The organism is Aminobacter sp. AP02 (genome assembly GCF_003148805.1).
Classification (GTDB): Bacteria; Pseudomonadota; Alphaproteobacteria; order Rhizobiales; family Rhizobiaceae; genus Aminobacter.
In genome coordinates this window covers 1-57,671 of the sequence record NZ_QGGX01000003.1, presented here as the reverse complement: position 1 = coordinate 57,671, position 57,671 = coordinate 1, and the positions used below count along the sequence as shown (strand labels likewise).

General features: G+C 62.0%; 47 protein-coding genes and 1 pseudogene (1 of these 48 running past the window's edge). 23 read left to right on the top strand and 25 right to left on the bottom strand.

The genetic code is table 11. The features are described from left to right. Positions 1–498, bottom strand: partial view of a mandelate racemase/muconate lactonizing enzyme family protein gene (locus tag C8K44_RS04110; protein ID WP_158282705.1) — the 5' end (the start) only. It extends 621 nt beyond the left edge of the window; only the first 498 of its 1,119 coding nucleotides appear in the window; the start codon lies at positions 496–498; its stop codon lies beyond the left edge, outside the window. 277 nt (positions 499–775) lie between these two features. Here C8K44_RS04110 and C8K44_RS04105 point away from each other — a divergent pair, with 277 nt between their 5' ends. The 7 genes from C8K44_RS04105 (at position 776) to C8K44_RS04075 (ending at position 6,556) form a co-directional block, all read left to right on the top strand. Beyond that, positions 776–1,255 carry a cupin domain-containing protein gene (locus C8K44_RS04105; RefSeq protein WP_109574794.1) on the top strand — a complete coding sequence of 160 codons (480 nt, stop codon included), beginning with the start codon at positions 776–778 and terminating at the stop codon, positions 1,253–1,255. Between the two features lie 132 nt (positions 1,256–1,387). Continuing rightward, complete coding sequence (locus C8K44_RS04100) at positions 1,388–2,575, top strand: glycine C-acetyltransferase (protein ID WP_109574500.1); 1,188 nt, start codon at positions 1,388–1,390, stop codon at positions 2,573–2,575. 54 nt (positions 2,576–2,629) lie between these two features. After that, positions 2,630–3,664, top strand: a complete 1,035-nt coding sequence (gene tdh / locus C8K44_RS04095; RefSeq protein WP_109574499.1) for an L-threonine 3-dehydrogenase — start codon at positions 2,630–2,632, stop codon at positions 3,662–3,664. A gap of 105 nt (positions 3,665–3,769) precedes the next feature. Continuing rightward, positions 3,770–4,273, top strand: a complete 504-nt coding sequence (locus C8K44_RS04090) for an HPP family protein (RefSeq protein WP_109574498.1) — start codon at positions 3,770–3,772, stop codon at positions 4,271–4,273. 114 nt (positions 4,274–4,387) lie between these two features. After that, positions 4,388–5,257: an MBL fold metallo-hydrolase gene (locus tag C8K44_RS04085; protein WP_109574497.1), complete on the top strand. Its 870-nt coding sequence runs from the start codon at positions 4,388–4,390 to the stop codon at positions 5,255–5,257. A gap of 14 nt (positions 5,258–5,271) precedes the next feature. Next, complete coding sequence (locus tag C8K44_RS04080; RefSeq protein WP_109574496.1) at positions 5,272–6,015, top strand: fumarylacetoacetate hydrolase family protein; 744 nt, start codon at positions 5,272–5,274, stop codon at positions 6,013–6,015. A gap of 4 nt (positions 6,016–6,019) precedes the next feature. Beyond that, a complete protein-coding gene (locus tag C8K44_RS04075) occupies positions 6,020–6,556 on the top strand; it encodes a DinB family protein (RefSeq protein ID WP_109574495.1) in 537 nt (178 codons plus the stop codon). Between the two features lie 66 nt (positions 6,557–6,622). Here the strand turns inward: C8K44_RS04075 and C8K44_RS04070 are convergent, their stop codons facing one another. From C8K44_RS04070 to aztA, 5 genes are all read right to left on the bottom strand, one after another. Continuing rightward, positions 6,623–6,961, bottom strand: a complete 339-nt coding sequence (locus C8K44_RS04070) for a TIGR01244 family sulfur transferase (protein WP_109574494.1) — start codon at positions 6,959–6,961, stop codon at positions 6,623–6,625. A 136-nt stretch (positions 6,962–7,097) separates the two neighbouring features. Then, positions 7,098–8,297, bottom strand: coding sequence for a zinc metallochaperone AztD (gene aztD / locus C8K44_RS04065; RefSeq protein WP_109574493.1), 1,200 nt, complete (start codon positions 8,295–8,297; stop codon positions 7,098–7,100). Between the two features lie 121 nt (positions 8,298–8,418). Then, on the bottom strand, positions 8,419–9,348 hold the full coding sequence (aztC, locus tag C8K44_RS04060) for a zinc ABC transporter substrate-binding protein AztC (protein ID WP_109574492.1): 930 nt from the start codon (positions 9,346–9,348) through the stop codon (positions 8,419–8,421). 23 nt (positions 9,349–9,371) lie between these two features. Next, positions 9,372–10,238, bottom strand: a complete 867-nt coding sequence (gene aztB, locus C8K44_RS04055) for a zinc ABC transporter permease AztB (RefSeq protein WP_109574491.1) — start codon at positions 10,236–10,238, stop codon at positions 9,372–9,374. Positions 10,239–10,246: 8 nt separating this feature from the next. Further along, entirely contained in the window at positions 10,247–11,092 is an 846-nt protein-coding gene (gene aztA, locus C8K44_RS04050; RefSeq protein ID WP_109574490.1) for a zinc ABC transporter ATP-binding protein AztA, read from the bottom strand. A gap of 205 nt (positions 11,093–11,297) precedes the next feature. Between aztA and C8K44_RS04045 the strand changes: the two genes are divergently transcribed. Continuing rightward, a complete protein-coding gene (locus C8K44_RS04045; RefSeq protein ID WP_109574489.1) occupies positions 11,298–11,642 on the top strand; it encodes a RidA family protein in 345 nt (114 codons plus the stop codon). Positions 11,643–11,712: 70 nt separating this feature from the next. On the opposite strand, the gene hutC is transcribed toward C8K44_RS04045, so the two are convergent. Both hutC and C8K44_RS04035 read right to left on the bottom strand, forming a co-directional pair. After that, complete coding sequence (gene hutC / locus C8K44_RS04040) at positions 11,713–12,459, bottom strand: histidine utilization repressor (protein WP_109574488.1); 747 nt, start codon at positions 12,457–12,459, stop codon at positions 11,713–11,715. A gap of 27 nt (positions 12,460–12,486) precedes the next feature. Further along, positions 12,487–13,839 (bottom strand): formimidoylglutamate deiminase, encoded by a 1,353-nt coding sequence (locus tag C8K44_RS04035; protein WP_109574793.1) that lies wholly within the window; start codon positions 13,837–13,839, stop codon positions 12,487–12,489. Between the two features lie 98 nt (positions 13,840–13,937). On the opposite strand from C8K44_RS04035, the gene hutI reads away from it, so the two are divergent. The 10 genes from hutI (at position 13,938) to C8K44_RS03985 (ending at position 33,505) form a co-directional block, all read left to right on the top strand. Next, positions 13,938–15,167, top strand: a complete 1,230-nt coding sequence (hutI, locus tag C8K44_RS04030) for an imidazolonepropionase (RefSeq protein WP_199227007.1) — start codon at positions 13,938–13,940, stop codon at positions 15,165–15,167. Then, positions 15,164–16,708 carry a histidine ammonia-lyase gene (gene hutH / locus C8K44_RS04025; RefSeq protein ID WP_109574487.1) on the top strand — a complete coding sequence of 515 codons (1,545 nt, stop codon included), beginning with the start codon at positions 15,164–15,166 and terminating at the stop codon, positions 16,706–16,708. The genes hutI and hutH overlap by 4 nt, the downstream gene beginning before the upstream one ends. Further along, positions 16,705–17,523 (top strand): N-formylglutamate deformylase, encoded by an 819-nt coding sequence (gene hutG / locus C8K44_RS04020; RefSeq protein WP_109574486.1) that lies wholly within the window; start codon positions 16,705–16,707, stop codon positions 17,521–17,523. Before hutH ends, hutG begins: the two co-directional genes overlap by 4 nt. Before the next feature lie 25 nt (positions 17,524–17,548). Next, entirely contained in the window at positions 17,549–19,225 is a 1,677-nt protein-coding gene (gene hutU / locus C8K44_RS04015) for a urocanate hydratase (protein ID WP_109574485.1), read from the top strand. Between the two features lie 3 nt (positions 19,226–19,228). Continuing rightward, complete coding sequence (locus C8K44_RS04010; RefSeq protein WP_109574484.1) at positions 19,229–19,792, top strand: HutD family protein; 564 nt, start codon at positions 19,229–19,231, stop codon at positions 19,790–19,792. Between the two features lie 114 nt (positions 19,793–19,906). Continuing rightward, entirely contained in the window at positions 19,907–20,479 is a 573-nt protein-coding gene (locus tag C8K44_RS04005; RefSeq protein WP_109574483.1) for an NADPH-dependent FMN reductase, read from the top strand. A gap of 374 nt (positions 20,480–20,853) precedes the next feature. Next, on the top strand, positions 20,854–29,418 hold the full coding sequence (locus tag C8K44_RS04000; protein ID WP_109574482.1) for a glucoamylase family protein: 8,565 nt from the start codon (positions 20,854–20,856) through the stop codon (positions 29,416–29,418). Between the two features lie 329 nt (positions 29,419–29,747). Next, a complete protein-coding gene (locus C8K44_RS03995; protein ID WP_109574481.1) occupies positions 29,748–31,514 on the top strand; it encodes a glucan ABC transporter ATP-binding protein/ permease in 1,767 nt (588 codons plus the stop codon). A gap of 124 nt (positions 31,515–31,638) precedes the next feature. Next, entirely contained in the window at positions 31,639–32,403 is a 765-nt protein-coding gene (locus C8K44_RS03990; protein ID WP_109574480.1) for a heme ABC transporter permease, read from the top strand. A 25-nt stretch (positions 32,404–32,428) separates the two neighbouring features. Next, positions 32,429–33,505: a nitronate monooxygenase gene (locus C8K44_RS03985; protein ID WP_109574479.1), complete on the top strand. Its 1,077-nt coding sequence runs from the start codon at positions 32,429–32,431 to the stop codon at positions 33,503–33,505. A 17-nt stretch (positions 33,506–33,522) separates the two neighbouring features. Here C8K44_RS03985 and glpK read toward each other — a convergent pair whose 3' ends face one another. The 10 genes from glpK to C8K44_RS03935 all read right to left on the bottom strand — a co-directional run bounded on the left by glpK (position 33,523) and on the right by C8K44_RS03935 (position 46,200). Further along, positions 33,523–35,016 (bottom strand): glycerol kinase GlpK, encoded by a 1,494-nt coding sequence (gene glpK / locus C8K44_RS03980; protein WP_109574478.1) that lies wholly within the window; start codon positions 35,014–35,016, stop codon positions 33,523–33,525. Between the two features lie 93 nt (positions 35,017–35,109). Then, positions 35,110–36,834, bottom strand: coding sequence for an ABC transporter substrate-binding protein (locus C8K44_RS03975; RefSeq protein WP_109574477.1), 1,725 nt, complete (start codon positions 36,832–36,834; stop codon positions 35,110–35,112). A 75-nt stretch (positions 36,835–36,909) separates the two neighbouring features. Then, on the bottom strand, positions 36,910–37,191 hold the full coding sequence (locus C8K44_RS03970; RefSeq protein ID WP_109574476.1) for a DUF2160 domain-containing protein: 282 nt from the start codon (positions 37,189–37,191) through the stop codon (positions 36,910–36,912). A gap of 13 nt (positions 37,192–37,204) precedes the next feature. Next, positions 37,205–38,023, bottom strand: coding sequence for a carbohydrate ABC transporter permease (locus C8K44_RS03965; protein WP_109574791.1), 819 nt, complete (start codon positions 38,021–38,023; stop codon positions 37,205–37,207). A 118-nt stretch (positions 38,024–38,141) separates the two neighbouring features. Next, positions 38,142–39,008 (bottom strand): sugar ABC transporter permease, encoded by an 867-nt coding sequence (locus tag C8K44_RS03960; protein WP_109574475.1) that lies wholly within the window; start codon positions 39,006–39,008, stop codon positions 38,142–38,144. Between the two features lie 2 nt (positions 39,009–39,010). Continuing rightward, the gene (locus C8K44_RS03955; RefSeq protein WP_109574474.1) at positions 39,011–40,078 is read right to left on the bottom strand and encodes an ABC transporter ATP-binding protein; all 1,068 of its coding nucleotides are present in this window, start codon (positions 40,076–40,078) and stop codon (positions 39,011–39,013) included. Positions 40,079–40,087: 9 nt separating this feature from the next. Beyond that, the gene (locus C8K44_RS03950; RefSeq protein WP_109574473.1) at positions 40,088–41,170 is read right to left on the bottom strand and encodes an ABC transporter ATP-binding protein; all 1,083 of its coding nucleotides are present in this window, start codon (positions 41,168–41,170) and stop codon (positions 40,088–40,090) included. 36 nt (positions 41,171–41,206) lie between these two features. Further along, complete coding sequence (glpD, locus tag C8K44_RS03945) at positions 41,207–42,730, bottom strand: glycerol-3-phosphate dehydrogenase (protein WP_109574472.1); 1,524 nt, start codon at positions 42,728–42,730, stop codon at positions 41,207–41,209. A 374-nt stretch (positions 42,731–43,104) separates the two neighbouring features. Beyond that, positions 43,105–44,448 carry a nitrate/sulfonate/bicarbonate ABC transporter ATP-binding protein gene (locus C8K44_RS03940; protein WP_109574471.1) on the bottom strand — a complete coding sequence of 448 codons (1,344 nt, stop codon included), beginning with the start codon at positions 44,446–44,448 and terminating at the stop codon, positions 43,105–43,107. Between the two features lie 15 nt (positions 44,449–44,463). Then, positions 44,464–46,200, bottom strand: a complete 1,737-nt coding sequence (locus tag C8K44_RS03935) for an ABC transporter permease subunit (RefSeq protein WP_109574470.1) — start codon at positions 46,198–46,200, stop codon at positions 44,464–44,466. 560 nt (positions 46,201–46,760) lie between these two features. Here C8K44_RS03935 and C8K44_RS03930 point away from each other — a divergent pair. After that, complete coding sequence (locus C8K44_RS03930) at positions 46,761–47,282, top strand: cytochrome c (RefSeq protein WP_109574469.1); 522 nt, start codon at positions 46,761–46,763, stop codon at positions 47,280–47,282. Positions 47,283–47,366: 84 nt separating this feature from the next. Here C8K44_RS03930 and C8K44_RS03925 read toward each other — a convergent pair whose 3' ends face one another. The 7 genes from C8K44_RS03925 to C8K44_RS03895 all read right to left on the bottom strand — a co-directional run bounded on the left by C8K44_RS03925 (position 47,367) and on the right by C8K44_RS03895 (position 55,027). After that, a complete protein-coding gene (locus C8K44_RS03925) occupies positions 47,367–48,656 on the bottom strand; it encodes an NCS2 family permease (RefSeq protein WP_109574468.1) in 1,290 nt (429 codons plus the stop codon). Between the two features lie 300 nt (positions 48,657–48,956). Next, entirely contained in the window at positions 48,957–50,045 is a 1,089-nt protein-coding gene (gene ugpC, locus C8K44_RS03920; protein WP_109574467.1) for a sn-glycerol-3-phosphate ABC transporter ATP-binding protein UgpC, read from the bottom strand. Continuing rightward, positions 50,042–50,971, bottom strand: coding sequence for a PfkB family carbohydrate kinase (locus C8K44_RS03915; RefSeq protein ID WP_109574466.1), 930 nt, complete (start codon positions 50,969–50,971; stop codon positions 50,042–50,044). The genes ugpC and C8K44_RS03915 overlap by 4 nt, the downstream gene beginning before the upstream one ends. Beyond that, positions 50,972–51,991, bottom strand: a complete 1,020-nt coding sequence (locus C8K44_RS03910) for an SIS domain-containing protein (RefSeq protein WP_109574465.1) — start codon at positions 51,989–51,991, stop codon at positions 50,972–50,974. Continuing rightward, entirely contained in the window at positions 51,988–52,833 is an 846-nt protein-coding gene (locus C8K44_RS03905; RefSeq protein WP_109574464.1) for a carbohydrate ABC transporter permease, read from the bottom strand. Before C8K44_RS03905 ends, C8K44_RS03910 begins: the two co-directional genes overlap by 4 nt. Further along, positions 52,833–53,717 carry a sugar ABC transporter permease gene (locus C8K44_RS03900; RefSeq protein WP_109574463.1) on the bottom strand — a complete coding sequence of 295 codons (885 nt, stop codon included), beginning with the start codon at positions 53,715–53,717 and terminating at the stop codon, positions 52,833–52,835. The genes C8K44_RS03905 and C8K44_RS03900 overlap by 1 nt, the downstream gene beginning before the upstream one ends. 71 nt (positions 53,718–53,788) lie before the next feature. Then, a complete protein-coding gene (locus C8K44_RS03895; protein ID WP_109574462.1) occupies positions 53,789–55,027 on the bottom strand; it encodes an extracellular solute-binding protein in 1,239 nt (412 codons plus the stop codon). A 245-nt stretch (positions 55,028–55,272) separates the two neighbouring features. Here C8K44_RS03895 and C8K44_RS03890 point away from each other — a divergent pair, with 245 nt between their 5' ends. The 4 genes and pseudogenes from C8K44_RS03890 to C8K44_RS03880 form a co-directional block, all read left to right on the top strand. Beyond that, entirely contained in the window at positions 55,273–56,490 is a 1,218-nt protein-coding gene (locus C8K44_RS03890) for an ROK family transcriptional regulator (protein WP_109574461.1), read from the top strand. Positions 56,491–56,529: 39 nt separating this feature from the next. Continuing rightward, complete coding sequence (locus C8K44_RS27445) at positions 56,530–56,688, top strand: hypothetical protein (protein WP_158282704.1); 159 nt, start codon at positions 56,530–56,532, stop codon at positions 56,686–56,688. A gap of 229 nt (positions 56,689–56,917) precedes the next feature. Further along, positions 56,918–57,148: a hypothetical protein gene (locus C8K44_RS03885; RefSeq protein ID WP_109574460.1), complete on the top strand. Its 231-nt coding sequence runs from the start codon at positions 56,918–56,920 to the stop codon at positions 57,146–57,148. 37 nt (positions 57,149–57,185) lie between these two features. Continuing rightward, a pseudogene (locus C8K44_RS03880) lies at positions 57,186–57,503 on the top strand (tyrosine-type recombinase/integrase); the annotation flags it as partial. Between the last annotated feature and the right edge of the window lie 168 nt (positions 57,504–57,671).

The following is a 57,671-nucleotide window of genomic DNA, read 5'->3' as shown; positions in this document are numbered from 1 at the left end:
CTGCAAGCGGCGATAACCCTCGGCGACGTATCCTTGCGCTCGTATCGCCATCGCGTCGGGAGACTGCTGGGCGATCGAGCGGTAGAGAGGTAGCCTGGTGCCCTCGGCACCTCCGCTCATGCTGGCAACCGACAGCCCTGAACGCTTGCCGGCAAGATCCCACAGCGCCATGTCGATCGCCGATTTCGCATAGGGATGGCCCTTGAGCAGCAGGTCCATGCGCCGGTTCAGCGCCTCGATGCCGGAGGCATCATAGCCAAGCAGTTGCGGTGCCAACTCCTTCATCGCCTCGCGGGCGCCGGCCGCGAATGACGGATCGTAGAAGCTGCCGAGCGGCGCCATTTCGCCGTAGCCGGCGATGCCGTCGCGGCTGGTGATCTCGACGATCGTCGAATCGAACCCCTCGGCGCTACGCCCGCCTGAACAGCGATAGGTCCCGTCTCGAAACGGCTGCCATTGGCGGAAGATGCGGATGCTGGAAATGCTCGCTTCGGCCATTCGGTCCCCCGCTGCTGCGATCGCGTATCGTGACCTTAACCCAAGCGAGGGCATGCGCGACGCGAGGGAAGCGGCGCGACTGGACGTCGTTATCCTGACAGTCCATCCATGCCGGCCTTCCGTGGACTATTGTCGAAGTTCGAAATTGACGCAGATATGTTTCATTTTGCTGATACATGCGTTCGAATTGGCCGAACTCGAACGGATACGTTGCGCCCTTAAATCGGATGCCGACGCGGCGACGGACGTCGCGGGTTCATTCGAGAAGGGACGACCAATGACCATTCATCAGAAAACCGAAAGCACCGGCGAACTGTTCTGGTTCAACGGCACGCTTGCGACGATCCGGATCCCGGGCAAGGCCGGCGTGGACAACATCAGCGTCATCGAGCACCTGATGCCCTATGGCGCCTCGCCGCCGCTGCATATCCATCGCAACGAGGACGAGGTGTTCCACATTCTCGAGGGCGTCATGCGCTTCAATGTCGCCGGTAAGGACATTATCGCGCATGCCGGGCAAACGGTGCTTGCGCCGAAGGGGATCGTACACAGCTTCCGCGTCGAATCCGCCGGCGGTGCGCGCTGCCTGACGGTTACCACAGGCAGCGATTTCGAGCAGATGGTCCGGCAGGTTGGCATGCCTGCGCCGGAGGCCAAGATCCCGCCGCATGAGATGCCGACGCCCGAGGTGATCGCAGCCCTCACAGAGGCCTGCGCGAGAAACGGCATCGACGTCGTCGGCGCTCCGCTGAGCTGATCGTAGCCGACGATTTTGATCAGGCCGGACGGGTGGGTACCCCACGCGTCCGGCCTGTCGCATTTTTGATGGCTTTTCGGCTTGCCTCGGACGAAACTCCTGCTCGGTGTCCTCTCAATCGGGCGGCAAGACATGACCCAAGCTTTTCTCTCGCATCTCGCTTCCGAGCTGGAATCCCTCAAGTCGGCCGGCCTGTACAAGTCCGAGCACGTCATCACCTCGACGCAGAGTGCCGAGATCGAGGTCGGCGGCGTAAAGGTGCTGAACTTTTGCGCCAACAACTATCTCGGCCTTGCCGACAGCCATGAATTGCGCGACGCCGCCAAGAAGGCCCTCGACCGTTATGGCTACGGCATGGCCTCGGTGCGCTTCATCTGCGGCACCCAGGAAGAGCACAAGGAACTGGAGGCGAAGCTCTCCGCCTTCCTCGGCATGGAGGACACGATCCTTTATTCCTCGTGTTTTGACGCTAACGCCGGCCTGTTCGAAACGCTGCTCGGCGAGGAGGATGCCATCATCTCCGACGCGCTCAACCACGCCTCGATCATCGATGGCGTGCGCCTGTCCAAGGCCAAGCGCTTTCGCTACGCCAACAACGACATGGCCGCGCTCGAAGCGGAGCTGAAGAAGGCCGAGGGCAGCCGCTTCAAGCTGATCGCTACCGATGGCGTGTTTTCGATGGACGGTATCATCGCCAATCTCCAAGGTGTCTGCGATCTCGCCGAAAAATACGATGGGATGGTCATGGTCGACGACAGCCATGCCGTCGGCTTTGTCGGCAAGCACGGGAGGGGTACGCCAGAGCATTGCGGCGTCGAAGGCCGCGTCGATATCATCACCGGCACGCTCGGCAAGGCGCTGGGTGGCGCATCCGGCGGCTACACCAGTGGCAAGCGCGATGTGGTCGACTGGTTGCGCCAGCGCTCGCGACCCTATCTGTTTTCCAACACGCTTGCCCCCTCCATCGCCGGTGCCTCGATCAAGGTGCTGGAACTGATAGCAGAGGGCGGGGCTTTGCGCGAAAAGCTCTACGCCAATGCCGAGCGTTTCCGCTCCGGCATGGGCAAGCTCGGCTTCACGCTCGCCGGGGCCGATCATCCGATCATCCCGGTCATGCTGGGCGATGCCACGCTTGCCCAGGAGATGGCCGCACGAATGTTGAAACGCGGCATCTATGTGATCGGTTTTTCGTTTCCGGTCGTGCCAAAGGGCCAGGCGCGCATCCGCACCCAGATGTCGGCGGCGCATTCGACAGCCGACATTGACCGTGCGGTCGCTGCGTTCGGTGAAGTCGGTCGCGAGTTGGGCGTCATTTCATAAAGTGCCAGACGTGCCAAAAGCGATTCTGGATCAAGCGATTCCGAGGATAAGACAATGTCGAACATGATGCGTGCGCTGGTGAAGGCCAAGGCCGAGCCGGGTATCTGGATGGAAGAAGTGCCGCTGCCCGAGGTTGGACCCAACGATGTGCTGATCAAGGTCAGGAAATCAGCGATCTGCGGCACCGACGTCCACATCTACAATTGGGACCAGTGGGCGCAAAAGACGGTGCCTGTGCCGATGGTCACCGGTCACGAGTTCGTCGGCACGATCGCCGACTTCGGCGCCGGCGTGACCGATTACAAGGTGGGGCAGCGCGTGTCGGGCGAGGGGCATATCGTGTGCGGTCATTGCCGCAACTGCCGCGCCGGGCGTGGGCATCTGTGCCGCAACACGCTCGGCGTCGGCGTAAACCGGTCGGGTTCTTTCGCCGAATATGTCGCGATCCCCCAGCACAATGTCGTGCCGATCCCCGATGACGTTCCCGACGAGATCGCCGCGATCTTCGATCCGCTGGGCAACGCCGTGCATACCGCATTGTCGTTCGACCTCGTCGGCGAGGATGTGCTTGTCACCGGTGCCGGGCCGATCGGCATCATGGGCGCGCTGGTGGCGCAATGCGTGGGTGCCCGCAAGGTCGTCATCACCGACATCAACCCGGTACGCCTCGCGCTGGCAAGGAAGCTCGGTGTCCATCACGTCGTGGATGCTTCCAAGGAAAAGCTGCGCGACGTGATGCGCGAAGAGGGCATGACCGAAGGCTTTGACATTGGCCTCGAGATGTCAGGCTCGGCCGTCGCTTTCCGCGACATGATCGACACGATGAATAATGGCGGCAAGATCGCCATCCTGGGCATCGCGCCGACCGGCTTCGAGATCGACTGGAACAAGGTCATCTTCAAGATGCTGCATCTCAAGGGGATCTATGGTCGTGAGATGTTCGAAACCTGGTACAAGATGATCGCACTGGTACAGGGGCCGCTCGACGTCACCGGTCTCATCACGCACCGCATCGGCATCGACGATTATCAGGCCGGGTTCGACGCCATGCGCAGCGGCAATTCGGGCAAGGTTGTCATGGATTGGTGATTTGAGGAAAGTTTTTTCACTGTAGGTCGACTTTTTCGAACAAAGCCACGTTGCCAGTCGATGTTGTCGTTGCTATCGAAATAGCTCCTTCGGCTGGAAACGACGATGCGCCGTCACATACGCACCCTTACCGCCCGGCATGAGCCGAAAGGACAAATGCTCTCGCACGTCAAGTCGGGATCGGGCGCCGTTGTCGGTCTGGCGGCGGTTGGCGGGCTTGCGTCGGTGACTGGGCTGCCGATGCTGATCGCGCCGCTTGGAGCGACCGCGGTACTGTTGTTCGGCCAACCGGCCAGCCCCCTGGCGCAGCCGATCAATATTTTCGCCGGCTATTTCATTGCAACGCTGGTCGGCGTGGCAGCCGCCATGAGCTTTCCCGGCATGTGGGAGGTGTCTGCGGTGGCCGTCGGTCTGTCGATCGCGCTGATGCTGATGTTCCGCGTCACCCACCCGCCTGCAGGTGCGATCCCGCTTGTCGCCACCGCGTCTCCTTATCAGGGCAGTACCTTGTTTGTGGTCATTCTACTCGGCTGCATCAGCCTTCTGGTTCTGGCGCTGGTGCATCACTGGATCCCGCCGCGCGCGCAATATCCACGCCGCGTCGATTGATGCTTTGACCTTGCCTCGGTCGTGGCCGGCGTTCTAGCTTGGGAGCGCTTGCAAGACGAGGTGTGGCATGAAGCGTGAAACTCCAAATTCAGGTTCCATCCCAGGCAGGTGGGCATGAGCGCCCGCCTCGTCTTGCTTGGCACCAAGGGCGGCCCAGCGATCCGTCCGGGTGGCCCATGGCCGACATCGACGCTGCTCGAACTTGGCGGCCGGACGATCGTCGTAGATTGCGGGCTGGGCGTGACGCGCGGGTTGACCGACGCCGGCGTCGGCCTCAAGGCGCTCGACCTGATCTTTGTCACCCACCTTCATTCCGATCATGTGCTCGAACTCGGGCCATTGATCCACACCGCCTGGACAGCAGGGCTTGCGACACCGGTCAGGGTGTTCGGCCCCACCGGATTGAATCGATACTGGCAAAGTTTCGTGCAAGCACTTGAATTCGACATCGAAACTCGAATTGCCGACGAAGGTCGTCCTGACCTTCGCCGAATGGTCGAGGTCGTGGAATTCGGTGAGGGCGAAGTGCTGCGCGACGGCGAGTTGAACGTCACAAGCTTACGTGTCGATCATCCACCGGTGACCGACTGCTTCGCGCTGCGCTTCGACTGCAATGGCGAAAGCGTGGTCTTTTCGGCCGATACCGCTTTCTTTCCGCCATTGGCGGAGTATGCACGCGATGCCGACATTTTGCTCCACGAAGCGATGCTGGAAGAAGGCGTCGAGCGGCTTGTCGCTCGTACAGCCAACGGTGCGCGGCTGAGGGAGCACCTGATGGCAAGCCATAGTCTGGCTGGCGAAGCGGGCACTATCGCTGCGCGTGCCGGCGTCGGGCGCCTGGTGCTCAATCACCTCATTCCGGCCGACGATCCCGAAATCGGCGAGGCCGATTGGATCGAAGCTGTCAGGAAAACATGGAATGGTCCCTTGACGATTGGCCGCGACGGGCTTGTTGTGACGGCTAAGGGCGAAGACGCCCCCTAACCGGGAGGACGTGCATGAAACTGGCGACGCTGAAGAACGGTTCGCGTGACGGGAAACTTGTCATCGTCTCGCGCGACCTGACGCGATACACCGATGCCTCTTTCCTGGCACCGAGCCTGCAGGCGGCGCTCGATGACTGGCGCCGGATTTCCCCCCACTTGGCGGCCCTCGCCGAATCGCTGGAAGTCGGCTCCGTGCCGTCATCGCGCTTCCACGAGCATGACGCGCATTCGCCGCTGCCGCGCGCATACCAGCGACTTGGCAATGGCGACGCTTTTGTTGGCCCGCGCGATCCGATCGAACTCGCAGGCAAGGCGCGCGACGCCAGGGTCGAGGCGGCCGTGTCAGTGATCGTCTCGGACGTTGCGATGGGGGTCACCGAAGAGAAGGCCAAGGACGCCGTCGCGCTCATCGTGCTTTCCGCCGACACCATTCTGGATGGCGGCCAGGCGGGCACGTCGGCATTGTCCCCCGTTGCGGTCACGCCGGACGAACTTGGCGATGGCTGGGATGGAGCGGTCCATCTGCCGCTGCTTGCCGGTGCGCGAAACGTTGCTTCTGCCTGGACCAGTTTTCCCAAACTGATCGCGGGCGCTGCCGCAACGCGGCCGATCGGCACTGGCGCGATCGTCAGGGGCGCGGCCGAGACACTTTCAGTGTCGTTGGGCGATACGTTGCGTGTCGAAATGAAGGACAAGGCAGGCCATTCGATCTTCGGTGCCATCGAGCGGCAGGTGGGCAGGTTCGAGCCGGCCTGAACATATGGACATGACAAGCCATTTGCGCCGCATGGCGCGGAACAATCTGTGGTCCAACGACCGCATCTACCGCGCCGTGCAGGCATTGCAGCCAGGTGAGTTCGAGGCTGCACGCACGAGCTTTTTTCCTTCGCTCAAGGAGACACTGAACCACGTCCTGTCTGTCGACATCTATTATCTGGACATGATCGAGGAAGGCGGCGAGGGGCAAAAAGTGTTTGACCGTTTCATCGAGTTTGACGATGCGGAAGCACTTGCCAAGGCGCAAGGTGCGTTCGACCGAAGGCTGGTGGCCTGTTGTGACCGTCTGGCCGAGGCCGATCTCGACAGGCAGGTGCTGTCCGATCGTGGCAAGGCGGGCCAGATCCCCGAGCGCATCGGCGATCTTCTCGCGCACCTGTTCATCCATCAGATCCATCATCGCGGGCAGGTGCACGCGATGCTGTCGGGCACCTCGGTGGCTCCGCCGCAGCTTGATGAGTTCTTCCTCGACTATGATCTGCGTTTTCGCGGCGAAGAGGTCGAGCGGCTGGGGCTTTAGGCGATGCGACGCGCGACGGACTTTGCCGAAGCGCGTTCACAAGGTTAGGAAAAAGGTTGGGGACGATCAGCCCTTGCTCTGCTGGATCGCCATGTACAGGTTGGTGCAACGGGTGCCCGAGCGGCAATAGGCAAACACCGGGCCGTCCATCTCGTCGAGCGCCTCAGCCATGTCGGCAACATTGTCGCCGGTCATCTGGCCGCTGATGACGGGAACGTAGCGGAAGGCAAGACCGGCGGCTTCGACCGCGGCCTTGACGCTGTCAGCGGAAGGCTGGCCGGGCTGCTCGTCGTCGGGCCTGTTGCAGATGACGCTCTTGAAGCCGGCGGCCTTGATGGCGGCAACCTCGTCCGGCGTGATCTGGCCGGAAACCGAGTAGTCGTCGGTGATCTGGCGGTATTCCATTGTCGTCCTCGCACATTTGTTCGCCGCTCCTGCGGCTGGTCGGCACCTGTCTTGCCACTGTCGGGGCGGCGGGGCAACTGCTGTTGCCTCGCTCGATGAGACGGTCTGGCAGCCGACGCTGCCAGACCCACAAGCTTCAGTGCGTTTCGCCGGAGCCCCCGACGGCGACGAGGTTGAATGGCTTGCCTTCGAGCGCGATGTCGGTGCCCTGCTTGAAGCTTTCGGCATCGACGACATGCAGCGCGCCCTTGAGCGGGTCGGATACGACGATCCGGCTGCCGGCGACGGCGATGCGCGGACGCGGATCGCTCCAGTGGCCGTCCATGGAGTAGGGGTCGGTCAGCTTGAGCGATGCGTCGATCTTGCCCGCCACCACGTCGATCCGGTGCAACTGGCCGTCCTCGGTGAAGACATAGGCGAACTTAGCCCGCACCGGATCGACAGTGAAATGCACCCGGCGCGTCGGCAGGTCGATCAGCCGGAAGGCTTCTTCCGACCTTGGGTCGATCAGAAGGACAGCGTTGGGACCGTAATTGCCAAGGAAATACTGCAGGCCGCGGCCACCGACCAGCGTTGTCGATTTGCCCTCTGGCAGCGCCTGGTCATAGGGCAGCATCTCGATTGATGGCTTGCCGCCTTCTTGCTTGATCACCAGAACGCCCTTGGCGCAGGCAATCGCGAGCAGGTTGCCCGACGCCGCCTCGCCATGCAGGTCGGGGCAAGAATGCACATCGCCTACCGTCGCGCCAGAACGATCGGTGACGCGGATGCCGACAGGAAGCTCGTCAGGCTTCTCGAAGTTCGGTACTGTCGTGAGCGCAAACTCGCCCATTGCGACGGCAACCCCATGGTGAGGAGCGCTGGTCGCGACCTCGCGAATGGCCGGCTTACCTTCCAGGATGTCGGCTTCGCGGGTCATTCGGGCCTTGCCTTCACCATCGAAGAACAAGGCGATGTCGCCGCCATGGTCGACGAAATGCGACGGCTTCTTGCCTTCGAAAGTGACATCCAGCAGCTTCGGCGCCTCGACATGGATGTCGCCGTGGTCCCCATGATCGCCGAACGAGATGCCGCTCGACAACACCGAGATCACATCACCTTTGCCCTGCACCGCAAACACGGTGCGGCCGCTGTCCGAGCGGTAGAGGCTGGTGGGCACCTTCACGTTGAACGTTTCGAGCATCTGGCCGCTCTCCATGTCGATGGCATGAACGACAGCCGCCGCGTGGTCGGAGACGAATAGCCTCCATGCGGTCCTTTCCTCAGCGAACGAGGGAACGGTAGCCAGGCCCAGCAGAAGAGCCAGTCCCGACGCTGAGACGCACAGATTTTTCATTGTTTCCTCATATAACGTTATTACATTACAGATAATATCGGAGAAAAAGGCGAGGTTGTTGGCCTCGCCTTCATCCAGGCTGGTTGGACAGGCCGATTGTTCGGCCGGGTAGTTCGTTGGGTCAGCTGCCGAGGATCGCGCCCTTGATGGTGGCGATGTTGGCCTTCATCATGTCGATGTAGGTCGCGGCCGGACCATCGGCCTTGGACAGAGCGTCGGAATAGAGCGTGCCGCCGACCTTCACGCCGGTTTCGGCGGAGATCTGCTCGATCAGGCGCGGGTTGGTGATGTTTTCGACGAAAATGGCCGAGGCCTTGTCGCCGCGAACCTGCGAGATCAGCGCGGCCACGTCGGCGGCGGAAGCCTCCGCTTCGGTCGAAATTCCCTCGGGCGCCAGCACGGTGACGCCATAGGCGGCCTCAAGATAGCCGAAGGCGTCGTGAGACGTGATGATGGTGCGCTTTTCCCTGGGGATCGAAGCGACCGCGGCCTTCACTTCGGCTTCGGTGGCGTCGAGCTTGGCGGTGTAGGCGCTGGCGTTTGCCTTGTAGCTGTCACAACCGGCGGCGTCGGCGGTGCAAAAGGCATCGGCGATGTTCTTTACGTAGATCTTGGCGTTTGCGATCGACTGAAAGGCATGCGGGTCGAGATCGCCGTGGTGATGATGATCGCCGCCGGCCGCGTGCTCGTGCTCTTCCTTCATCTTGATCGGTTCGACACCTTTGGTCAGTTCGACCACCGCAGCCTTGGTGGCGCTCGCCTCGACAAGGCGTTGCAGGAAGCCTTCGAATTGCAGGCCGTTGACCAGCACGACGTCGGCCTTCGACATCTTCACCGCGTCGGCGGGCGAGGGCTCGTAGACATGGGCGTCACCATCTGGGCCGACCAGCGTCGTCAGTTCGATACGGTCGCCACCGACATTTTGGGCAAAATCGCCAATGATCGAGAAGCTGGCCACGACTTTGAGCGCTTCGGCGGAAGCCGATGTCGCGGCAAAAGGACTTAATGTTATAACGCTCATCAGCGAGGCGAAGCCAATTGTCCTGAGCATATGTCTCTCCATTTTGAAGCGGATTAGGCGGTACGATGGCGGTGGCGGCGAAGCTTGGTGTTGAAAACGCCGCGCGTGCCAAAGAGGATGGATGTGAGGTAGATCGCGCCTGCCGAAAGAATGATCGCCGGGCCTGAGGGCAGGGAGGCATGGTAGGACACCAGCAATCCCGCGATGCAGGAGACTGCGCCAAAGCCAAAGGCAAGCACGCACATTGGCTCGACGCGCGACGTCCAGAAGCGTGCCGCCGCAGCCGGCAACATCATCAGGCCTACCGATAGCAGCGTGCCGAGCGCCTGGAAGCCACCGACGAGGTTGAGCACGACCAGGCCAAGGAAGATGAAGTGCACTGGAGTGCCAAGCCGGCTGACCGAACGCAGGAACAGCGGGTCGAGGCATTCGGCGACGAGCGCGCGCCAGAAGATGGCAAGGGTCAGCAGCGTGATGCCCGAAATCAGCGCGATCAGCGTAAGCGCGTCGTCGTTGAGCGCCAGAACGGTACCGAACAACACATGCATCAGGTCAACGCTCGAGCCGCGCAGCGACACGATCAGAACGCCGAGCGCCAGCGAAATCAAATAGAACGCCGCCATCGAGGCGTCCTCGCGCTGGACGGTGAAACGCGACACGGCACCAGCACCGAGCGCTACGATGACGCCGGCGATCAGTCCGCCGATGGTCATCGGCACGATCTGCAGGCCGTAGAGCAGGAAGCCGGCGGCGGCGCCGGGCAGGATGGCGTGGGCCATGGCATCGCCAGTCAGGCTCATGCGCCTGAGCATCAGGAACACGCCGACGGGGCAGGCGCCGAGCGCCAGCATCAGCGAGCCAGCTAGGGCGCGCTGCATGAAGCCGAATTCGACGAAAGGGGCGATCAGGAAATCATACATGGCGAGGTTCACGCGGCACGGGGTCCGGATTCATGATCGGGGTGGTCATGGACCTCGCCATGGTCATGATGGTGATGGTCGTCGTGAGCATGGGAATGCGCGTGGCGATGAGCATGACCGTCATCCGGCTCGCACCAGGGCGCATCGTCGTGCCAGGCCTCGTCAAAGCGCCGGGCCTTGAGCAGGTTTTCCGGGCGCAGCGCTTCAAGCGTCTCGCCCCAGGCGACAGGCTGGCGCGCTAGCAGCAAGGTGTTGGGGAAGTGGGCACGTACCAGTTCGAGGTCGTGGGCGACGACCATCACGGTGCGGTTTTCGCCGTGCCAGCGCTTGATCAGCTTGATCAGGTCGCCGACTGTCTTGGCATCGACAGCGTTGAATGGCTCGTCGAGCAGGATCAAGTCAGCGTCCTGCACCAGCACACGGGCAAACAACGCCCGCTGAAGCTGGCCTCCGGACAGCGTGTCGATGGCGCGTTTTTCGAAACCTTCGAGGCCGACAGCCATCAGCGCCTCGGAAACGGCCAGGCGGTCTTCGCGGCTGTAACGGCCAAGTAGGCCGCGCCGGGGCCAGAGGCCGAGGGACACAAGGTCCACGACACGAGCAGGGAAGCTGCGATCAAGTTCAGACTGCTGCGGAAGGTAGGCGACGCGCTTGCCTGACGCCACCGTGCATGCGCCTGCCATCGGCTTCAGCACGCCGACGATCCCCTTCATCAAAGTAGATTTGCCGGAACCGTTGGCGCCGACGACAGCAGTCAGCGAGCCGGTCTTGATCGAGCCATTGAGGTGATGCACCGCCGGATGGCTGTTGTAGCCCAGCGTCAGGTCCTTGAATGTCAGGCAGGCGTCGTTCATCGGCTCATTGCTCGGGTGCGGCGAAGTCGTCATTGACTATGTGATGTTATTACATTTGTCAACGAGGCGTTCGGACAAACCGGTGGGTTTGTCATACAAACCTTCTGAGCAGTTCGTCTGGCCTATGGAATTTGAACGCTTCGGCCTTGCGCCGGGGGGCAGGCAAAATCTATGAAGGCGCCACCCCTAACGGAAGGAGACCACCATGAGCATTCGTCGTATCGATGTCGGCCCGCGCATGAGCCAGATCGTGATCCATAACAACACAGTTTACCTGGCAGGCCAGGTTGGCGCACCGGGCGAGAGCGTCGCCGCGCAGACCAAGGCCATTCTGGCTGAGATCGACGCCCTGCTTGCTAAGGCAGGCACCGACAAGACCAAGATCATCCAGGCGATCATCTGGCTGTCCGACATGTCGACCTTCGCCGAGATGAACTCGGTCTGGGACGGCTGGGTTCCGCAGGGCAACACGCCTGCACGTGCAACCGGCGAAGCCAAGCTCGCCGGCCCGGAATACAAGGTCGAGATCATCATCACGGCCGCTGCCTGACGATTGGCCTGGCCTCAATCTCGAACAAAGGCCGTGCGTCCCAGGATGCGCGGCTTTTTGTTTTCAGGCGTCAGCTGTCTGACGGTGTGAAGCGGGCCACCACTGCATGGGCATTTGCCGGATAGGTGAAGCGCACATGGGTGACGGGGCGCTCGGCGCTCCAGGTCCGCCGCTCGATGACGAGGCAGGGCGCGCCGGCTGCAAGGTTGAGATCGGCGGCGATGTCGGCGTCGGCTGCGGCGGCGCGGATGACGTGCTCGGCCGCGCTCCATGGCACCCGTCCGATCAGCCACGGTCCCGGTGCGGTTTCGCGGAACTCTTCGTCCGCCGCTTCTGGTACAGCGGCAAGATTGATCAGCCGGTCCTCGGTGCAAAACGGCCGCGCGCCGGCATAGTGGCGACATTTCAAGGCCAGAAGCTGTCCCGACACGTCTGGCCCCAGCCGCTCGCGGTCGCTGCTCCCGGCCCGCCGCTTTGACTGCGAGATCAGCTCATAGCGATAGGGCAGGCCAAGGGCCTCGACCTCGATGCGGATGTCGTGGATTTCGAGTACCGCCGCTTGCGACTGCGGCCTGCGCACGAAGCTGCCCGATCGGCGCCTGCGCTCGATCAGCCCCGCCTTGGCAAGCTGAGACAGCGCCTTGTTCACGGTCATGCGCGAACAGCCATACTCTTCGGTCAGTTCATGCTCGAAGGGAATGCGATAGCCGGGCTCCCATTCTCCCGAGACGATCCGGTCGCGGATATCGTTGAGGATGCGCTGGTACAGCGACGTCGACGCATCGCCGCCCGCAAGCTCCTCAACCGTCTCCGCCATCGAATCAGGCACCCGAATTTCCTTCTCTTACGCCGCCGTCAGTTCCATCATCACGTTACGGAACCTCGCTGCAATAGCGTCGCGCCGGAAATGTGCCCCATCCGAAACAAGCTTACGGCCATTGACCCACACAGCATCCACCTTGCCACCGCGTGCGAAGATCCAGGCGTCCAGCATGGCATCCCCGGATTTTCCGGCAAGCGTGGGGTGGTTGGGGTTGAGCGAGACGAAGTCTGCAGCCGAGCCAGCCGCAAGCCCTGCCTGGCCGGCACCCAGCGCCTGAGCACCACCGTCAAGCGCTGCATCGTACAGCGCGCGACCTGTCGACTGTCCGGGAGTGGCAAGCACGTTGCGGGCACGATGAACCAGTCGCTGCGAATACTCGAGCATGCGCAATTCGTCAGTGACGCCAATCTCGACATTGGAATCGGAGCCGACGCCGAATTTGCCGCCATGCTTCACAAAAAGCGGCGCTGAAAAGACGCCGTCGCCAAGGTTGGCCTCGGTGATCGGGCACAGGCCGGCGACCGCGCCCGATTTGGCCATAGCGATCGTCTCGGTTTCGGTCATGTGCGTTGCGTGGATCAGGCACCAGCGCTTGCCGACGTCGGCATGCCGCAGCAGCCATTCGACGGGCCGTGCGCCCGACCAGGCCAGGCAGTCTTCCACTTCCTTGACCTGTTCGGCGATATGGATGTGGATCGGCCCCGTGGTCATCGCCTTGACCGCAGACAGTTCGTCGGGTGTTGCGGCGCGCAGGCTGTGCGGTGCAAGGCCAAGCACCGCGCCATTGATGGCTTTGAGCGCTTCGCCGCACTTCTCAAAAAGCCTGGCGAAGCGATTCGGATCGTTGATGAATCGACGCTGGCCTTCATTGGCGGGCGCACCGCCAAAGCCGGAATGCGCATAGAATACAGGCAGCAATGTCAGTCCGATGCCGGTCTCGACGGAGGCGGTAGCAATGCGTTCGGCCATCTCGGCGATGTTGGCATAGGGGCTGCCGTCGCGGTCGTGGTGGAGATAGTGGAACTCGCCGACGCGGCTGAAGCCAGCTTCCAGCATTTCGACATAGAGCTGTGCGGCGACCGCCTCCACTTGCTCGGGCGTCATCGTCAGCGCGAAGCGATACATCACCTCGCGCCAGGACCAGAAGCTGTCGGATGAAGGACCGCGGATTTCGGCCAAGCCTGCCATGCCGCGCTGGAAGGCGTGGCTGTGCAGATTGGGCATGCCCGGCAGGATTATCGCGTGGCGCTCGTCGCCGGGCTGGAAGGTCGTTCCCGTTTCCAGCGTGTCGATGAGGCCACCGACAAGAGTCAGCCTGACGTTGTGTTGCCAGCCATCGGCCAGAAGCGCTTGCTCCGCGAATATCGTCGCCACCATAATCTCCTCGCCTCTTTTGCGCGCCGCACGATAACACTTGCATCGCGTTTCGATATGTATATACATAATTGAAAGTGGAGGAAACGAAAAAGATCATGGCTGAAGAGCAATCAGCAGCATTGGCAAAGGTCTGGCGCAATGCGCGGCTGGCGACGCTTGCCGAAGGTTCTGCCGGTCTTGGTGTCGTTGAAAAAGGTGCGATCGCGGCACGCGGAGGGCGTATCGTTTTCGCTGGTCCCGAAGCGGAGATTCCTTCGGATTTACGCAAAGGTGCTGAGACCATCGATTGCCAGGGGCGATGGATCACGCCGGGCCTGATCGACTGTCACACCCATCTGGTCCATGCCGGAAATCGTGCCAACGAGTTCGAAATGCGCCTTGCAGGTGCTACCTATGAAGAGGTGGCGCGGGCAGGGGGCGGCATCGTCTCGTCGGTCAAGGCGTTGCGTGCAGCGAGCGAAGCCGAGCTCGTGGCGCAGACCTTGCCGCGGCTCGACGCGCTGATCGCCGAAGGGGTGACCACTGTCGAGGTCAAGTCGGGCTACGGTCTCGACCATGCCAACGAGGCGAAGTCATTGCGCGCAGCCCGGCAACTCGCCGAATTGCGGCCGGTGACGGTACGAACTACCTTCCTTGGCGCCCATGCGTTGCCGCCAGAAGCCAACGGCGACAAGGATGCCTATATCGGCCTCGTTGCCGGTGAGATGCTCGACAAGATCGCGGCCGAAGGCCTGGCCGATGCGGTCGATGGCTTTTGCGAGGGCATCGCCTTCTCGCCAGAACAAATGGCCAAAGTCTTCGACGCGGCCACGGCTCGCGGCCTGCCTGTCAAGCTCCACGCCGACCAGCTCTCCAATCTCGGCGGCGCAGCACTTGCCGCTAGCTATGGGGCGCTGTCGGCCGATCATCTGGAGTACACGGACCAGGCAGGTGCCGCGGCAATGGCCAGGGCCGGCACGGTCGCCGTCATCTTGCCGGGCGCGTTCTATTTCATTCGCGAGACCAAAAAGCCGCCGGTCGACCTGTTCCGTAAGCACGGCGTGAAGATGGCTATCGCCACGGACAACAATCCCGGCACCTCGCCGCTGACGTCGCTGCTTCTCACCATGAACATGGCGGCAACCCTGTTTGCCATGACGGTCGACGAATGCATCGCCGGCGTCACCCGCGAGGCCGCGCGCGCGCTCGGCCTGCAGGCGGAAAGCGGCACGCTCGAAGCCGGAAAATGGGCCGACCTTGCCATCTGGAACATCGAAAGCCCGGCCGAACTTGTCTATCGCATGGGGTTCAACCCGCTCCATGCCCGTATCTGGAGAGGGAAATGACAACCATTGTGTTGAACCCGGGCTATGCCACGCTTGCGGATTGGCGCGCGATCTATCGCGGCGCCATTCCTGAACTCGACCCGGCCTGCTGGCCGAAGATCAAGGCCAGCGCCGAAACGGTTGCCAGGATCGTCGCCAAGGGTGAGCCGGTCTACGGCATCAATACCGGCTTTGGTAAGCTCGCCAGCGTTCGCATTCCCGCCGCCGATCTCGAGACGCTGCAGCGAAACATTGTACTTTCTCATGCGGCCGGAGTTGGCGAGCCGATGCCGGTCGCCGTGGCGCGCCTCATGATGGCGCTGAAGCTAGCCAGCCTGGCGCAGGGCGCTTCAGGTGTGCGGCCCGAGACGATCGAACTTTTGCAGGCTATGCTTGCAAGGGACGTCATCCCGATGGTCCCGGCGCAAGGGTCTGTCGGCGCATCGGGCGATCTGGCGCCGCTGTCGCACATGACGGCGACGATGATCGGCGTTGGTGATTGCCATACGCCGCATGGCATCGTGCCGGCCAAGGTGGCGTTCGTCACTCATGGATTGGAGCCGATCACGCTCGGAGCCAAGGAAGGCCTGGCGCTGCTCAACGGCACACAGTTCTCCACGGCCTATGCGCTTGCAGCTCTCTTCGACGCGGAAGTGCTCTATCAGTCGGCACTCGTCACAGGCGCGCTTTCGACTGACGCGGCCAAGGGCTCGGACGCACCGTTCGATCCGCGTATCCACGTGCTGAGGAAGCACCGTGGTCAGATCGAAACGGCGGATACGTTGCGTAACCTGATGGCCGGCAGTGCCATTCGTGAAAGTCACCGCGTCGGCGACGAGCGCGTTCAGGACCCGTATTGCCTGCGTTGCCAGCCGCAGGTGATGGGTGCCGCCCTCACATTGTTGCGCCAGGCGGCGGACACGCTCGGCACTGAAGCCAATGGCGTCACCGACAACCCGCTGATCTTTTCCGAGGATGATACCGCGCTTTCGGGCGGCAATTTCCACGCCGAACCGGTGGCCTTCGCCGCAGACATGATCGCCTTGGCGGTTTGCGAGATCGGTTCTCTGTCCGAGCGGCGTATCGCAATGCTGGTCGATCCGGCCCTGTCCGGCATGCCGGCCTTCTTGACGCCGAAGCCAGGCTTGAACTCCGGCTTCATGATTCCGCAGGTCACCGCTGCAGCACTCGTTTCCGAAAACAAGCAGAAGGCCTATCCGGCGTCTGTCGATTCCATCCCGACCTCTGCCAACCAGGAAGATCATGTTTCCATGGCCGCGCACGGCGCGCGGCGCCTGCTGCCGATGATCGAAAACGCTTGTGGCGTGGTCGGAATCGAACTTCTGGCTGCCGCACAAGGCTGCGACTTCCACGCGCCTATGGCTTCGAGCGATGTGTTGGAAGCGGTGCGCAAGCTCGTCCGCGCACGGGTTCCGCACCTCGATGAAGACCGTCATTTCCATCCTGACATGGAAAAGGCGATCGCTCTGGTCCGCAGCGGTGCGGTCGTCAATGCAGTCTCTGGCGTTGGCTTGCCCCAAATCGCGGGAGATCGGGCATGAACGATACGCCCTGGCTAACCGTTGTCAGTGGTACGGCCCCCTTGCTGGTTAGCTTGCCGCATACTGGAACCGATCTCGTCGGTCTCGAGGACCGCTTCGTCTCCCCTTGGCTGGCGCGGCGCGACACCGACTGGTGGATCGACCAGCTCTACGCCTTTGCTGGGGACCTGGGTGCAACCATCGTGCACACCAAGGTTTCGCGCTCGATCATCGACGTCAACCGTGATCCCTCCGGCGTGTCGCTCTACCCAGGCCAGAACACGACCGAGCTGTGCCCGACAATCACCTTTGACGGCGACCGTCTCTACAAGGATGGCCAGGAGCCGGACGCGGACGAGATTTCCAGGCGTCGCGCAACCTACTTCGATCCCTATCATGCCGTCTTGGAAAGCGAGATCGCTCGACTCAGGGCGTTGCATCCGAAAATCGTGGTCTACGATTGCCACTCGATCCGCTCGGTTCTGCCGCGCTTGTTCGAAGGCAGGCTGCCGGTGTTCAATTTGGGCACCAATGATGGCAAGAGCGCCGATCCTGTGTTGCAGGATAAGGTAACCGCGATCATCGCTGCGACCGGTCGCCCATGGGTGGTCAACGGCCGCTTCAAGGGCGGCTGGATCACCCGCCACCATGGCAATCCTGCCAATGGCGTCCATGGGCTGCAGATGGAGATCGCCAATCGCGGCTACCTGCTTGAGCCCGAAGGCAAGGGCGAGCCATCAAACTGGCCAGTGCGTTACGACGCCGATTTCGCCGCCCCGATCCGGGCGACGCTGACAGACATCCTCGAAACCGCGCTCGCCTGGGCGGGCAGCTGACACCCACTCCAAGGGAGGCTTTTGCATGACCCAACATACCCGCATCGACAATGCCCGTGTGATCCGCGCCGCCACAGGCACCGACCTCACGGCCAAGAGCTGGCTTACCGAAGCGCCGCTGCGCATGCTGATGAACAATCTCGACCCCATGGTCGCCGAAAAGCCCGGCGAGCTTGTCGTCTATGGCGGCATCGGCCGCGCCGCGCGTGACTGGCAAAGCTATGACCGCATCGTCGCCGCTTTGAGAAATCTCGAAGCCGATGAGACCCTGCTGATACAGTCGGGCAAGCCGGTGGGCGTGTTCCGCACCCACAAGGATGCGCCGCGCGTCTTGCTCGCCAACTCCAACCTGGTGCCGCACTGGGCGACCTGGGACCATTTCAACGAGCTCGATAAGAAGGGCCTGATGATGTACGGCCAGATGACGGCCGGCTCCTGGATCTACATCGGCAGCCAGGGCATCGTACAGGGAACCTACGAAACCTTTGTCGAGATGGGCCGCCAGCACTATGGCGGTGACCTTTCCGGCCGCTGGATCCTGACCGCCGGCTTGGGCGGCATGGGTGGCGCGCAGCCGCTCGCCGCCACCATGGCCGGTGCGTCCTGCCTCGCTGTCGAGTGCCAGGCAAGCCGCATCGAGATGCGGCTGAAGACCGGCTACGTCGATGTGCAGGCCAAGGACCTCGACGACGCACTGGCCATCATCGACAAGGCAACCAAGGAAAAGAAGGCGATTTCGGTGGCGCTGCTTGGCAATGCCGCCGATATCTTCCCCGAACTGGTCAAGCGCGGCGTCAGGCCCGATGCGGTCACCGACCAGACCTCGGCGCACGATCCCGTCAACGGCTACTTGCCGCAAGGCTGGACCGTTGCCCAGTGGGAGGAAAAGCGGGAGCGTGACCCCAAGGCCGTCGAAAAAGCCGCGCGCGCCTCGATGGCGGTGCAAGTCCGCGCCATGCTCGATTTCCACAAGTTGGGCGTACCAACAGTCGATTACGGCAACAACATCCGCCAGATGGCGCTGGAGCAGGGCGTCGACAACGCCTTCGACTTCCCTGGCTTCGTGCCGGCCTACATCAGGCCGCTGTTTTGCCGTGGCGTCGGCCCGTTCCGCTGGGCAGCACTCTCGGGAGACCCCGAAGACATCTACAAGACCGACGCCAAGGTGAAGGAGCTGACACCCGGCAACAAGCACCTGCACAACTGGCTCGACATGGCGGCCAAGCGCATCCATTTCCAGGGCCTGCCGGCGCGCATCTGCTGGGTCGGTCTCGGCGATCGTCACCGGCTCGGTCTTGCCTTCAACGAGATGGTCGCCAAGGGCGAGCTGAAGGCGCCTGTCGTGATTGGCCGTGACCACCTCGACTCGGGCTCGGTCGCATCGCCCAATCGCGAGACCGAAGCCATGAAGGACGGCTCTGATGCCGTGTCCGACTGGCCGCTGCTGAATGCGTTGCTCAACACCGCGTCCGGCGCCACCTGGGTGTCGCTGCATCATGGCGGCGGCGTCGGGATGGGCTTCTCCCAGCATTCGGGCATGGTCATCGTGGCCGATGGCACCGAAGATGCGGCGCGGCGCCTCGAGTGTGTGCTGTGGAACGATCCGGCAACCGGCGTCATGCGCCATGCCGATGCCGGCTACGACATCGCCGTCGACTGCGCCAAGCAGCACGGCCTGAATCTGCCAGGCATTCTGGGCTGAGCCATGCGCATCATTCGTCATGCCGACTGCCGCCCGATGCCTTGGAAGAACGGCGGCGGCGTGACGACCGAAATCATGGCCTGGCCGCCTGAGGCCGGGCTCGACAATTTCGACTGGCGCATTTCCATGGCGCAAGTGTCATCCGGCGGGCCGTTTTCCGTTTTTGCCGGCATCGACCGAACGCTAACCGTTTTGTCCGGCGCGATGCGCCTCGCAATCGTTGATGCGCCCCCGGTCGAGCTTTCGCCGTGGTCGCCACCTCATGCGTTCCCCGGCGACGTCGCCACCAGCGCTACTTTGATCGATGGGCCGATTCTCGATTTCAACGTCATGAGCCGGCGTGGCCGCTTGGCTCATCTGGTCGAGCGGCTGGAATTCTCCAACCCTACAGACGTCCTTGCAGGGGACGGCACGAGCCTGATCTTCGTTGCGGCGGGCTCCGCGCGCGTGGGCCAACATACCCTCGCGGCAATGGATACGCTGCACTACGATGGTGCTCCTGTAGTGCTGAGGATCGAACCGGGCGAGCCGGTCACGCTCCTGCACGTCTCCATTCGCGACCAATAGCCGAGCGATCTCCAAAATCGTCGTGACATCCGGGTGGAACTGGCCAACTATCCTTGTGGGGACGGGTAGGCCAGGCCGACGATCTATATCGCGCGGCGAAGTGGAGAACGTGCCATGGACACCTACAAGGTCGGCTATTTCGTCGGCAGCCTTGCTGCCGGCTCTATCAATCGCAAGCTCGCCAAGGCGCTGGTCAGGCTTGCGCCGAAACATCTTGAGATGGAGGAGATCTCGTTTCGGGACCTGCCGCTCTATAGCTATGACTACGATAGCGATTTTCCGCCACCCGCCCGCGCTTTCAAGAAGGCGCTCGCTGGCGTTGATGCCATCTTGTTTGTTACGCCCGAATACAACCGCTCCATCCCCGGCGGCCTGAAGAATGCCATCGACTGGGCGAGCAGGCCCTATGGGACCAATTCATTCACCCGCAAGCCATCGGCTGTCATAGGCACGTCGCCGGGTGCGATCGGCACTGCGGTGGCCCAACAAAGTCTGCGCAGTGTGCTCAGTTTCTGCAATTCACCGCAGATGAACGCACCCGAAGCGTACATCCAGTTCAAGCCCGGTCTGATCACCGATGAGGGCGAGGTGACCAATGACGACACCGCCGAGTTCCTCAGGAACTACATGGCCGAGTTCCATGCCTTTGTCGTCAGGGTCTACACCGTATTACCGCGCGGCGGGTGATCTGCGAGGCCAGTCTCTTCCGGCGGAAACCAGCACGTCGAACAGGCATCGCGAGGACGAAACGATGGAGAATGGGCTTCGCAAAAATCCAAGGCGAAGTCCCTTGACGGACACCGCCTGAAATATGGCCAAATTTCAGCAATCGAACACGAAAAAGCCCGAATCCTTGCGTTCCGGTCTTCACTTGGCACTGCTATGAGGCGTGTGGCGGCGTGGGCGACGACGACGCCATATTTTCACTCAATCGCGGTGCAAGAGCGATCCATCGACCTGTTGTGTTGCGATGCAACTAATTCTTGTTTGAAACGGTTTATGCGACAGGTCCGCGACGTCGACAGGCGCCGCGGACTTTCTGTCAAACGGAAATGCTGTAGATGAATATTCAGACTGACCTGCGCCGGATCAAAGATGTAGTGCCGAGCTTCCCGGCCGTAGCGGAACAGCCGATCAGGGCTACCGTGCTTCATGAGGACCGCCTCCGGGCGACGGGCGAAAGCCTGGCCCGCAAGGAACTCCGCTCCTATTTCGGTCTCGAGGCGTTCGACTTCCACGCCCGCGTCCGCGAGAGTGCCAAGAAGATCCTGCAGGTCTATCGCGACACCAATGCTGCGCAGGGCAGGGGGGAGCCGATTACACCAGCCGCGCAATGGCTGCTCGATAACAACTATCTGGTCGAAGAGACTATCTATCAGGTCAAGCGCGACCTTCCTCGCCGTTTCTATCGTGAATTGCCGACGATCGAACTCGCCGAGGGACAGCGGGTGCCGCGCGCGCTTGCCATCGCCTGGGTCTATGTCGCCCATTCCGACAGCACGGTGTCGGCGCAGATGTTCAAGGCCCTGGTCGAGGGCTACCAGTCCGTGGAGCCGCTGCATATCGGCGAGTTGTGGGCGCTGCCGTCTCTCCTGCGTTTCGTCTTGGTGGAAAACCTGCGGCGCATCGCCGTGCGGGTCAATCGCGCTCGCGAGATGCGCGCAATCGCAAACGACGTCGCCGACCGCCTGCAAAGCGTGCAGGAACAGGACGACGGCCTTGCCTTGCTCCAGGCCTATGCCGCCCATGCTCGCGACACGACCTTTGCCACGCAATTGCTCTATCGCTTGCGTGACGGCTCGCAAAACGCCGGCAAGGCATTGATCTGGCTGGAAGAAGAGCTCGAGAAGTCCGGCAGCGATGCCGAAGAGATCATCATCGGCGAGCATCACACTCTGTCGAGCGGCAACGTCACCACGGGCAACATCATCCGTGGCCTCAGGCTGATCAACGATCAGGACTGGACAGTCTGGTTCGAGGATGTCAGCCGCGTCGACACGCTCTTGCGCGAGCGAACCAATTTCGCCGCGCTCGACTTCGCATCGCGCGACCAGTATCGCACCGCAATCGAAGAACTGGCCCGTCATTCCAAGCTGTCCGAATTTCAGGTAGCCGAGCGCGCCACCGAGTTCGCCAACACCGAAAAGCCTGTTCCCGCCGAAGCTCGCGACGGCTTACAGAAGGAATGTTCCGATGTCGGCTTCTTCCTCGTCGGCCCGCGCCGGCAGGAACTGGAAGAGGCGATCGGCTATCGTCCGACCATCGGCCGGCTCATCAACCGCGCGTTCCGCAAGACCAACTGGCTAGGCATAGCGCTCCCGGTCTTTGCCCTGACCGTGCTTTTGCTCTTCCTTGCCGGCAACGCGCTTGCAGCGCTTGGCCTGCCGAGCATGACGACCGCGGCGATCGTGCTGATGCTGACGCTGTTTGCCGTGCCGGCAAGCGAAGGCGCACTCGCCTTCTTCAATACCATCGTTCTGAAATTCCTCGAGCCAACCCGCCTCATTGGCTACGAATTCAAGGACGGCGTACCGGCGGAAGCTCGCACGCTTGTCGTTGTGCCGTCGCTGATCGGCTCGCGCGACGACGTCGAAGAAAACATCCGCAACATCGAAGTGCACCACCTCGCCAACATGTCGGGCGAAATTCACTTTGCATTGCTGTCGGATTGGCCCGACAGCCAGGTCGAGATTTCCGTTGGCGACCGCGAGATTTATGACTACGCCCGCCGTGAAATCGCCCGGCTCAACCAGCGTTACCCGGCCAAGGGCGCGCCGCTTTTCTACCTCCTTCACCGACGCCGGCTCTACAACCCGGCGCAGGGTTGCTGGATGGGCTGGGAGCGCAAGCGCGGCAAGCTGCACGAGCTGAACCTGCTGTTGCGCGGCGATGGCGACACGACCTTCATGCCGACCGACACGCCGCTGCCCGAAAACGTCGTGCATGTCATGACGCTCGACGCCGACACCCGCATGACGCGCGGCGTGGTGACCAAGCTCGTTGGCAAGATGTGCCATCCGCTCAATCGCCCGGAATTTGACGCCGAAAAGCGGCTGGTGATGGCAGGCTATGCCATCTTGCAGCCGCGCGTGACGCCGTCGTTGACGACAGGCGACGAAGCCTCGTTCTTCCAGCGCGTATTTTCGGCCCACAGAGGCCTTGATCCTTACGTCTTCGCCGTTTCCGACCTTTATCAAGACGTCTTCGGCGAGGGCACCTTCACCGGCAAGGGCCTCTACCATGTCGATGCGATGGAGGCGGCCCTCAAGGGACGCATCGCCGAAAACACGGTGCTTTCCCACGATTTGCTCGAAGGCGCGCTGGCCCGTTCGGCGCTGGTGACCGACGTCGAGGTGGTCGAGGACTATCCGACCCGCTATTCGGTCGATGCCTCGCGCCAGCATCGCTGGGCGCGCGGCGACTGGCAGCTGCTCGGCTTCATCTTCGATCCCAAGTCGGGTGTGCCCGCCTTGTCGCGGTGGAAGATGGTCGACAATCTCCGCCGTTCACTCACGCCGATCTTCTGGGTCATGGCGGCAATTGCCGGCTGGACATTATTGCCGTTTACCCAGGCCGCGCAGTGGCAGGCGCTGTTGATCCTGACCCTGTTCATGGCTCCGACCTTCGACATCATCGACGCCATCCTGCCCAAGAACCGGGATGCCACACCGCGCGGCCATTTCAGCGCGCTCGGCCGCGACCTGGCATTCGGCACGGCGATGGTTGCGCTCAAGATCGTGCTGATGGCGCACCTCGCCTGGATGATGGGGGATGCCATCATCCGCACGCTCTATCGCCTCTTTGTCAGCCGCAAGAACCTGCTGGAATGGCGTACCGCCTCGCAGGCCCACAAGTCGGGCGGCAATGACCTCTCCGCCTATTACCGCATGATGTATGGCGCCGTGATCATCGCTCTGATCGGCCTGGTCATGCCGGTGATGACGGACTCGACGGGCGCATTTGTTGCTTTTGCCTTTGCGATCTTCTGGGCCGGCTCGCCCGCATTTGCCTGCCTGATCAGCCGTTCGGCCGAAACGGAAGACCGGCTGCATGTCGCGCCGTGGGACGTCCACACTCTGCGCACCGTAGCGCGCCGCACCTGGCATTATTTCGAAACATTCGTGACGCCTGAGCAGAACCATCTGCCGCCGGACAATTTCCAGGAAAACCCGACTGCGGTCATTGCCACTCGCACATCGCCTACCAATATCGGCGTCTACCTGCTGTCGGTCGTTTCCGCTCGCGATTTCGGCTGGATCAGCCTTGCCGACGCGGTTGCCCGCATCGACGCCACGGTTACGACCATCGAAAAGATGGAGCGTTTCAGGGGCCACCTCTATAACTGGTATGACACAACGAGCCTGAGACCGCTTTACCCACTCTATGTTTCGAGCGTCGACAGCGGCAACTTGGCTGGCCATCTCGTGGCGGTCGCTGCGGCCTGCTCCGAATGGGCCGAAGCGCCGTCGGTTCACCTGCAAGGCGACTTCGAGGGCATTCTCGACATCGTTTCGATCATAGAGGAGAGCGTCGCCGACCTGCCTGACGATCGCAGGCAACTGAGGCCGTTGCGCCAGCGGCTTATCGACCGCATCGATGGCATGCGCCGCGCCGTGGAAACCATCAAGTCACAGCCTGAAATGGCGTCTATCCGCACCATCAACCTCGCGGTGCTGTCAGGTGAAATTCGCAAGCTCGCAGGTGCGATCCACACCGAGGCGGCTTCGACAAGGAGTGAGGCGTTGGCCGATTGGGCAAGGACGCTCGAAGCCACTTGCGACGCGCATGTGCATGACGCCCACAGCGACGACCAGACGGTCTCCGCGCTTCGGACGAAGCTGGTAGAGCTGCGCGAACGGACCCGCAAGTTCGCCTTCGAGATGAATTTCTCGTTCCTGATGCGCAACGAGCGCAAGCTTCTGTCCATCGGCTATCGCGTCGAGGAGCATCAACTCGACGAAAGCTGCTACGACCTGCTTGCCTCTGAGGCGCGGCTAACCAGCCTGTTTGGCATCGCCAAGGGGGATATCCCCACCGATCATTGGTTCCGGCTCGGCCGGCCTATCGTCGAGATCGGCTTCCAGGGCGCGCTGATGTCGTGGTCCGGCTCGATGTTCGAGTACCTGATGCCGCCACTGGTGATGAAGGAGCCTCAAGGCGGCATCCTCAACCAGACCAACAAGCTCATCATCCGCCGGCAGATCCAGTATGGACGCTCGAAGGGCATTCCGTGGGGCATTTCCGAGGCGGCCTATAATGGCCGCGACCGTGAACTGACCTATCAGTACACCAACTTCGGCGTGCCCGGGCTTGGCCTCAAGCGCGGCCTTGGCCAGAACACCGTTATCGCGCCTTATGCGACGGTGCTTGCTGCACAGTTCATGCCGAGCGAGGCGACAGCTAATCTCAGGCGCCTGCGCAAGCTCGGTGCGCTCGGCCGCTATGGCTATTACGATGCGGTCGACTTCACGCCGCAGCGCGTGCCGGAAGGCACTGACCACGCCATCGTCTACAACTACATGGCCCACCACCAGGGCATGTCGATCGTGTCGATCGCCAACGCCATCTTCGAGGGTCGCATGCGCGACCGCTTCCATAGCGATCCGGTCATCGAGGCGGCCGAGCTTCTGTTGCAGGAAAAGGCGCCGCGCGACATTCCCGTCGCCACTGTCCGCACCGAAGTTGCCGAGCACACCAAGGACGAGACAGCCGACCACAGCGCCGACACCCGTATCGTGCTCAATCCGATGCGCGCGCTGCGCTCGACCAATCTTATGTCGAACGGCCGCTATTCGGTGATGGTGACCGCCACCGGCTCCGGCTACAGCCGCTGGAACGACATGGCGATCACGCGCTGGCAGCCGGATCCGACCGAGGACAGGCTCGGCACCTATCTGTTCTTGCGCGACACCGAGACCGGCGACTGGTGGTCGGCGACGGCTGAACCAAAACGCGCTACCGGCGAGCAGACCCAGACCGTGTTCTGCGACGACAAGGCGAGCTTCATCAAGACTGTTGGCACACTGCGCAGTGAGGTCGAGTGCATCGTCGTCTCTGAAGGCAATGGCGAAGCCCGCAAGGTTACCATCTGGAACGACGCGGCGGTCGATCGCCACATCGAGGTGACGTCATTTGCCGAGTTGGTGCTGGCACCGGAAGCCAATGACAATGCCCATCCGGCGTTCTCGAAGATGTTTGTCGAGACCGAAATCACGCACAATGGCAGCGCTATCCTGGCGACCCGCCGTACACGCTCGGCCAACGAACCGTCGGTGGTGGCAGCGCATTTCGTGACAGACCAATCCGGCTTCGTGCGCGACACGGAAGCCGAAACCGACCGCCGCGCCTTCATCGGCCGTGGCCGCACCATCGCCGATCCGGCAGCTTTCGATCCCGGTGCCAAGCTTTCCGGCAGCGCCGGCTTCACGCTGGATCCGGTGGCATCCCTTCGGCGGCGCGTTCGCGTGCCGGCCAATAAGAAGGTGTCGCTGGCGTTCTGGACGATCGTTGGGGCCACGCGCGAGGAAGTCGAAGAGACGGTTGCGCGGCTCGACCACCCGGAGGGCTTCCCACGCCAGGCGATGCTGTCGTGGACGCGCTCGCAGGTGCAGACGCGCCATCTCGGCCTCAATCTTGCCGATGCCGCCAACGTGCAGAAGCTGGCGCGTTATCTGATCTATCCCGATCCGTTCTTGCGCTTGTCGGCGGATGCCATCGCTTCTGGCCTTGGCCGGCAGTCGGCGCTGTGGCCGATGGCGATCTCCGGCGACTTCCCCATCCTTGCGATCAGGATCGGCGACATCGCCGACATCGAGATGATCGCGCAGGTGCTCAGGTTCCAGGAATACATGCGCGCGCGCGGCCTTGTCGCCGATCTCGTCATCGTCAACGAGCAGGCGTCCTCGTATGTTCAGGACCTGCAGCAGGCTATCGAGGCGATGTGCGAGAACAGCCGCCTGCGCGGCAAGGAACTTGGGCCGCGCCAGCACATCTTCGCCGTGCGCCGTGACCTTATGGACGAGGCGTCCTATCGCACGCTGTTGGCTGTCGCCCGTGTTTGCCTGCATACGCGAAACGGCACGATCTTCGACCAGATCGAGCGGGCAGAAGCCGCAGCGCTTCAGGCGCGCGACGCGCTGTTGGCCGCCCAGACGACCGATCGGCCTGAAACCGTTGCGCTTCAAACGTCGCCTTCGCGCGGCGCCCGCAAAGCCTCAGGTGACGGGCTGGCCTATTGGAACGGATTCGGTGGCTTTGATGCTGGCGGCCGCGACTATGTGGTGCGCCTGAACGGCACCCGTGCCACGCCGCAGCCGTGGATCAACGTCGTTGCCAATGCTGGTTTCGGCTTCCACAACTCTGCCGAGGGCGCTGCCTTCACCTGGAGCCGCAACAGCCGCGATTATCAGCTGACGCCATGGTCGAACGACCCGGTGACCAACCGGCCGGGCGAGGCGATCTATGTCTTCGATCGTGCCAGCGGGCGGACATACTCACCCATTGCCGCAGTTGCTCGTGACGCCGGTGCAACCTATGACGCCCGCCACGGCCAAGGTTTTTCGACCTTCAGTTCCAAGCGCGGCGCGCTGGCGACAGAACTGACACATCTTGTCGATCCGAACGATCCGGTTCGCATCTCACGCCTGCGTATCGAAAACACCGGCGCCCTGCATGCAAAGCTCAGGGTCTATGCCTATGCAGAGTGGGTGCTCGGCAACAGCCGGGCCAAGACCGCGCCCAACATCGTCTCGTCGCTCGACGCGGCGACCGGAGCACTGTTGGCGCGCAACACCTACGGCCTCGATTTCGGCGAGCGCGTCGCCTTCATGGCGATGGACGGCAAGGCCAGTTCGATCACCTCCGATCGCCATGAATTCATTGGCACGGGCGGAACCGTCGAGGCACCACGCGCGGCAACGCTCGGCCTGGAATTGACCGGACGCGTCGAAGCGGGCGTCGATCCGTGCGCGGCGATAGCCAGGGACATCGAGGTCCCCGCGGGTGGTTCGGTAACTCTGCTCTGGCTCCTCGGCGACGCCGGCTCGGACGAAGAGGCGAGTGCGCTGGTTGCACGCCACCTCAAAGTCGATTTCGACCAGAGGCTGGCCGAGAACGAGCGCAATTGGCGCTCCTTCCTGGGCACGATCGAGGTCGAGACGCCCGACAAGGCACTTGATGCGATGGTCAACAACTGGCTGCCTTATCAGAGCCTCGCCTGTCGCATCCGCGCGCGCTCGGCCTTTTATCAGGCCAGCGGTGCGTTCGGTTTCCGCGACCAGCTACAGGACACGCTTGCATTGTTGATGCACGATCCGAGCCTCGCCCGCGAGCAGATATTGACCGCTGCGGGACGGCAGTTCGCCGAGGGCGACGTGCAGCATTGGTGGCTGCCGCGCACCGGCGCAGGCGTGCGCACGATGATCTCCGACGATGTCGTGTGGCTTGCAAGTGCTGCCGCGCGCTACGTCACGGTGACCGGTGACGTAGCTATCCTCAATGAGCAGCTGCCATTCATCGAGGGCCAGTTGCTCAATCCGGGCGAGCACGATGCGTTCTTCACGCCGGAAACATCGAAGAAGAAGGCCTCGCTTTACGAGCATTGCGCGCGTGCACTCGACCTTGCGATCAAGCGGACGGCCAAGAACGGCCTGCCGCTGATCCTGGGCGGCGACTGGAACGACGGCATGAACCGGGTCGGCGAAGAGGGCAGGGGCGACAGCGTCTGGCTTGGGTGGTTCCTGCTGCGGACCCTCGGAGACTTCGCCCCGTTGGCCAAGGCCGAGGGCGATTCCAAGCGTGCCAACGCCTGGGAGAAGCACGCCAACGCGTTGAAGCGGGCGCTGGAGAATGCCGCCTGGGACGGCGAGTGGTATCGCCGAGGCAGCTTCGACGACGGCACGCCGCTTGGTTCGCGCAGTTCCGACGAATGCAAGATCGACTCGATCGCGCAATCTTGGAGCGTGATTTCGGGCGAGGGCGACCCGGCCCGCTCACAAACTGCCATGGCGCAGGCGACAAAGATGCTGGTCGACGACGAGTTGCAACTCATCAAGCTGTTTACACCGCCGTTCTCAGCGACGGAAAAGGACCCGGGTTACATAAAAGCCTATCCGCCCGGTGTGCGCGAAAATGGGGGCCAGTACACTCATGCGGCGACCTGGTTTGTCATTGCTTTGGCGGAAATGGGGCAGGTTGACGAGGCCTACCGGTGCTTCTCCATGCTCAACCCGGTCAACCATGCGCTCGATGAAAATGCGGCGGAGACCTATCGGGTCGAGCCCTATGTAGTGGCGGCCGACGTCTATGCCGACGACTCCAAGGCAGGGCGAGGCGGTTGGACCTGGTATACCGGTTCAGCCGGCTGGCTCTATCGCGCGGCCGTCGAAAGCATCCTTGGCATCAGCCAGCGCGGCGACAGGCTGGTCGTGACGCCGGCCATTCCCAAGCATTGGGAAGGTTATCAGGCGACCCTGCGTTTGGGCGGTGCCGTCTACAGGTTGCGGGTGGTGAGGGACAAAGCCGCTAAAGCTGCGAAGGCCGAGGTCGACGGTGTGAAGGGCAAGGACGCGTCCTTTGCCATGCGCGACAGCGGTGAGGTCGAGGTGGTAGTCCGCATTCCGGCCTGACCAGCAAGATCACGACGACATTGGAGCGCCGCGCGTCGAACGGGACGTGCGGCGCTCTTTTTCATTCAAACAGCAAATCGGGCTTGCCTTTTTTCGAGGCAATGGGCTAGTCGGCCTGCTTCGTCATCATTTCGCCGCAACGATGCCTTTTTTCGTTAGTTCTCAATTCCTTATCGGATCACACCAGATTACTGGCCGTTGTCATGTGTTGTTCGATTTTTTTGAACTCAACGGCTATCTGCGCATTGTCTTGCGGAACTGGGGTCGCTATTTGTCGGCCATGGTGCAGTGCACAATAAAGGGACGAACGGGACTCAAGGGGTACCAAAGTGTCGTTGCTTGAAGTCTATTGGAGAGCCCTTCGTTATCTTGCCGCAGATGGCAAGAAAGTCGGGTTGATTTGCGCTGCCAACGTCGTGTTGGCAATCGTCACCATTGCTGAGCCGATCCTGTTCGGGCGTATCATTGATGCCATTGCCGGTAAGACGGAAGTCGTGCCGACCATGGCGCTGTGGGCGAGCTTCGGCGCGTTCAACATCGTAGCTTTCGTGCTGGTGGCGCGCGGCGCCGATCGCCTCGCTCATGCGCGGCGCGGCGAGGTGCTTTGCCAGTCGTTCGAACGCGTCATCACCATGCCGCTGGCCTGGCATCAGCAGCGTGGCACGTCGCATTCGCTGCATACGCTGTTGCGCGCGGTCGAAGCATTGTTCAGCCTTTGGCTCGAATTCATGCGCACGCATCTGTCGACAGCAGTAGCGCTGGTGCTGCTTGTGCCGACGGCGTTTTCGCTCGACGTTCGCATGTCGCTGGTGCTGATCGTGCTTGGAGCGCTCTATGTCGCGATCGGCCGGCTCGTCATGCGCAAGACCAAGGAAGGTCAGGCATCGGTCGAGCGCCACTATCACAAGGTCTTTTCCCACGTCTCGGATTCGGTCAGCAATGTCGCGGTGCTGCAAAGCTACAACCGCGTCACCCAGGAAACCGAAGCGCTTCGCGGCTACGTGAAGGCCCTGATCGCCACGCAGAACCCGGTGCTCGACTGGTGGGCCCTGGCTTCGGCCATGCATCGCCTGGCCTCGACAATCTCGATGATGGTCGTGCTGCTGATCGGTGCGTATCTCGTCAGCAAGGGCCAGTTGCGTATTGGCGACATCGTTGCCTTCACCGGCTTTGCCGCCTTGTTGATCAGCCGGCTCGACCAGGTCTCGAATTTCGCCAACCAGATCTTCGACGCTCGTTCGAAGCTGGAGGAATTCTACCGCCTTGAGGACGCCGCAGGCGACCACCGCGAGCCGGAAGGCCTGCGCGAACTGGACAGCGTCACAGGTCACGTCCGCTTCGAAAACGTCAGCTTCGAGTTCCCGAATTCGGGGCAGGGCGTCACCGACGTCTCCTTCGAGGTTAGCGCCGGCCAGACCGTCGCCATCGTTGGTCCGACCGGTGCGGGCAAGACGACGCTGATCAACTTGTTGCAGCGGGTCCACACGCCGCAGCAAGGCCGTATCCTCATCGATGGCATCGATACGCGCACCGTGACCAAGAAGTCGCTGCGCCACTCGATCGCCACCGTGTTCCAGGATGCCGGTCTGCTCAACCGCTCGATCGAAGACAACATTCGCGTTGGCCGCGCCAGCGCGACCTATGAGGAGGTGCATGCCGCAGCAAGTGCCGCGGCCGCGCAGGACTTCATCCTGTCGAAGAGCGAAGGCTACGATACGAATGTCGGCGAGCGTGGCGGACAACTGTCCGGCGGCGAGCGCCAGCGTATCGCGATTGCCCGCGCTATCCTCAAGAGCGCACCGATCCTGGTGCTCGACGAGGCGACGAGCGCGCTCGACGTCGAGACCGAGAACAGGGTCAAGGATGCCATCGACATGCTGCGCGAAGGTCGCACGACCTTCATCATCGCTCACCGCCTGAGCACCGTTCGCGACGCGGATCTCGTGGTGTTCATGGATCACGGCCATGTTATCGAGATGGGCGGCTTTGGCGAACTGTCGGCTCGCAACGGACGCTTTGCATCGCTGCTGCGCGCCGGCGGCCTGCTCAACGACGAGGAAGTTCGCCGCGTTACCCATGTCGAGGAAGCAGCCTAGAGCTTTAGTTTGGTAAGGCTTCCGATCGGATACGAACGGGGCGCTAAGGCGCCCCGTTTTTTTCGTAACGGCCGCGACGTCGGAACCGATTGCGAAGAAAACCAGCCAAGGCTATTTAGCGTCCATGACACAGACGACTTCACAGGCGTGGCGTTTCAGCGACCTGGCCAACCCGAGCCGCTTTATTGCGCTGGTGGACAAGATCGTTCCCTGGCTCGCCGGGGCTTCGGCATTGGTGCTGGCAACCGGGCTCTATCTCGGCTTTGCAGCGCCCGAGGATTTCCAGCAGGGCATCACCGTCCGCATCATGTACATCCACGTGCCCTTCGCCTGGCTTGCAATGATGTGTTACTCGGTGATGGCGATAGCAGCGCTTGGAACGTTGGTATGGCGCCACCCGCTGGCAGACGTTGCGCTGAAATCGGCGGCACCTGTCGGTGCCGTGTTCACGGCGCTCGCACTGCTCACCGGATCGATCTGGGGCAAGCCCATGTGGGGCACCTGGTGGGTTTGGGACGCCCGGCTGACCTCGGTCTTTGTGCTTTTCCTGATGTATCTCGGCATCATCGCCCTGACCCGCGCGCTCGATGATCCGGCGCGGTCAGCTCGCGCGGCAGCCGTCATCACCCTTGTCGGCTTCGTCAACATCCCGATCATCAAGTTTTCGGTCGAGTGGTGGAACACCTTGCATCAGCCGGCTTCGGTGTTCCGTCTCGACGGTCCGACCATCGATCCGAGCATGCTGTGGCCCCTTATGACCATGGCACTTGGCTTTACCCTTATGTTCTTCACTCTGCATCTCATGGCGATGCGCACCGAGATTTGGCGCCGCCGTGTCATCGCGATGCGTCAGATTGCAGCCCGCAGGGCCGAGCGCCAGCAAGCCTGACCGCTCATCAAGGAAGGAAGACACCATGTGGCCCGATCGGCGAATTCTTGATCTTCTGGGCCTCGAACTTCCTATCCTGCAAGCGCCGATGGCGGGGCCGGTCGACTCGGAGATGGTGATCGCCGTTTCGGAGGCTGGCGGCCTGGGTGGTCTGCCTTGCGCCTTGATGACGCCGGAAAAGGCTCGCGCCGAGCTTGGCATCATCCGCCAGCGCACCGCGCGGCCGATCAATATTAATTTCTTCTGTCACAAGCAGCCCGAGGACGATCCTGCTCGCGAAGCCGCGTGGAAACGCCGCCTGGAACCATTTTATTTCGAGCTTGGTATCGATCCGTCGGCTCCCGCGCCGCGATCGGCGCGTGCGCCCTTCGATGCCGAGTTCTGCGATATCGTCGAGGAGTTCCGCCCCGAGGTGGTCAGCTTCCATTTCGGCCTGCCTGATGCAGCGCTGCTTGACCGCGTCAAGGCGACCGGTGCCAAGGTCTTGTCTTCGGCAACGACCGCCGATGAAGCGGTGTGGCTGGAAGAAAGAGGCTGCGATGCCATCATCGCCCAGGGCGCCGAGGCAGGTGGTCACCGCGGCATCTTCTTGACCGACGACGTCGCCAACCAGCCAGGGACCTTCGCGCTGGTGCCGCAGGTGGTGGATGCCGTCAAAGTGCCTGTCATCGCTGCCGGCGGCATTGCCGATGCGCGCGGCGTGGTTGCCGCTTTCGTGCTGGGTGCATCTGCGGTTCAGATCGGCACTGCCTATCTGTTCTGCCCCGAGGCAAAAGTTGCCGCTCCCCACAAGGAGGTGTTGCGTACGGCCAAGGACGACCACACCGCGCTGACCAACGTCTTCACCGGGCGGCCGGCGCGCGGCATCGTCAACCGCATCATGCGCGAAGTCGGCCCGATGTCTGACCTGGCACCGGCGTTCCCGCTTGCGGGCGGCGCGCTGGCGCCGCTGCGAGCCAAGTCGGAGCCGCTTGGGTCAGGCGATTTCATGTCCCTATGGTCGGGACAGGCGGCGCGTCTCGGCCGCGAAATGCCGGCGGCCGAACTGACGCGAGCCCTGGCTGATGAAGCACAGCTGCTGCTGGCAAGATTTGCCCGATAGGGCCGCCTCGATCCAAGTCAGTTCGGCGAAAGCGTGCGCCGTACGGCATCGTGCCAGCCTTTCAGCTTGGCGGCTCGTAGTTTCGGTTCCATTTGAGGCGTGAATTGCCGGTTGAGCGCCCACGCCTTGGAGAACTCCTTGGCCTTGGGCCAAACGCCGGCGCGTGAACCGGCGAGCCAGGCGGCGCCAAGGGCGGTGGTTTCGAGCACGGTTGGCCGATCCACCGGTGCATCAAGGATGTCCGCCAGCCGCTGCATCGTCCAGTCTGAGGCGACCATGCCGCCATCGACACGCAACACCGTCTTGCCGTTCCCGGTCTTCCAGTCCTTCCTCATGGCATCGAGCAGGTCGCGGGTCTGGTAGGCGACCGACTCCAACGCGGCGCGTGCAAATTCTTCAGGACCTGTGTTGCGGGTGAGCCCGTAGATCGCTCCGCGCGCTTCGGCATCCCAATGCGGCGCTCCGAGGCCGACAAAGGCAGGTACGAGGTAGACATGCTGGGTGTCGTCGGCCTTGGCCGCCAGCTCGCCGCTATGCTCGGCCCTGCCGATCACCTTGATGCCGTCACGCAACCATTGCACGGCAGCACCCGCAACGAAGATAGATCCTTCCAGAGCATAGGTCGTCTTGCCGTCCAGCCGGTAGGCGATGGTGGTCAACAGGCGGTTCTTGGAGCGCACGATGTCGCTGCCGGTGTTCAAGATGGCAAAACAACCAGTGCCATAGGTCGATTTCATCATGCCCGGCTCGAAGCATGCCTGACCAATGGTAGCCGCCTGCTGGTCGCCGGCCACACCCAGGATCGGGATCTCTGCGCCGAACAGCGATTTTTGGGTGACGCCGAAGTCCGCGGCACAATCTTTGACCTCGGGCAGCATGACAGCGGGGATGCGCAGGATGTCGAGGAGTTCAACGTCCCAGGCGTTCTTTTCGATGTTGTAGACCAGCGTGCGCGAGGCGTTGGTGGCATCGGTCGCATGCACCTTGCCGCCTGTGAGGCGCCAGATCAGGAAGCTGTCGATTGTGCCTGCCAGAAGCTCGCCGCGCTCGGCGCGCTTGCGTGCGCCCTTCACATGATCGAGCAGCCAGGCGATTTTCGTGCCTGAGAAATAAGGATCGAGCAGCAGGCCGGTTTTCTTGGTGAAGCGTGGCTCCAGCCCTTGCTTCTTGAGTTTTGCGCACAGAGGCGCGGTGCGCCGGTCCTGCCAGACGATGGCATTGTGGATCGGCTTGCCTGATACCTTGTCCCAGATGACAATGGTTTCGCGCTGGTTGGTGATGCCGATTGCCGCGATGTCAGCGGCGTCCTTGCCTGCTTTCTTCAGCGCTGTCTTGCAGGTCGAAACCACGCTGTCCCAGATTTCTTCCGGATCGTGCTCGACCCAGCCTGAAGCGGGGAAATGCTGGGCAAATTCCTTCTGGCCCACACCTGCGACCTTCATCGCCTGGTCGAACACGATCGCCCTGCTCGACGTCGTGCCCTGATCGATCGCCAGAATGAACCCGCTCATGTCTCTCTCCTGCAGTCACGTGCAAAAATAGGGGAGACGGCACTGCGCCGTCTCCCCAGATAGTCAGCCGGGCGTAAACATGCGCCCGGGCGCTTACTTGCTCCAGCTCTTCACCAGCTCGTCGTAGTTGACGGTGATCGGCTTTTCCTTTTCGTTTTCGATCTTCAGCTGCGGCGCGAGGTTGCCGGCCTTGACCGCTTCCGCGTTCCAGTAGGCGAGGTCGTGTTCTTCCGCCAGCTTGGGGCCGATGTCGCCCTGAATGCCAGCGCGCTCAAGGCGTTCCATGACTTTTTCCTGCTCTGAGCAGAGCGAGTCCATCGCTTCCTGTGCTGTCTTTGCACCCGACGACGCATCGCCAATCGCCTGCCACCACAACTGAGCCAACTTCGGATAATCAGGCACGTTGGTGCCGGTCGGCGACCACTGCACGCGGGCCGGCGAGCGATAGAACTCGACCAGGCCGCCGAGTTGCGGTGCACGGTCACTGAAGCTCTTGTGGTCCAGCGTCGACTGGCGGATGAAGGTCAGGCCGACATGGCTCTTCTTCACGTCCACCGTCTTCGAGGTCACGAACTGCGCGTAAAGCCAGGCGGCCTTGGCCCGGTCCTCAGGTGTCGATTTCAGGATTGTCCAGGAACCGACGTCCTGATAGCCGAGCTTCATGCCGTCCTTCCAGTAGACACCGTGCGGCGAGGGCGCCATGCGCCATTTCGGCGTGCCGTCCTCGTTCATCACGGGCAGCCCGGGCTTCACCATGTCGGCGGTAAAGGCGGTGTACCAGAAGATCTGCTGGGCAATCGCACCTTGTGCCGGCACCGGGCCGGATTCGGAGAAGGTCATGCCTTGGGCTTCCGGCGGCGCATATGCCTTCAGCCAGTCGAGATACTTGACGATGGAGTAGACCGACGCCGGGCCGTTGGTGTCGCCGCCACGCGCGACGCAAGAGCCAACCGGCTGCGACTTGTCATTGACCTTGATGCCCCATTCGTCGACCGGCAGGCCGTTCGGCAGGCCCTTGTCACCGTTGCCGGCCATCGAAAGCCATGCGTCGGTGAAGCGCCATCCGAGCGAAGGATCCTTCTTGCCATAGTCCATGTGGCCATAGACCTTCTGGCCGTTTATGTCGCGCCCGGTGAAGAACTCGGCGATGTCCTCGTAGGCCGACCAGTTGACCGGAACGCCGAGGTCGTAGCCATACTTCGCCTTGAAGTCCGCCTTGTTCTTCTCGTCGTTGAACCAGTCGTAGCGGAACCAGTACAGGTTCGCGAATTGCTGGTCGGGAAGCTGGTAGAGCTTGCCGTCCGGCGCGGTCGTGAACTTGGTGCCGATGAAGTCGGCGACGTCGAGGTTGGGATTGGTGACGTCCTTGCCCTCATTGGCCATCCAGTCGGTCAAGCTGCGCGCCTGCTGGTAGCGCCAATGGGTGCCGATCAGGTCGGAGTCGTTGACATAGGCATCGTAGATGTTTTCGCCCGACTGCATCTGCGTCTGCAGCTTTTCGATGACGTCGCCTTCGCCGATGAGGTCGTGGGTGATCTTGATGCCGGTGATGTCGGAGAACGCCTTGGCCAGCGTCTTCGATTCATACTCATGCGTGGTGATGGTTTCCGAAACAACCTTGATGTCCATGCCGGCAAACGGTTTGGCGGCATCGATGAACCACTGCATTTCGGCCTCCTGGCCGGCGCGGTCGAGTGCCGACATGTCCTTGATCTCGGTATCGAGGAAGGCTTTGGCCTCCTCCATGCCGGCAAAGGCATTGCTTGCACCCAAAAGCAGGGCGATTGCGCTAGTCGATGCTAGAATATGGCGTCGCATTAACTTCCTCCCAAACTAGGTTGCATTGCCATTTGGCTCCGTCGCGCATTTGCGGCGGTTCCAACATTTCCCCCTCTAGACGAAGCGGAATACGCCGATCGCGTAGACCACTGCGAGAGCGAGAGCCCACCACAGGTTGGGCCCGATCATGCCCAACCACGCGAGATGAATGAAGGCGGCGCCGAGCAGCGATACGAAAAGCCGGTCGCCTCGGGTCGTCTCGAACCTCAGGATGCCAACGCGCGGATTGCCGCCGGGCGAGAAATACTCCCACACGCCCATGCCCACGAGCATCAGGAAGATGGTGATGAAGAACGCCGCTGTTGGCAGCGTCCAGGCCATCCAGGAAAAGTCCATCACAAACGCTCCCTCAGACGCGGCCCAGGGCAAAGCCCTTGGCGATGTAGTTGCGGACGAACCAGATGACGAGCGCACCCGGAATGATGGTCAACACACCGGCGGCGGCGAGCACGCCCCAATCCATTCCCGAGGCCGAGACCGTGCGTGTCATGATCGCGGCGATCGGCTTGGCGGCGGTGGTGGTCAGGGTGCGGGCGATCAGCAGTTCGACCCACGAGAACATGAAGCAGAAGAACGCGGCCACCCCGATGCCGCTTGCGATCAGCGGCACGAAGATCTTGATGAAGAAGCGCGGAAACGAGTAGCCGTCGATATAGGCGGTCTCGTCGATCTCTTTGGGCACGCCCGACATGAAGCCTTCGAGAATCCAAACTGCCAACGGCACGTTGAACAGGCAGTGGGCGAGCGCGACCGCGATATGCGTGTCGATCAGGCCAAAAGCCGAGTACAGCTGGAAGAAGGGCAGGGCGAACACCGCAGGCGGCGCCATGCGGTTGGTCAAAAGCCAGAAAAACAGGTGCTTATCGCCCAGGAAGCGGTAACGCGAGAAGGCATAGGCAGCGGGGAGGGCGACCGAGATCGAGATCGCCGTGTTCATCACCACGTAGATGATCGAATTGATATAGCCCTTGTACCAGGACGGATCGGTGAAGATCACGGCGTAATTCTGCAGCGTCGGGTTCTGGGGCCAGAGCGAAAATGTGCCGAGGATTTCCTGGTTCGACTTGAAGCTCATATTGATGAGCCAGTAGATCGGCAGCATCAAGAAGATGATGTAGATCGTCGGCACCACCCACCAGGAACGCGACTCCTCGCCGCGCCGCCGCATACGCCGGGCGAGCGCCGCGTCCGGCACATTTCCCTGGGTCGATGCTGCCGGGGTTGCGGCCCTTCGCATCACCTTGTCCTTGTCTGGGTTGACGACGACGTCCGTTGTGCCCGCCATCTCACTTCTCCACGTCGTAATTTGTCATCACGGTGTAGAAGACCCATGACAGCAGCAGCACGATCAGGAAGTAGATGATCGACATCGCTGCGGCAGGGCCGAGATCGAATTGGCCAACAGCCATCTTGACGAGGTCGATCGACAGGAAAGTCGTCGAGTTGCCGGGGCCGCCGCCGGTAACGACGAAAGGCTCGGTATAGATCATGAACGAGTCCATGAAGCGCAGCAGCACTGCGATCAAAAGCACGCGCTGCATCTTCGGCAGCTGGATGTAGCGGAACACCGCCCAGCGCGAGGCGCCGTCGATCTTGGCCGCCTGGTAGAATGCGTCGGGGATGGAAACCAGGCCGGCATAGCAGAGCAGAACGACCAGGCTGGTCCAATGCCACACATCCATGAGGATGATCGTCACCCATGCGTCAAACGGATCGTTGACGTAATTGTAGTCGAAGCCGAGTGCGTGGAGCGTGTAGCCGAGCAGGCCGATGTCGATGCGCCCAAAGACCTGCCAGATGGTGCCGACGACATTCCATGGAATGAGCAGCGGGAGCGCCATGAGCACCAGGCAAACCGGCACGCCCCAGCCTTTCCTCGGCATGTTGAGTGCGATGAAGATGCCAAGCGGGATCTGGATCGTCAGGATGATTGCCGAGAAGATGAGGTTGCGGCCCATCGCCGCCCAGAAGCGATCCGAGTGCAGCATTTCCTCGAACCACTCGCTGCCGGCCCAGAAGAACTGGTTGCCGCCGAACGTGTCCTGCACCGAATAGTTGACCACCGTCATCAGCGGGATGACGGCCGAGAAGGCGACCAGCACCAGCACCGGCAGCACCATGAACCAGGCCTTGTTGTTCCATGTCTTTTCCATGGTCAGGCTCCCATCTCGACGCGCCACGACTTGTCGTAGAGGTTGATGCCGGCGGGATCGAAGGTAACGCGCGGCTCGGCGGGCACATGATCGTCCTCGCCGAGGATGACTGCGATCTCGCGGCCTTCGAGGATCGCGCGCACCACCTTGTGGCGGCCGATGTCTTCGACCTTGCGCACGGTGACCGGCATTCCCTTGGCACCAAGCCGCACAAATTCGGGGCGGATGCCCAGCTCGATGCCATTGCCTTCAGCCGAAGGCGTACCCGGCAGGTCGATCACTTGCCCGCCAAGCTTGGCTCGCCTGCCTTCGACTGCTACCGGCATGACGTTCATGCCTGGTGAGCCGATGAAATAGCCGACGAAGGTGTGCTTGGGGCGTTCGAACAGTTCAGCCGGCGTTCCGATCTGAACGATTTCGCCGTCATACATCACCACCACTTTTTCGGCGAAGGTCAGCGCCTCGGTCTGGTCGTGGGTGACATAGATCATGGTGTAGCCAAAGCGGCGGTGAAGCTGCTTGAGCTGGGAGCGCAGCACCCATTTCATATGCGGGTCGATGACGGTCAGTGGCTCGTCGAACAGGATCGCATTGACGTCGGAACGCACGAGGCCGCGGCCAAGGGAGATCTTCTGCTTCTGATCGGCGGTCAGGCCGCGCGCCTTGCGCTTGGCCCAGCTTGCCAGGTCGATCATGTCGAGTGTCTCGCGCACCTTGCGGTCGACATCGGCTTCGCCAACGCCACGGTTGCGCAGCGGAAAGGCCAGATTGTCGTAGACGGTCATGGTGTCGTAGATGACCGGGAACTGGAACACCTGCGCGATATTGCGCTCCTGCGTTGACAGTCGCGTCACATCCTTGCCGTCAAACAGAAGCTGTCCGTGGGACGGGTGCAAAAGACCCGAGATAATGTTCAGCAGCGTGGTCTTGCCACAGCCCGATGGCCCCAGCAGCGCGTAGGCGCCGCCATCCTCGAAGCTGTGATGCACCTCCCTGAGCGCGTAATCCTTTTCGGATTTCGGGTTCGCGCCGTAGGCGTGGCGGATATGGTTCAGATCAATACGTGCCATCCCGCCCTCCTACGCTGCCAACTGCGATGGCGCGGCCGCCGAGCGGCCATTGGCGTCGAAAACCATGACGTGGCGCGGGTCGATGAATACCTCGATTGTCTCATCCGGCTCGAACTGGCGGATGCCATGGGCAAGCATCACCCAGCGGGCGTCGGCATAGTTGAGATGCACGAAGCTTTCAGATCCGGTGATCTCGGTCACCGTCACCTTCGCCTTGACGCCGACCGCTTCCGCGGTGCGCTTTTCAAAAGAAAGATGGTGGGGCTGGAAGCCGATCGTATAGCTGGCGTCGGCAATGCCGGCGAGGTCGCCGGGCACCGGGAGGTCCACCCCACCATCAAGCTGGAAACTGCGGCCGCTCTTCTTCAGCACGATCGTGTTGAGTGGCGGATCGGCAAAGGTCCGTGCGGTGATCAGGTCGTTCGGCTTGCGGAAGACCTCGATCGTCGGGCCGAACTGAGTGATGCGGCCTTCCGACAGCGTCGCGACGTTGCCGCCGAGCAGCAGTGCCTCGTGCGGCTCGGTGGTGGCATAGACGAAGATTGCCCCGGTTTCGGCGAAAATCTTCGGCAGTTCGGCACGCAGTTCCTCGCGCAGTTTGTAGTCGAGGTTGGCCAGTGGCTCATCGAGAAGAACCAGCTTGGCGTTCTTGACGATGGCACGTGCCAGCGCCGTGCGCTGTTGCTGGCCGCCGGAAAGGTTCAGCGGCGTGCGCTCGAGATATGGCGTCAGCTTCAAGAGGTCGGCGGCGCGTCTTACCTCTTTGTCGATCTTCGCCTTGTCGACCCCGGCAACCCGCAGCGGTGAAGCGATGTTTTCATAGACTGTCATCGCGGGATAGTTGATGAACTGCTGGTAAACCATGGCGATGTTGCGCTTTTGCACTGCAACGCCAGTGACATTCACACCGTCGAACCAGACCGATCCTGAAGTCGGCTTGTCGAGCCCGGCCATCAGCCGCATCAGGCTGGTCTTGCCAGAAAGAGTCGGTCCCAGGAGTACGTTCAGGCTGCCATGCTGAAGCTTGAGCGACACGCCGCGGATATGATCCGCGCCAGCCACAGTCTTGGTTACATCACGCAGTTCCAGCATTTCCCCACCTCCCAGGGCAGATGCAGGCGACGATGCCTACTCAGCCGCGGCGTTGTGCACGCCCGGGCTTATTCCTCGCATATATTCATCCAGAGCCGCGGCCTGCTCCTTGCCAAGTTTCAGCCCGCGCTTGGTACGCCGCCACAAGACGTCTTCTGATGTCACGGCCCATTCATTGTCGACGAGGTAACGCACTTCCGCCTCGTAGAGGTCGGCGCCGAAACTGCGCCCCAGATCGGCCTCTGATTTGGCGAGGCCCAAAAGGGCTTTTGCGCGCGTGCCGTAGAGCCTCGTCAGGCGGCGGGCGAGCCGCATGTCGATAAACGGATAGGCGGCCTTGAGCTTCACCACTTCGGCGTCGAAGGCAGTGGCCGCGAATTCACCACCGGGCAGGGCAGCCGTCGCCGTCCACGCTTTGCCCTTCTTGCCCAGATGCTTTTCGATGATCTCGAGCATCGACTCGGCAAGGCGCCGATAGGTAGTGATCTTGCCGCCGAAGATGTTCACGATCGGCGCCTGGCCCTCGGCGCCATCCGATTTCAGCACGTAGTCGCGCGTCGCTTCCTGTGCCTTGCTGGCGCCGTCGTCGTAGAGCGGCCGGACGCCGGAATAGGTCCACACGATGTGCTCGGGTTTTACCGGCTCGGCGAAATATTCGCTCGCTGCATCACAGAGATAGTCGATCTCGGCCTGGCTGATCTTTGCCATGTGCGGATCGCCGTCATAATCCTGGTCGGTGGTGCCGATCAGGGTGAAGTCTTCTTCATAGGGAATGGCGAAGATGATGCGCCCATCCTTGTTCTGGAAGAAATAGGCGCGCGGGTCATCGAACTTCTTCGGCACCACGATATGGCTGCCCTGTACAAGGCGTACATTGTGGACGTTGTTTTGGCCGACTGTTTCAGTCAGGACATGGTCGATCCACGGTCCGGCGGCATTGACGATCAGCCGCGCCTTCACCTCTTGGATATCGCCGCTACGCAGGTTTTCGACGCGGATTGTCCAGTGGCCATTGTCGCGACGCGCGCTTGTTACCTTGGTTCTCGTGCGGATCACCGCCCCTCGGTTGGCGGCGTCGCGCGCGTTGAGGACCACCAGGCGGGCGTCGTTGACCCAGCCGTCCGAATATTCGAAGGCGCGCGAAAACATCGGCTTGAGCGGCTTGCCGGCGGCATCGCTGCGCATGTCGAGCGTCTTGGTCGCCGGCAAAAGCTTGCGCCCGCCAATGTGGTCGTAGAGGAACAGGCCGAGCCTGATCAGCCAGGCCGGGCGCAGGCCCTTGGCGTAGGGCAGGACGAAGCGCATCGGCCAGATGATGTGCGGTGCGTTTCGCCACAATACCTCGCGTTCCATCAGCGCCTCGCGCACAAGGCGGAACTCGTAGTGCTCGAGATAGCGCAGGCCGCCATGGATCAGCTTGGTCGAATAAGACGACGTCCCGCTGGCGAGATCGTTCATTTCGGCGAGGTAGACGGAGTAGCCGCGTCCGACCGCATCGCGTGCGATTCCGCAGCCGTTGATGCCGCCGCCGATAACGAAGATGTCGTGAACTTCGGGCATCCCTGCGCCTTCGTCGAGTTTTCGCACTGCAGCAATTTCAATATTTTTCGAAGCTGTTTTTGGATTATTTCGAACTGAAAACGAATGTCAAATGAAATGTAACGACGTCGTCCAGGGTACGGGTCCAGTGTGCGGCGAGACCAAGGAGTGGCAAGGGAGCAGGCGCGCGCAGTCTGAATGGCTTTCCGCATAAGGAATTTTCCGTACCTCTGGCCGCGAAAGGGGCCGTGGCAGGCAATGCAAGGCCGCGGCTCACCTCGTTCTTCGTTATCGGAGTCATTTCATGAAAACGAATGTGCCAAATCGGCGGAGAGGGCCAGCGTGTCGATACGCGCCGACAATCTGGTCCTCCCACTGATAAAGCTCGATAGCGCTCAGGCCGGGTTCTCCAGATTGAACTGGCCGCTATGTTCGTCATATCCGAACAGCTCGGCATAGCGGCCCCATGAGATCGTCGCCCTCAAGGTTGCCTCGGCGCTCTCTTCCGACATGTGATCCTCGAGTTCTTCTGAAAAGCGCGTGAATGGCGCGCGATGGCTCGGCCGTTCGTCGAGTACACGCCGGATGAGGGCTGAGAGCGGCACGTATGTGACAAGATGTTCGGCGAACAGCCGCTTGCGCGTGTCGATGTCGGAATCGACGAACCGCCTGCCGAACTCGGTCAACTGGACATCGCCTTCCGCCATTTCGGCGAAACGCAGCAGTTGCAGGGTCTCGGCGATCGGAAAGAGCTCGTCCACCTCCATCTGCAGTGTGGCGGCAAGATCCGGCAGGTCCGCCTTGCCGCCATAGGCGGGTGCTGCGAGCGCTTCCATCAAGCCGGACAGCAGGTTGGTCGAGATACGCGGCAGCGCCATCCCGATGCCAGTGCCGGCAAATCCCTCAACGGCTCGCTTTTCGGCTTTCTCGGCCGGCGTGCGCTGGGTCATGCGCGCATAGATGTCGTCGACGAGCTGACGGAAAGTCGGATCGTCGCGATTGCGCGGATGAGGCAGGCCGATCTTGATTTCGGTGGCAACCCGTCCCGGGTTCGACGAAAAGATCAGGGTCCGGTCGCACATCAGCACGGCTTCCTCGATATTGTGCGTCACCATCAGGATCGACTTGATCGGCAGGCGCCCTTCGATCCACAGGTCGATGAGGTCTGTGCGCAGCGTCTCGGCGGTCAGAACGTCGAGCGCGGAGAAGGGCTCGTCCATCAGCATCAGGCGCGGATGAACCACCAGCGCGCGGGCAAAGCCGACCCGCTGGCGCATTCCGCCGGAAAGCTCCTTGGGGTAAGCGCTCTCGAAACCATCGAGGCCGATCAGATCTATGGCTTCGATGGCGCGGCGCCGCCGTTCAGCTGCCGGAGTGCCCAGCGCTTCCAGGCCGATCTCGACATTCTCGAGCACGGTGAGCCAGGGGAACAGGGCAAAACTCTGGAACACCATGGAGATGCCTTCGCAAGGGCCGATCACGGGCTTGCCGCACCAGCTGACGTTGCCGCTGGTTGCCGTGACGAGGCCCGACAACACGCGCAGCAGCGTCGACTTGCCCGAGCCGGATCGGCCGAGCAGCCCGACGATCTCGCCTTCACGGATCGACAGCGACACATTGTCGAGCACGACGAGCTCGGCATTGTCGCCCTTGGGATAGACCATGCGCACGCCAGAGATATCGACCAATGGGGCTGTGGCGTGGTTGGAATGGGTGTTGGTGACTTCAAGCAGGGTCATGGGAGGTTCCTCTCCTCAATTGAGGCGGAGACGGTTGGCTGAGAAGGCATAGAGCGGACGCCAAACCAGCCGGTTGAACAGGATGACGAACAGCGACATCACGGCGATGCCGAGCACGATGCGTGGATAGTCGCCGGCGGCCGTCGCCTCGGCGATATAGGCGCCAAGGCCGTGCGCCCGAAGCGTGGTGCCGCCCCAGTTCGCCACCTCTGCGACGATGGAGGCGTTCCAGGAACCGCCGCTCGCCGTGATGGCGCCGGTTATGTAGTAGGGGAAAATCCCCGGCAGGATGACCTTGCGCCACCAGTACCAACCCCTGATGCGGAACGTTGCCGCCGCTTCCTTGAGATCGTTGGGAAAGGCGCTCGCCCCGGCAATCACATTGAACAGGATGTACCACTGGGTGCCCAACACCATCAGCGGCGACAGCCAGATGTTGGGATTGAGATCAAATTTGACGATCGCAACGACAGCCAATGGAAAGACGATGTTGGCGGGGAAGGCTGCCAGGAACTGCGCCAGCGGCTGCACCCGCTCGGCGACACGCGGCCTGAGCCCGATCCAGACACCAACAGGCACCCAGATCAACGTCGCCAGCGTCATTAGCACGATCACGCGCAGCATCGTCAGGACGCCAAGCCACACGACTTCGCCGACCTCCGCCCACGCAAGTTCGGTTGCTATGAAACCGGCGATCAGCCAGATCGCGTAGACCGCTGCGCCCAATACAAGCCCGAACCACAGCCGGTCGGCCCAGCGTGTCGCCGAAAATGCGCTCAACTCGCCAGGTATGATGACAGGCAAGCTGAAGCGCCGGCGCGGCAGGGCGCCGAACACAACCTTGTATGGGGCAAGCAGGACCTGGAACAGGCGGGTCCGGCGCAGGGCGACCAGCAGCCACGAATGCGGTGCCGTGCCGCTCGCCGATTGCTCGACGCGGAATTTGTCACCCCAGGCAACCAGCGGCCGAAACAGCAACTGGTCGTAGATCAGGATTACGATGAGCATGGCGATGACCGCCCAGCCGACGGCGGCCAGGTTCTGTTGCCCGATCGCAAGGGCAACGTAAGAGCCGATGCCGGGCAGGGTGATCGTGGTGTTGCCGACCGAGATTGCCTCGGAGGCGACGACGAAGAACCACCCGCCCGACATCGACATCATGGTGTTCCACACCAGGCCGGGCATCGCGTACGGCACCTCGAGGCGCCAGAACCGCTGCCAGCCCGAGAGCCGGAAGCTGCGGGAGGCCTCGTCGAGGTCGGCGGGAACCGTCTTCAGGGATTGGTAGAAGCTGAAGGTCATGTTCCAGGCTTGGCTGGTGAAGATCGCGAAGATTGCCGCAAGTTCAACGCCGAGCACCCGCCCTGGAAAGAGCGCCATGAAGCCGACGACGGTGAACGACAGGAAACCCAGCACGGGCACCGACTGGAGGATGTCGAGCAACGAGATGAGCACCATTTCGGCACGGCGGCTTTTGGCTGCCAGCGCACCATAGGCGAATGTGAAGGCCAGAGATGCCACGATCGCCGCCAACATGCGCATGGTGGTGCGCAGCGCGTATTCCGGCAGCATGGCTGGGTCGAGCGAGATTGGCGCCTGGTCAAGCGCCGAGATCGGGGCGAGCGTCTCGCGGCCACCCTGGATGACGAGAATGAGCGTGCCGAAGAGGAGGCCGAAGGCCAGCGCATCCCAGAGGTTGGGAACATAGCGCCGCCGCCGACCGGCCTCGAGGGCCGGATGATGCATGGTCATTGTCTGAAAACCCGATTGCCGAATAAGAGCAGGGCCGCGCGAAAGCGCGACTGGCGACCGCTGCGTGGGCAGTAGTGTCAGCGTCTTATTCGGTCCCCACGGTCTGCAGACCTGAGGGCGGGTTGTCGGATGCGGAAGAGGGGCGCCCGCATGTTTCACCTCTTGTCCTTTGCCTGCCGGCGCGGACGAGGTGAACCGGACGCAGATGGTCAGGTTCGCGGCGTCGCGGCGAGCAGGCTGATGCTAGATCGACTGGAACCGTCCATTTACGGAGCTATCCTGAGTTAAGATCGGCACCTGTTGCCGACCGGGCCATATTGCGCTGCATCAATTCGCGGTCAAGTTGATTTTTGGTAAGGAACAACCGGCAAAGCCACGGTTTGGCACTAGCCCCCGAATCCAATGAGTGTCGCGGACATACATCCAATGCCTTATCTGGCTGCCTCTGGTCAGTGCACTCCCACAGTGCGAGAGTTTGGTTGCCCATGCACTGGAATGTCAGGGCAAGCGGCGGATCTACGAGGGGACCAAAAAAACAGGCAGAGATAAGGGGTGAAGCGATGTTTCGAACGTCGGTTGGACTTGCATTCCTCGCTCTAGCAACCTCCGCATCCTCGGCGCCTATCGCCGACAGCGCGCAAGTGGCTCGGGGCGAGTACCTCGTGACGATAAGCGGCTGCAACGACTGCCATACGCCAGGCTATTTCTTCGGAAGACCTGACGAGAAGAAGTTTCTCGGGGGCTCGGATGTCGGTTTCGAGATCCCTGGGCTAGGTGTCTTCGTCGGACGCAACATCACGCCGGACAAGGAAACCGGCATCGGCAGCTGGACAGCCAAGCAGATCGTTGCGGCTATTCAGACTGGTCAGCGACCGGACGGCCGCGAGCTCGCACCCATCATGCCGTGGCACGCCTTTGCGCAACTCACGCCTGAGGACGCAGAAGCAATCGCTGTATTCCTCCAGAACGTGAAGCCTGTCAGCAATGCAGTTCCTGGCCCCTTCAAGCCTGGCGAGAAGGTCACGACTTTCATGTTCAGGATACTGCCGCCAGGTGAACCAGCTGCCGCTGCGCCCAAATAGCTGCGACGCCGGTTGATCACACAGTTCCGCCGGAAGCTGCGTTTTGCGGCCTCCGGCGGGATATGGTGGTGCGCAGCGTGTCGGCTAGGCGAAGAAAGCGAAGCGGATGATGAACAACGCTGCGACCAGCCAGGTTGCGGCGTGGACCTCACCGGGACGGCCGGTCAGAAGCTTGAGCGCGGCGTAGCTGATGAAGCCGAACGCCAGGCCGTTGGCGATCGAGTAGGTGAACGGCATCATCAGCGCGGTCAGCGCTGCGGGCGCCGCCTCGGTGATGTCTGCCCATTCGACCTCGACCAGTTCGCGCATCATCAGGCAGGCGACGTAGAGCAGGGCGGGTGCCGTCGCATAGGCTGGCACCGAGCCTGCGAGCGGCGAGAAAAACAGCGCGGCTAGGAACAGGACGCCGATGACCAGGGCGGTGAGGCCTGTGCGGCCGCCGGCCTGCACGCCCGAAGCGCTTTCGACATAGGCGGTGGTGCTCGAGGTCCCGAGGAGCGAGCCGGCGACGATGGCCGTGCTGTCGGCCAGAAGCGCGCGGCCGAGACGGTTGGGCTTGCCGGGCTCGATCAGTCCGGCGCGCTTGGCAACGCCGATCAGGGTGCCGGTGGCGTCGAACACTTCGACCAGCACGAATACGAGGATGACGTGCACCAGGCCGGCATGCAGCGCGCCGACGACGTCGAGCTGCAGGAAGGTCGGCAAGATGGAGGGCGGCATCGACACGATGCCGTTGAACTGGCTGACGCCGAGCGCCATCGAAGCGATGGTGATCACCAGGATACCGATCAGGATCGCGCCGCGCACCTTGAGCGCGTCAAGGGCAGCGATGATGAAGAAGCCCGCGATCGCAAGCATCGTTCCGGTCTGGCTGAGGTCGCCGAGCGTAACCAGAGTTGCCGGGCTGGCAACGACGATGCCCGAGCTTTTCAGGGCGATGATGCCCAGGAACAAGCCGATACCGGCAGCGATTGCGCTGCGCATCGAGTGCGGGATGCCGGCGATCAGCCAGCTGCGAACACCGCTTACAGTCAGTAGCAGGAAAATGACGCCCGAGATGAACACGGCTCCCAGCGCCTGCTGCCAGGAAAAGCCCATCGCGCCAACGACCGTGAATGCGAAGAAGGCGTTCAGGCCCATGCCAGGCGCCATGCCGATCGGCCATTTCGCCACCAGCCCCATGATCAGCGAGCCGAGCGCTGCGGCCAGGCAAGTCGCCACGAACACGGCATTGCGGTCCATGCCGGTCGATGACAGGATCTCGGGATTGACGAAGATGATGTAGGCCATCGTCAGGAAGGTTGTGATACCCGCGATCACCTCCGTCCGCACCGACGTGCCTTGTTCCTTCAGGTTGAAAAACTTCTCGAGCACTCTTTGCTTCCTCCCGGACGGTTTGGGGGCTGCCTGGTCCTGGCGCAGGATTACCGACGCAACCATGCTTTCGCATGGCCGCCAGCCCTTCCTGCCGAACTCCTGCTACCCTCTCGTGCCGACCCGGGACGCCCTGTGCGTCTCCACCCCAAGCCGGCTTCCGCCAACAAAATGGCGCTAGGCATGATTGCCAGCGCAAACGTGGCCTAAATTCTGCCCGTTGCCGCCGTCGCACAAGTGGCGGTTGCTAGAAGCAGTTTCGCTTTTTTGTTGATGGATCCGACCCGTTTGGACGATGCCTCAGGCTGGGCATGCTCGCCCCGTCGCAGGGTCGAACAGGTGCAGCGCGTCGTCGTCGGCCGAAAATGCCGTTACGTCACCTTGGCCGACCTTGGTCCGGGGCGCAAGGCAGGCGGTGAGCCTTTGCTGGCCAGCGCGGGCGGTGGCGACCAGTTCGGGGCCGGTCAGTTCGACCACCTCGATTCGTACCGGAAGGGTAATCCCGGCTGCCTGGCTGGCGGACGGTGCCAGCCTCAGAGCTTCCGGCCTGATGCCGAGCGCAAGCCGCGCTCCGTCGCGTGCAATTGGTTTGAAGCGATCCGGCAGGGGCAGGCGAATGTCGGACCCGACGATTGCCAGCGCCCCGTTGTCGACCTCGACGTCCAGAATGTTCATCGGCGGGGCGCCGACGAAACCGGCCACGTAGAGCGTGGCGGGCTGGTTGTAGATCTCTTCGGGCGTGCCGAGCTGCTCGATCCGGCCGTCCTTCATCACTGCGATGCGCGTCGCAAGGGTCATCGCCTCGATCTGGTCGTGGGTAACGTACACAACCGTCGTCTTCAGCATCTGGTGCAGACGCTTGAGCTCGGTGCGCATTTCGAGCCGGAGCTTGGCGTCGAGGTTTGATAGCGGTTCATCGAAAAGGAAAACCTGAGGCTTGCGCACCAGCGCCCGGCCGATGGCGACGCGCTGGCGCTGGCCACCGGACAGCTGGCTCGGCTTGCGGTCGAGCAGCGGCTCGATCTGCAGCAGTTTCGCGGCGTCCAGCACGGCCTTCTCGCGCACGGCGAGCGGTACCTTTCGCATTTCCAGGCCAAAACCGATGTTCCGGCGGACGCTGAGGTTGGGGTAGAGCGCGTAGGACTGGAACACCATGGCGATGTCACGATCCTTGGGATGCACACCAATAATGGAGCGGTCGCCGATCTTGATGTCCCCGCTCGTCGCTTCTGCCAGCCCGGCGATGATGTTGAGCAGTGTCGATTTCCCGCAGCCTGACGAGCCGAGCAGCACCAGGAACTCGCCGCTCTGAAGGGCGATGTCGATGCCCTTCAGCGTGTCAACGGCCCCGTAACTTTTGCGGATATTCTGGATTTCAAGCGCACTCATGCAACATCGTCCCTAAAGTCCGGCAACCCGCCATAGCTGCGGGGCAAGGTGGAGATGGCCAGCGACGCGACCTGCACGCCGGCGACCAGGCAAGCGGCAAGGGGCTGGTCCTTGGCAAGCGCTGCCAGGAAGGCGGCATTGAAGACGTCGCCAGCACCAATCGTGTCGATGACCCTGACGGCCGGCGCTGCCACCGAGGCCAGCTCGCCGTCGGGGCCGATCGCAATGGCGCCGTCCGATCCGCATTTGACGACCAGGATCGCGCCCTTGGGCATGCTGGACCAAAGTGCTGCGGCCGCTTCGGCTGGCTTTTCGAGCCCGGCCAGTGTTGTCGCTTCGACCTCGTTCAGGAGCGCGCAATCGCAGCGAGAAAGCCAGGCGCGCGCCAGAACGCAGTTCTGCTCCGTCCAGCCATCAGGCGGCCAGCCGGTATCGAGGACAACCGAGATGCCGCGGCCATGCGCCCAGTCGAAGAAGGCTTCGTAGTCGCGCGCGAGGTCGATGGTCAGGAACGAGCCGCACAGCAGCGCGTAACCGCCGGAAAGCTGCGCGCCTTCAAGCACGCAAAGCGTGTCGGCGAGGCTGAATCGAGGCAGGTGGCCAAGTGTGGTGAAGAATGTTCGCTCGCCGTCGGGATGAGTGATGCCGACAGAAAGTGTCGTGCGCTCGGAAGAGACGGGCCATTTGGTGGCGCGATCGCCGAATGCATCGCGCAGCCACAGGCCGAACTGGTCATTGCCGACATTGGCGGCAATTGCGAAATCGACGCCAAGCGCTTCCCAGGCAAGGGCGCTATTTCCCGCCTGGCCGCCGACGCGCAACTCGTCGTGATCGACGATGATCTCGGTGCCAGCCTTTGGCCAGGGAGCCGTGGGGCCCAATATGAGGTCGACATTGACGTTGCCGATCACCGCAAGCGGGCGCATTTACTCGCTCCGCGTGATCTTGGTCGAGCGTACCGGCGTGCCGGCGTTGTCGACTCGGGCGTCGGCGAAAGCGATCATCAGGCGCTGGGCCGTCGGCAGCATCGCGAAGATGGCGTCCATGCCGCTTGCAGGCTTGAAGGCGAGTGTCGTGGCACCTGCAACCGGAATCTCGCCGGAGGAATCGAAGATGACGACTGGCGCACCGGTCTCGACAGCGGAGACGGCCATCGCCGTGACGAGCGCTGCGGTTGGGTCCTTGCCGCGGAACAGCACCACACCGATCTTGGGGCCCAGCATTTCCATCGGCCCGTGACGCAGCTGTCCGCCTTCGAGCGAGAAACAGGGGCGCCGTGACAACTCGGTCAGGCCAAGCGCCAGCGCCTCGGCAACGCCTTGCAGGCGACGCCCCGAGGTGACCACCGTCTCGACTTTGGTCAACGCCTTGAGCGCTGGGCTGACATCGACGACTTCGGGCGCTTGGAGCGCGACGAGCGCACCACTCGGATGCTCGCCGAGGGCAGCCAGAATGGCGAGATGGAGCGCCAGGGTAACCGTCAGGCTGCGGGTTGCGGCAAAGGCGAGCTCGGTGCCGCCGACACCGACCAGCGATGGCGCTGTACGGGCGAGGAAGGATGCGACCTCCAGCGTCAGCCCGAAGGTCTCGGCGTGGCCGCCGGTCTCGGCGAACCAGCGCACCACCTCGGCACTTTCGCCCGATTGCGAGGTCATCAGAACGGTGCGTCCATCAAGTGCAAGCGGCTGCCCGAGCTGCTCGGACAATGGCAGGGCGATGGCGTCGATGCCGAGCGCGCGATAGAGCGGCTCCACCGCCCGACCGACGGCGTGCGAGCCGCCCATGCCGAGTAATAGAAGCTTGCCGGTCCTTTCGAGCGAGGCGGCGACCCTGGCCGCCATCACAGAGGCTTCGGCGAAGGAAGCCAGTGCATCGCCATTTTGCCGCGCCATTTCACGATCGATGGCCACGAGGCCGGCGGGTCTGGTCTTTTGTGTCATGGTCATCCTTTCACGCCGCCGCTGGTGAGGCCCGAAATCAGGGCGCGTTGCATGACAAGCCCAATGAGCACCGGTGGCAAGGCAGCAAGCACGCCGGCGGTGGCTATCAGGCCGTAATCCGAGACGCGGCCGCCGGCGAGATCGGCGATGGCTACCGTCAGCGTCTTGGCGCGCAGGTCCGAGGTGAAGAGCAGCGCATAGAAGAATTCGTCCCAGGCAAGCAGCAGCGCAAACAGGGCCGAGGTCGCCACAACGGGCGCCGCCAGCGGCAAGGTGATGATGCGCAGTGTCTGGAACAGGCTGGCGCCGTCTACGATCGCCGCCGCCTCGATTTCGCTCGGGATAGCGTCGAAGCCCGACTTCATCAGCCAGGTGGTGAACGGAGCCAGGATTGTCAGGTAAACCAGCGCCAGGCCAAACACGTTGTTGAGCAGTCCGAGATAGGACAGACCCATGTAAAGCGGCACGGCGAGTGCCACCGGCGGCAGCATGTAGGTGGCAATGACCACCGATAGCGACCAGCCCACCGTTGGTGTCCGCGAAACCGCCCAGCCTGCCGGGATGGCGAGCGCGATCGCGGCGATCGTTGCCATTCCGGCGACCCTGAGGCTGTTGTAGAGCGATGCGAGGAAAGCAGCACCCGCGCTGTTTTCGACCGTCGAAAGCAGCATCGCATAGCGCGAGAAGTCGACCTGTTGCGGCCACCAGCGCAGCGGCTTGGCCGACAGGTCTGCCGCCGGCGAGATGCTCATGATGAACAGCCATATCACCGGCGCGAGGATCACGAGGCCAAGCAGCAGGGCTGCAGCATAGATGAAGATGGTGAAAGGCAGGCTCTTGCGTTCCATCAACTTGTGCTCCCTGCGGCTTTCCTGACAAGAGCAGCGTAGGCGACGGCCAGTACGGTGACGAGCAAGGTGACGATCAGTGCCAGCGAAGCACCCGAGCCGGCGCGCTGGAACGAGAAGGCCTCCTGGTAAACGAGGATCGACAGCGTTCGCGTCGAGTTGGCCGGCCCACCCCGGGTCATCACCCAGATGATGTCGAATACCTTGAAGGCTTCGATGGTGCGCAGCACCAGGGCTACCAAAAGCGGCCCGACGAGGTAGGGCAGGATGACGAAGCGGAAACGTGCGATGGGTCCGGCTCCGTCGACCATGGACGCTGCGGTGATGTCGCGCGGCACGGCCTGGAGTGCTGCCAGCGCAATGAGGGCAACCAGAGGGAAATTCTTCCAGCAATCGGCAACGATCAGTGCTGCGAGCGCGGTATTGGGCTCGCCGAGCCAGGAACGGTAGGCGTCGAGCAGGCCGATCTGCGTCAGCGCCGCGTTCAGCGCACCATATTCGGGATTGTAGATCAGCCGCCACAGCGTCGCGTTGACCACAGTCGGCAGGGCCCAAGGCAAAATCATCAATGCACGCAGCAACGTCCGGCCGCGAAATTGCTGATTGAGCAAAAGCGCCGCGAGAACGCCGAGCACCATCTCGGCTGCGACCGAGATCACCGCGAACCAGGTCGTGGTTACCAACGTGCGCTGGAAATTGGAGCCTGACAGCATCTTTGCATAGTTGTCGAGGCCCACGAAGTTGCCTTCGGTGCCGACAAGCTTGGCGTCGGTGAAGGAAAGCCGAACGGTGTCGACGAGGGGCCAGCCGATGACCGATACCATGACCACAAGCAACGGCAGCATAAGCAGCCATGCGCGGGTCGTCATCCATGAGCCCGACATGAGGTGACTCTTTTACTGGAACCGAAGGGCCGGACGGCCGAAGCCGTCCGGAAAGTTGGGGCAGTTAGAAATTAGAGGCCGCTGTTTTCAGCTGCGCCCTTCAAGGCGTCTTCAGGCTTGGCCTGGCCGAGCAGCGATTCCTGGATCGCCTGCTGGAGCGCGGTCGACAGCTCCTGGTACTTCGGCGTGGTCGGACGTGGATACATCGCGGCCAGACCGAGCTTGGCAGCAGCGATCAGCTCCTCCTGACCCTTGGTGACCGCCGGGTCATCGTAGGACGAGGCCCAGATCGGCAGGCTGAGCTTGGCATACTGGTTCTGCGTCTCCTGCGAGGTCATGAAGGTGATGAACTTCCACGCTTCTTCAGGATGCTTGCTGGCCGTGGTGATGCCTAGGCCCATCGAGCCGTTGACGGCCGAAACCTCGCTCTTGCCGGCAACGCCAGGTGCCGGAACGACGCCGACCTTGCCAGCGACCTTGCTGTCCTTGGGGTCGTTGGCCATGTTGTACATGTAGGTCCAGTTGAGAGCGAAGGCGGCTTCGCCGTTCTGGAAGACCTTGCGCACGTCTTCTTCAAGGAACTCCTTGGAGTTCGGATTGGTCAGTCCCGACGTATAGCTCGTCACCATGTAGTTCAGCGCATCGAGCCCGCCGCCGCTCTGGAAGGCCGGCTTGCCGTCCTTGAGGAACTCCCCGCCATAGGCGCTGACGAGCGTGGTGTAGTCGCAGATCGCGGCTTCGGCCTGCGACCAGCTCCATGAGATCGGGGTCGCAAGAATGCCCTTGTCCTTGATAATCTTGGCCTGCTCGGCCAGTTCTTCCCAGGTCTTTGGCGGGTTCTTGATGCCGGCCTTCTCCAGGATTTCCTTGTTGTAGAACAGGTACTTGGTATCGAGGATCCAGGGCATGCCATAGGACTTGCCGTCATAGTTCACGGTGGTCCAGGCACCAGGCAGGACGCCCTTCTTCATGTCGTCGGTGATACGCGACGAGACGTCGACCAGCACCTTGTTGGAAGCATATTCTGCCGGCCAGATGACGTCGAACAGCACCACGTCGTAGCCGCCGCCCGAACCCTGGGCGAGCACGGTCTTGTCGTGCAGTCCCTCATAGGGGACGAATTCGAGATTGACCTTGATGTCGGGGTTGGCCTTGGTGAAGGCCTCGGCCATCGCCCGCACGTCTGCCTCGCTATAGGCGGCCTGCGCCATGAACAGCGCATTGATCGAAGTTTCGGCGAAAGCGTGCGGCATGAAGGCGCCGCCAACGAAGGCCGCACCGAGCAGTGTCTTGCTAAACGATTTCAACATTCATTCCTCCATTTTTTTTGACGTGGGCAATATTGTGATGCCAGCGCCACGCGCCGCCATCTCGCTTGAGGGTGGCGCCGCGCTACGGTCCCGGCGCACTTGCCCAAGCGGTGTCCTGATCGAAATGCGCGACGGCTCCAGCCGTCATTTTATTCCCCGGAACTCTTATGGCTCCTTTTATTAAGTCAACTGACTTGACTTATTAGTTCTGCAATTATCTATTGAAGTCAAGAGGGGAAAAAGCGGTGAACGATATTCGCCCGATCCGAGCCACCAGCGGCACCAATCAGGAAGGCACGAGCGCCCACAACCGCCGTGTCATGATCGACGCATTGCGGCTCAATGGGGCGCTCTCGCGCGCCGATCTGGCGCGGGCAACGCAACTCACCAAGCAGGCCGTGTCCAACATCATTGAGGAACTCGAGCGAGACGGTTTTGTCGTGTCGCTCGAGGCGGTGAGAAAGGGCAGGGGGCAGCCGTCGACACCCTACAAGCTTGTGCCCGAGGGCGCTTTCGCCATCGGCTTGCAGATCGACCGGCATTTGACCCGGGCCGTTGGAGTCGATCTGGTCGGCACTGTCCTGGCGCGCGCCGAGGCAAACCTGCCGCCCGATGATCCCTCCGGCGGCGTCAAGGTCATCCTAGGCCTGATCGACGGCATCAGGGCGGAACTGGCGCTGATTTCCGAGCAATCCGAAAAACGCCTCGTTGGCCTGGGCGTCGCCATGCCCGGGCCCTTTGGCCTGGAGGGATTCGGCGACAACAAATGGATGATGCCGGCCTGGCAGAAGTTTCCATTGCTGGACGAACTCGCTTCCGGCACCGGGCTTGATGTCAGCCTGCAGAACGACGCGGCCGCCTGCGCCACCGCCGAGCGCATGGTGGGCGCAGCACACGGTCTCGAGCACGCGGTTTGCCTCTATGTCGGCTACGGCATTGGTGCCGGGCTCATCCTCAACGGCGAACTCTACCGTGGTGGTCACGGCAATGCCGGCGAGATCGGCATGGCGCTACTCACACCGCGCGGTGTCGACGGCACTGTGCTTGAACATAGGGCCTCGCTTGCCTCGCTCTACCAGCATCTGGAGTTGGATCCGTCTGACCCCGCCCTTTATGCGCATGTCAGCGCGCTGGCCCTCGCCGAAGACGCGGCGCTGCATGGCTGGGTCAACGCAGCCGCGCAGGATCTGCGCTGGAGCGTGCAACTCATCGAAACGGTCTTCGATCCGCAAACAGTGATCCTGACCAGCGGTGCGCCCGAGGCCTTGGCTCGGTTGATTCTGCAAGCCATGCACCCGCTGCTGCCATCGATTGCCGCCCGTCCTGACAGGGCTTTCCCGCGCCTGCAGCTTGGCATCACCGATCCATGGTCGATCGCGCTTGGCGCCGCCACCGAGCCGATCAGCAGGGCGTTCGATCCGCGTTTTTCGGCTATTCTCAAGACTCGTTCGAATGCTTCCTGAGCTTTTCGACCGTGCGCTGAACTGGCAGGCGGAATTGGCATGAGGAAGCGCGAGCGTTCGCTCAGGGACGCCGGTGCTGCAGGCTGGTTTCCTGAGAGCCGAAAAGCTGGGCCACCTTCGATCCTTGTCGGTGTGGTGGCCGTGATACTCGCCGAGATCATTCTGATCAGGGGCCCCGAACTGTTGCGCTCGCCCTAAGCAAAGTGTGGCAGGCTTATCTCTATGTGCCTGCCATTGGCCACATTGTGGGTAATAGTCCCCGCGCCGCGTGAACTTATCAAAAAACAACAGGCTTACACGTTCGGTTAAGACCAGATCCCCGGACAAATTTGGAGAAATTTGAATTACGGCCTAGAATCCCTATTTGATAACGAGTGGAATCTTATTTTCCGCGAAGCGAAGATAATTTCAAACGGTGGGTAATGGTATGGAAAATTTTCTGGAGAAAGCTCAACATCGCTCAATAGAGGCGCAGAAAAAGACAGCGGAGCGCAATAGCGCGATGGCTGAATATCAGTCGGAAGCCAAGGCTCGTGCAGCAAAGACGGCCAGATTGCGCGAGTTGCGGCTCGCCAAGGAAGAGGCAGATCGTGCCGCGGGGGCCTTGAAGCCGGCCGAATCCAAAAAGACGCGCGCGGCGAGCGCAACGAAAAAATAGCAACCACCGCGGCGGCTTCTGCCAGCGCCGGGGCCAGGAGGAAGCGGCGCGGCTGCTCGAAGCAGCACCAGGCATCAAGTACAAGGCCGCGCTCGGCACCGCTTATGGCGCTGGTCTTCGTGTGTCCGAGGTCGCTCATCTCAAGGTCGACGACATCGACAGCACGCGCATGCTGATCCGCGTTGAGCAGGGCAAGGGGCGCAAGGATCGCAACGCCATGCTCTCGCCGCAACTGCTGGAGTTGCTGCGGCTGTGGTGGCGCGAAGGCAAGCAGCGCGGGGTGATGCTCCCACATGGCTGGCTGTTCCCGGGACGGAGCCGCACCGATCCGATCTCATCACGGCAACTGCACCGCGAGGTTTGACCTGCCACTGAACTGTCATCCAGCGGCAATTAGAGCCTCGGCGGTTTTGATCCGATACCGTTTATTGGACCGCCGGAAGGTGGAGTTTCCCGGCTGTTTCACAATGACGGGCTGGTGGCGCCATCGTGATTGATCAACGATATCGGTACCTTGTGTCCG

Excerpts from the sequence above, each read along its gene's own strand:
- C8K44_RS03975 (WP_109574477.1), bottom strand. The coding sequence starts at position 36,834 with ATGCGACGCCATATTCTAGCATCGACTAGCGCAATCGCCCTGCTTTTG.
- aztB (WP_109574491.1), bottom strand. The coding sequence starts at position 10,238 with ATGTATGATTTCCTGATCGCCCCTTTCGTCGAATTCGGCTTCATGCAG.
- C8K44_RS04075 (WP_109574495.1), top strand. The coding sequence starts at position 6,020 with ATGGACATGACAAGCCATTTGCGCCGCATGGCGCGGAACAATCTGTGG.
- C8K44_RS03940 (WP_109574471.1), bottom strand. The coding sequence starts at position 44,448 with ATGACCCTGCTTGAAGTCACCAACACCCATTCCAACCACGCCACAGCC.
- C8K44_RS03960 (WP_109574475.1), bottom strand. The coding sequence starts at position 39,008 with ATGGAAAAGACATGGAACAACAAGGCCTGGTTCATGGTGCTGCCGGTG.
- C8K44_RS04010 (WP_109574484.1), top strand. The coding sequence starts at position 19,229 with ATGCGCATCATTCGTCATGCCGACTGCCGCCCGATGCCTTGGAAGAAC.
- C8K44_RS04080 (WP_109574496.1), top strand. The coding sequence starts at position 5,272 with ATGAAACTGGCGACGCTGAAGAACGGTTCGCGTGACGGGAAACTTGTC.
- C8K44_RS04090 (WP_109574498.1), top strand. The coding sequence starts at position 3,770 with ATGCGCCGTCACATACGCACCCTTACCGCCCGGCATGAGCCGAAAGGA.
- ugpC (WP_109574467.1), bottom strand. The coding sequence starts at position 50,045 with ATGAGTGCGCTTGAAATCCAGAATATCCGCAAAAGTTACGGGGCCGTT.
- hutH (WP_109574487.1), top strand. The coding sequence starts at position 15,164 with ATGACAACCATTGTGTTGAACCCGGGCTATGCCACGCTTGCGGATTGG.
- C8K44_RS03950 (WP_109574473.1), bottom strand. The coding sequence starts at position 41,170 with ATGCTGGAACTGCGTGATGTAACCAAGACTGTGGCTGGCGCGGATCAT.
- C8K44_RS03985 (WP_109574479.1), top strand. The coding sequence starts at position 32,429 with ATGTGGCCCGATCGGCGAATTCTTGATCTTCTGGGCCTCGAACTTCCT.
- C8K44_RS03900 (WP_109574463.1), bottom strand. The coding sequence starts at position 53,717 with ATGTCGGGCTCATGGATGACGACCCGCGCATGGCTGCTTATGCTGCCG.
- C8K44_RS04100 (WP_109574500.1), top strand. The coding sequence starts at position 1,388 with ATGACCCAAGCTTTTCTCTCGCATCTCGCTTCCGAGCTGGAATCCCTC.
- hutI (WP_199227007.1), top strand. The coding sequence starts at position 13,938 with ATGGCTGAAGAGCAATCAGCAGCATTGGCAAAGGTCTGGCGCAATGCG.
- C8K44_RS03970 (WP_109574476.1), bottom strand. The coding sequence starts at position 37,191 with ATGGACTTTTCCTGGATGGCCTGGACGCTGCCAACAGCGGCGTTCTTC.
- hutG (WP_109574486.1), top strand. The coding sequence starts at position 16,705 with ATGAACGATACGCCCTGGCTAACCGTTGTCAGTGGTACGGCCCCCTTG.
- aztD (WP_109574493.1), bottom strand. The coding sequence starts at position 8,297 with ATGAAAAATCTGTGCGTCTCAGCGTCGGGACTGGCTCTTCTGCTGGGC.
- tdh (WP_109574499.1), top strand. The coding sequence starts at position 2,630 with ATGTCGAACATGATGCGTGCGCTGGTGAAGGCCAAGGCCGAGCCGGGT.
- C8K44_RS03965 (WP_109574791.1), bottom strand. The coding sequence starts at position 38,023 with ATGCGGCGGCGCGGCGAGGAGTCGCGTTCCTGGTGGGTGGTGCCGACG.
- C8K44_RS03910 (WP_109574465.1), bottom strand. The coding sequence starts at position 51,991 with ATGACCATGACACAAAAGACCAGACCCGCCGGCCTCGTGGCCATCGAT.
- C8K44_RS03955 (WP_109574474.1), bottom strand. The coding sequence starts at position 40,078 with ATGGCACGTATTGATCTGAACCATATCCGCCACGCCTACGGCGCGAAC.
- aztA (WP_109574490.1), bottom strand. The coding sequence starts at position 11,092 with ATGAACGACGCCTGCCTGACATTCAAGGACCTGACGCTGGGCTACAAC.
- aztC (WP_109574492.1), bottom strand. The coding sequence starts at position 9,348 with ATGCTCAGGACAATTGGCTTCGCCTCGCTGATGAGCGTTATAACATTA.
- C8K44_RS03905 (WP_109574464.1), bottom strand. The coding sequence starts at position 52,833 with ATGGAACGCAAGAGCCTGCCTTTCACCATCTTCATCTATGCTGCAGCC.
- C8K44_RS04045 (WP_109574489.1), top strand. The coding sequence starts at position 11,298 with ATGAGCATTCGTCGTATCGATGTCGGCCCGCGCATGAGCCAGATCGTG.
- C8K44_RS03915 (WP_109574466.1), bottom strand. The coding sequence starts at position 50,971 with ATGCGCCCGCTTGCGGTGATCGGCAACGTCAATGTCGACCTCATATTG.
- C8K44_RS03895 (WP_109574462.1), bottom strand. The coding sequence starts at position 55,027 with ATGTTGAAATCGTTTAGCAAGACACTGCTCGGTGCGGCCTTCGTTGGC.
- C8K44_RS04085 (WP_109574497.1), top strand. The coding sequence starts at position 4,388 with ATGAGCGCCCGCCTCGTCTTGCTTGGCACCAAGGGCGGCCCAGCGATC.
- hutU (WP_109574485.1), top strand. The coding sequence starts at position 17,549 with ATGACCCAACATACCCGCATCGACAATGCCCGTGTGATCCGCGCCGCC.
- C8K44_RS03885 (WP_109574460.1), top strand. The coding sequence starts at position 56,918 with ATGGAAAATTTTCTGGAGAAAGCTCAACATCGCTCAATAGAGGCGCAG.
- glpD (WP_109574472.1), bottom strand. The coding sequence starts at position 42,730 with ATGCCCGAAGTTCACGACATCTTCGTTATCGGCGGCGGCATCAACGGC.
- glpK (WP_109574478.1), bottom strand. The coding sequence starts at position 35,016 with ATGAGCGGGTTCATTCTGGCGATCGATCAGGGCACGACGTCGAGCAGG.
- C8K44_RS04070 (WP_109574494.1), bottom strand. The coding sequence starts at position 6,961 with ATGGAATACCGCCAGATCACCGACGACTACTCGGTTTCCGGCCAGATC.
- C8K44_RS03930 (WP_109574469.1), top strand. The coding sequence starts at position 46,761 with ATGTTTCGAACGTCGGTTGGACTTGCATTCCTCGCTCTAGCAACCTCC.
- C8K44_RS04105 (WP_109574794.1), top strand. The coding sequence starts at position 776 with ATGACCATTCATCAGAAAACCGAAAGCACCGGCGAACTGTTCTGGTTC.
- C8K44_RS03935 (WP_109574470.1), bottom strand. The coding sequence starts at position 46,200 with ATGACCATGCATCATCCGGCCCTCGAGGCCGGTCGGCGGCGGCGCTAT.
- C8K44_RS03990 (WP_109574480.1), top strand. The coding sequence starts at position 31,639 with ATGACACAGACGACTTCACAGGCGTGGCGTTTCAGCGACCTGGCCAAC.
- C8K44_RS04005 (WP_109574483.1), top strand. The coding sequence starts at position 19,907 with ATGGACACCTACAAGGTCGGCTATTTCGTCGGCAGCCTTGCTGCCGGC.
- C8K44_RS04000 (WP_109574482.1), top strand. The coding sequence starts at position 20,854 with ATGAATATTCAGACTGACCTGCGCCGGATCAAAGATGTAGTGCCGAGC.
- C8K44_RS27445 (WP_158282704.1), top strand. The coding sequence starts at position 56,530 with ATGAGGAAGCGCGAGCGTTCGCTCAGGGACGCCGGTGCTGCAGGCTGG.
- hutC (WP_109574488.1), bottom strand. The coding sequence starts at position 12,459 with ATGGCGGAGACGGTTGAGGAGCTTGCGGGCGGCGATGCGTCGACGTCG.